Below are 56,251 nucleotides of genomic sequence, written 5' to 3' on the forward strand. Positions count from 1 at the left end.
CGAGTTGCCGCGCGGGCGGGGCTCCGAACCAGGTGAGCAAGGAGCTGTCGCCCTCCAGCCGGGTGGCGGCCAGCACCGCGAGCTTCCCTTCTCCGCTCTGCCGCGGCAGCTCCGCCGTGGGGTGGCCCGCCACGGTGAACACCGCGTCGGCCAGCGTCTGTTCGCCCGTCACGGTGGCGATGTGCACCACGCAGGGGCACGGCTTCGGGGGTTCGGTGACCGGCAGCTTCTTGCTGAAGGCGCCCTTCTTGTCGGTCGTGACGGCACGGCCGTCGGCGTTGGCGCAGGAGTTGGTACCGCCGATCACACCCCGCTCCGGGGTGGACTGCCCGCAGATCAGCAGCATCAGCAACGCCTCGGCGCGCCAGCCGCTGCCGCTGACGGTGATCTCGCCGCCCTTGCCCGCCTCCTTCTTGGACAGGCTGACGGTGGGGTCGCCCCCGGCCGCCCGGGCGACCGGCGCCGGCAGGACGACCAGGGCGGGCAGGAGCGCCAGGAGGGCGGCCAGGAGCAGCAGGACGGGCGGCGCGGTGCGCCGGAGGGCTCGGGGGCCGGGCTGCTGCGTCACTTTTCCGCTCCCGCCTTCACCAAGGGCCTCGTATCTGCTTCTGCTTTCGTCTCTGTTTCGGTCTCCGTGTCCGGCGGCTCCGGGGCGCCTCGCCCGGTGCGGCGTCGCCGTCGGTACGCGCCGGAGCCGAGCACGGCCAGGACGCCGAGGGCCAGCAGCCCGCCGCCGACGGCCGGAAGCACCGGCAGGTACGTCGCCGAGGCCTCCGCCTCGTCCCGGGCGCCTCCCGACGCGGTGACCCGCAGCCGTACGGTGACCGCGTCCAGGGCCGGGGGGTCGGGCCAGGGCTCGGTCAGCTCCACCCGCCGGCCGGGGGCCAGCTCCAGCGGAAGGGTCCGTTCCGGGCGGTCCAGCAGGGTGCCGAACACCCCGTCGGCGCGCACCGCCAGCCGGGGCGTCAGCGTCGCGTTGCCCCGGTTGACCAGGGCGTACCGAATGGTCCCGCCGGATATCCGGACGTCCTCGACGGTGAGTGCCGCGAGCGTCGGGCCGCCGATCCGGACCCGGACCGGTACCCGGACCTCCTCGCCCCCGTCGACCGCCACGACCTCCCCGGAGGCGTCGCCGGGCAGCGCGTCGGGCGGCACCGTGAGGGCGAGCGGCACCTCGGCGCGGGTCCGGGCCGGGACGGTGACCGTGTCCGCGGCGAACCGGATCCAGGCCCCGGCCCGGCCGTCGCCCCGTAGCCGTACGGTCAGCGGGGCACGGCCGGGGTTGGTCACCGCCAGCCGGTCCTGGAGGACCGTGCCGGGGGTGCCCTCCAGATAGACGTACGGCCTGGCGTCCCGGTCGCCGCCACCGCCGGCGGGCCGGGCGGTCCAGTCCGCCGGACCGTCGTCAGCGGCGGCGGCGACGGCTGCCGGGGGCGAGGTGAGCGCGCACAGCAGCGCGGCGAGCACCGCTGTGAGGACGAGCGGCGCCCGGCGGAGGCGCGGGGTGGATGGCGACATGGGCGGCTCCTCTGCCTTCCGGCGGCGATGGCGCTGCCGTACGCGAGCGCTCCGTACGGGCCCTCCGTACGGGCCGTGCGCCGCATACGGGCCGTGCGCCGCATACGGGCCGTGCGCCGCATACGGGCCGTACGGCCGTGATCAGCCCGCGGAGCGCTGTCCTCGCCGGGTCAGCCAGAGCACTCCGGCCGCCCCGGTCAGCAGCACGGTCCCGCCGAGCGTGCCGAGCGCCGCCGCCGAGTCCAGCGGGCCGGTGCGAGGCAGCTCGCCGCCTCCGGTGGAGCCGCCCGTGGAACCTCCGGTCGAACCTCCTGTGGAGCCGCCGCCCGACCCCTGGACGTCGAGTTCGAGGGAGGGGCCGGGGCTGTTCTTGGGCGTACAGGTGGTGGTCGTACCGAGCGCCTTGATGGTGAGGACCCCGGCGGTGAAGGTGACCTTGCCGCTCTTCTTCGGGGTGTACGTCCCCGACAGGTCACTGATCTTGATGGGGGTGTTGGCCGGAATCGCCTCGGCGTTCGCCGGGCCGGAGACCTGGACCTTCCCCTCCTCGGCGCCGCCCAGTTCGATCACGGCGCTCGGGTTCATGGCGCCCTTGCCCAGCTCGACCGGGCTGGAGGAGACGCCTTTCTGGAAGGACATCGTGAGCTTGTAGCCGTCGCCGCTCTTCACGCCCTTGATATCGATGGGCGAGACCGCCCCTTTGGGCCCGATGGGCGTCACACACTGGTAGTTGACGTCCACGACCTCGGCGTACGCGGCGGGCGCGCCCGCCACCACGATCGAGCCCGCCAGCGCAGCCGCCAGCGCGAGAGTGGTCCGCTTCTGGTTCGACACCTCGTGCTCCCCTCATGCCGGACGCCGCCGCGCGCCACGGTCCGTACGGGCGCGCATTACTGACGGCACATCAGATTTGGCGCTCAAGGTACGCCCGGGGCCTGATGGAGGGAAGACAAAGAGCGCGCCGATCCGGCGCGCTCTTTCGGGCCGGGCTTCGGCCCGACCGATCCGCCGCAGGGAGAGAGTGAACGATGGATTCTCGGGCCAGGACCCGCATTTCGGTGTACGCGATCGCCGAGGACGGCGGCCGGCTGCTGCTGGCCCGGCTGTCGGACGCCTCGCCGGTCTTCGCGCCGGGCCTGTGGCATCTGCCCGGCGGAGGGATCGACCCGGGCGAGCAGCCTGTCGAGGCGCTGGCTCGTGAGCTCCTGGAGGAGACGGGGCTGGAGCCGACCGAGGCGCACCTGCTCGACGCACGAACGTACACGGCCCGGCGGAACGGGGTGAGTTGGAGCCTCACGGCGCTGTTCTACGCCGTCTCCCTCACCGGCGGGGAGCCGAAGGTTACGGAGATCGACGGCTCCACCGAAGCGGCGGTATGGGTCCCGCTGGAGGATCTGGAGGACGGCACGGCACTGTCGCCGGCCGCTGCCGACGGCCTCGGCATGCTGGATCGGGCGAAGGCCGCCCGCACCCGCTAGGCGGGGGCCGCGAGCTCCGCCCAGACGGTCTTGCCCGGGGCGTCCGGTGTGCGCTGGACGCCCCAGTCGAGGCAGAGGCGCTGCACGATGAACATGCCGTGCCCGCCGGGCCGGCCGGCGCGGTGCGGCGTACGGGGTGCGGGCTGTCCGGCTCCCCGGTCGACGACCTCCACCCGCAGCACCTTGGCGGTGCGGCCGATCCGGAGCTCCTCGGGGCCCTCCGCGTGCAGGCAGGCGTTGGTCACCAGCTCGGAGACGACCAGCAGGACGTCCTCGGCGGCGGCCCGGCGGTCCGCGCTGGACGCCGGAAGCCAGCCCCAGTCGTGCAGCGCCTGCCGGGCGAAGTCACGGGCCGTCGGAACAATGCCGCTGGCCTGCCCGAGTGAGAGCGTGCGCCACTGCCGCTCGGCCGGGACGGGCGAGGCTGCGCCCGCTTCGTCCGGCTCGCGACCGAGGTCGCCCGGCGGATGCTGCCGGGTGGTGCTCATCAGCGCTTCACCTCACCGATTCGCCATGTCGCCATGTCGCCGTTGAACAGATAGTGATCAGTTACCGAGTGTGCCGGATACCGAGTGTGCCGGAGCCCTCGCGGGGCTCCGCCGGGGTGTCTCCTGCCCTGCCGTTTCGCAACAACACCCACTTGGGGCACACGATCGCGTGACACAGCCGACATCGGGGACGTCCGCGGCCGCGCGCTCGTGCCGGGTCAGGTGGCCAGGGCCTCTTCGAGCGTGGCGTGGACGGTGAAGACCGCCTCCGCGCCGGTGATCTCGAACACCCTCGCCACGACGGGCAGCATTCCGGCCAGATGAACCCCTCCTCCGGCCGCCTCCGCCTTGAGGCGGGCGCCGAGCAGCACGTTCAGCCCGGTGGAATCGCAGAAATCCAGGCGGGAGCAGTCCACCACCAGGCGCGACCGCCCCTGCTCGACCGCACTCTCCAGGGGCTCGCGCAGCAGATCGGCGGTGTGGTGATCGAGCTCACCCACCGGCGTCACGACCTCGCTGCGCCCCTCGGTCCGGGCCTCGACCTGAAGCCGACCCCGGTTCGCACTGCCGACCGTCCCGCGGTCCATGCCTGTCCCTCTTCGCCGTTCGTCACTGTGCGCGTCACTGCCTGTGCGGCTGTATGCGTAGCTGCCGCCGACGTGCGTAAAACAGTACGCGTTCCGCACGCCACACGGTAGTCGGAGAACTCAACAAACCGGACATATAGCAGTAATTGGCGCTTGTCACTGCTGGCCAGGACCGGGTATGGGTAGAGGGACACCCGAAACACGACCGGCTTTGGAGGCGCCGCTTCACCGCAGGAACACGTATGGGCATCGGCAGCCATATGCCGAGAACGATGGAGGAGAACCATGTCACCCCGGCTCGACGAAGCGCGTACCCACAACGCGTCGTCGGCATGTCCTCAGGGACCGACCAATTCCGACTCCCCCGCCGCGAGCGCCGTTCCCGGCCCGCGCACCAGCACCACCAGCACCACCAGTGCCTCTGGCACCACCGGCACCACCTCAGACTTCTCCGGCGCGGCCGGCGAGGGACTCGAAGGACTTCCCGAGATCCCGCCCTACGCCGAAGTGGGCGCTCTGGACGCCAGGGCCCTGTCGAAGACGCTCTTCGAGCGGCTGGAGTCCCTCGAAGAGGGCACCCACGAGTACAGCTACGTACGCAACACCCTCGTCGAGCTCAACCTCGCGCTCGTCAAGTTCGCCGCCTCCCGGTTCCGCTCCCGCAGCGAGCCGATGGAGGACATCGTCCAGGTCGGCACCATCGGCCTGATCAAGGCGATCGACCGGTTCGAGCTGAGCCGCGGGGTGGAGTTCCCCACGTTCGCGATGCCGACGATCGTCGGTGAGATCAAGCGTTTCTTCCGTGACACCAGCTGGTCCGTGCGCGTGCCGCGCCGGCTCCAGGAGCTGCGGCTCGACCTGGCGAAGGCGGGCGACGAGCTCTCCCAGCAGCTGGACCGCGCGCCCACCGTGGCGGAGCTGTCCGAGCGCCTCGGCATCACGCCGGACGAGGTCGTCGAGGGCATGTCCGCGAGCAACGCGTACACCGCGAGCTCGCTGGACGCCAAGCCCGAGGAGGACGACACCGAGGGCGCCCTCGCGGACCGCATCGGCTACGAGGACCACGGCCTCGAAGGCATCGAGTACGTCGAGTCGCTGAAGCCGCTGATCGCCGCGCTGCCCGCCCGGGACCGGATGATCCTCTCGCTCCGCTTCGTCAGCAACATGACGCAGTCGGAGATCGGCGAGGAGCTGAACATCTCGCAGATGCACGTGTCCCGGCTGCTGTCCCGGACGCTGACCAAGCTCCGTAAGGGTCTGACCCTGGAGGAATGACCCCCGGCCCGCCCACCGCCCCTCCCCGGGGCTCCACGGGCCGCCGAGCACCGCGGAAGGACCCGCCCCGGACACCGGGAGCGGGTCCTTCCGCATGTGGGCGGCCCTCGGCGCGCGTGTCCGGGCGGGCGAGGGCCGCCGGGGTCACACCACCCGCTGTCCGCTCCGCCAGACCGCGCTGACCAGCGGGACGCCCGGGCGGTAGGCGAGGTGGACGTGGCTCGGGGCGTCGAGGAGCACCAGGTCGGCGCGGGCGCCGGGGGTGATGCGGCCGATGTCGGTACGGCGCAGGGCGGCGGCCCCGCCGGCGGTGGCCGACCAGATCGCCTCGTCCGGGGTCATCCCCATGTCGCGGACGGCCAGCGCGATGCAGAACGGCACCGACGAGGTGAACGACGAGCCGGGGTTGCAGTCCGTGGAGAGCGCGACGGTGGCCCCGGCGTCGAGGAGGCGGCGGGCGTCGGGCCAGGTGGCGCGGGTGGAGAACTCCGCGCCCGGGAGCAGCGTGGCGACCGTGTCGCCCTGGCCGAGCGCGTCGACGTCCGCGTCGGTGAGGTGGGTGCAGTGGTCGGCCGACGCGGCGTCGAGCTCGACGGCGAGCTGGACACCGGGGCCGTAACTGAGCTGGTTGGCGTGGATACGGGGGTGCAGCCCCTTGGCGCGGCCCGCCGTGAGGATGGCGCGGGCCTGGTCGCCGTCGAAGGCGCCCTGCTCGCAGAACACGTCGATCCAGCGGGCGTGCGGGGCGCAGGCCTCCAGCATCGGGCCGGTGACCAGATCGACGTATCCGGCGGGGTCGTCGGCGTAGTCGGGGGACACGATGTGGGCGCCGAGGTAGGTGACCTCGTCGGTGTGGCGGCCCGCGACGCGCAGGGCGCGGGCCTCGTCCTCGACGGTGAGGCCGTAGCCGGACTTGGTCTCGAAGGTGGTGGTGCCCTGGCGCAGCGCCTCGGCGAGGTAGCGGGCGACGTTGGCGGAGAGCTCCTCGTCGGAGGCGGCCCGGGTGGCGGCGACGGTGGTGCGGATGCCGCCCGCGCGGTAGGGCTGCCCGGACATCCGGGCGTTGAACTCCTGGGTGCGGTCGCCCGCGAAGACCAGGTGGGAGTGGGAGTCGACGAAGCCCGGGATCACCGCGCGGCCCGCCGCGTCGAGGACGTTGTCAGTGGCGGGTGCTTTGCTGGATTCACCGGTCCAGACGATGCGGTCGCCGTCGATGACGACGGCCGCGTCCTGGATCAGGCCCAGGGGGGTCCCGTTGCCGAGGGAGGGGTCATTGGTGACCAGGCTGGCGATGTGGGTGACGGCGGTGGTCGTCATCTGGAGAGTGTTCTCCTTGCGTTCCGGGAGGGCCGGATCGGCGGGGTGGATCCGGCCCGTGGGGTCCGGGGTCGGTGGTGCGGGGCGGTCACGTCCGGCGCTCAGCCGTGCAGGGCGGCGATGGCTGTCGCCAGCGCCTGCGGCACGTCCTCGATCCGGGTGTGACGGCCGTCCCGGACGATGTGCCGCCCTGCCACGACCGTGTGCCGCACATCAGCGGCGGAGGCGGCGAATACGGCGGTCTCCGCTGCCAGTCGGGGCACCGGTCCGGCCGTTCTGACCGAGTCCAGGGCGATCGTCGTCAGGTCGGCGGGGGCGCCCGGTTCCAGGATGCCCGCGTCGGGGCGGCCGAGTGCGGCGTGCCCGTCGGCGGAGGCGGCGCGGAGCAGGGCGGCGGCCGTCCAGTGGCCCCGGACATGGGTACGCAGCCGCTCGTTGAGCTCCATCGCGCGCGCCTCTTCGAAGAGGTCGATCACGGCGTGGCTGTCGCTGCCCAGCGAGAGCGGCGAGCCCGCCTTCTGGAGGGCGGCGGCGGGGCCGATGCCGTCGGCCAGGTCGCGTTCGGTGGTGGGGCACATGCAGGTGCCCGTCGCCGAGGAGCCGAGCAGTTCGATGTCCGCCTCGGTCAGATGCGTGTTGTGGATGCCGGTGGTGCGCGGGCCGAGCACTCCGTGGTCGGCCAGCAGCCGGGTGGGGGTGCGGCCGTGGGCGGCCCGGCAGGCGTCGTTCTCCGCCGTCTGCTCGGAGAGGTGGACGTGCAGGGGCGCGTCGCGCTCCTCGGCCCACCGGGCCACGGTGGCCAGTTGGTCCGCCGGGACCGCGCGGACGGAGTGGACGGCCGCGCCGATCAGAGTGTGGTCGTCGCCCTTGAGGAGGGCGGCGCGCTCCGCCCAGGCCTCGGCGGTGGTGTCGGAGAAGCGCAGCTGGTGCCGGTTGGGCTTCTCGCCGAATCCGGCGGCGAGATAGGCGGTGTCCAGCAGGGTGATCCGGATGCCGGCCTCGGCGGCGGCCGCGATCAGCGCCTCGCCCATGGCGTTCGGGTTGGCGTAGGGGGTGCCGCCGGGGGCGTGGTGCAGATAGTGGAATTCGCCGACGGAGGTGATGCCGGCCAGGGCCATCTCGGCGTACGTGGCGCGGGCCAGGTCGAAGTAGGTGTCCGGGGTGAGCCGGGAGGCCGTCCGGTACATCAGCTCGCGCCAGGTCCAGAAGGTGCCCGAGCCGACCTGGACGGTGGCGCGCAGGGCCCGGTGGAAGGCGTGGGAGTGGGTGTTGGCGAGGCCGGGGAGGGTCAGGCCGCGCAGCACGGTCGCGCCGTGCGGCGGTGCCTCGACGCCGGTCCTGATCCCGGCGATGCGGCCGCCCGCGACGTCCAGGGTGACGCCCGGCTCGACGTGGGTGCCGAGCCAGGCGTGGTCCATCCAGTAGGTCGCGGTGACGGGTGCGCCCGTCGTCCGGTGTGTCAGCTGCACGCGAGACCTTCCAGTACGTCGGCGAGTGCCTCCACCCCGGCCGTGCAGTCGTCCTCGGCGGCGTGCTCGGCGGGTGAGTGCGAGATGCCGGTGGGGTTGCGTACGAAGAGCATGGCGGTGGGCACCGAGGCGGACAAAATACCCGCATCGTGGCCGGCGCCGGTGCCGAGGACGGGCACGGGCCGCCCCGTGTCGCCGGTCCCCGCGAGGATCCTGCCGAGCTCGTCGCGCAGGGCGTGCTCGAACTCCACGACGGGCGTGAACGATTCGCGGACGACGTCGAGATCGATCCCGGCCCGCTCGGCGTACTGGCGGGCGGCGCGCTCGATGCCGGTGACGACGGCGTCCAGGGTGTCCTGGTCGGCGGCGCGGGAGTCGAGCCAGCCGCGGACGAGGGAGGGGATGGCGTTGACGCCGTTGGGCTCGACCGCGATCTTGCCGAAGGTGGCGAGCGCGCCGGTCAGTTCGGCCTCGCGGCGGGCGGCGAGGACGGTCTCGGCGTACGTGAGCATCGGGTCGCGGCGGTCGACGAGGCGGGTGGTGCCCGCGTGGTTGGCCTCGCCCCGGAAGTCGAACCGCCAGCGGCCGTGCGGCCAGATGGCGGAGGCGATGCCGACGGGGTCGCCGGTCAGGTCGAGGGCGCGGCCCTGCTCGACGTGGAGTTCGACGAACGCGCCGATCCGGGCGAGCCGTTCCGGGTCGGGACCGATGGCCGCGGGGTCGTATCCGGCCTTCTCCATGGCGGCGGGCAGGGTGATGCCGTCCCCGTCGCGCAGCCGGTGGGCGTCGGCGACGGTGAGCTGTCCGGCGGCGAGCCGGGACCCGACGCAGGCGAGGCCGAAGCGGGCGCCTTCCTCGTCACCGAAGTTGGTGATGGCCAGCGGCCGGGTGAACTCCACTCCCCTGCGGTGGAGTTCGTCGAGCGCGGCGAAGGAGGAGACCACGCCGAGCGGACCGTCGAAGGCGCCGCCGTCCGGGACGGAGTCCAGGTGCGAGCCGGTGACGACGGCGTCCCCGGCCAGGGGGTCGCCGAGCCAGGCCCACTGGTTGCCGTTGCGGTCGGTCTCCTGGGTGAGCCCGCGCGCCTCGGCCTGCGCGCGGAACCAGGCCCGGCAGTCGAGGTCCGCTTCCGACCAGGCGTAACGCCGGTAGCCACCGCTGTCGGCGTGCCGTCCGACGGGAGCCAGCTGCCGCCACATCGAGAGGAAGGAGTCACCCGCGCGCCACTGCTCCCGGGCGCCGGAAGAGGTGGCGGGCTCGCCCCCGGACAGACCGGACGGCATCAGTTGCCCTCCGTCATGGGGACGCGTACGCCCTGGTCGGCGGCGACGGTCTCGGCGATGTCGTAGCCGGCGTCCACGTGGCGGATGACGCCCATGCCGGGGTCGTTCGTCAGCACGCGGCGGATCTTCTCGCCCGCGAGCTTCGTGCCGTCCGCGACGGAGACCTGTCCGGCGTGGATGGAGCGGCCCATGCCGACGCCGCCGCCGTGGTGGAGGGAGACCCAGGAGGCGCCGGAGGCGACGTTGACCATGGCGTTGAGCAGCGGCCAGTCGGCGATGGCGTCGGAGCCGTCGAGCATGGCCTCGGTCTCGCGGTACGGGGAGGCGACGGAGCCGCAGTCGAGGTGGTCGCGGCCGATGGCCAGCGGGGCGGCGAGTTCACCGCTGGCGACCATGTCGTTGAAGCGCTCGCCGGCCTTGTCGCGCTCGCCGTAGCCGAGCCAGCAGATGCGGGCGGGCAGGCCCTGGAAGTGGACGCGTTCGCCGGCCATCTTGATCCAGCGGTGCAGCGACTCGTTCTCCGGGAAGAGCTCCAGCATCGCCTTGTCGGTCTTGTGGATGTCGGAGGCCTCGCCGGAGAGCGCGGCCCAGCGGAAGGGGCCCTTGCCCTCGCAGAAGAGGGGGCGGATGTAGGCGGGGACGAAGCCGGGGAAGTCGAAGGCGCGGTCGTAGCCGGCGAGCTGGGCCTCGCCGCGGATGGAGTTGCCGTAGTCGAAGACCTCGGCGCCGGCGTCCATGAAGCCGACCATGGCCTCGACGTGGCGGGCCATCGACTCGCGGGCGCGCTGGGTGAAGTCGGCGGGCTTCTCGGCGGCGAGGGTGGCCATGTCGTCGAAGTCGACGCCGAGCGGCAGGTAGGCCAGCGGGTCGTGGGCGCTGGTCTGGTCGGTGACGATGTCGATCGGCGCGCTCTCGGCGAGCATCCGGGGCAGCAGCTCGGCGGCGTTGCCGAGGAGGCCGATGGAGAGCGGGCGGCGGGCGTCGCGGGCCTCGACGGCGAGCTGGAGGGCGTGCTCCAGGTTGTCGGCCTTCACGTCCAGGTAGCGGTGCTCGATGCGGCGCTCGATGGCGCGCGGGTCGACGTCGATACAGATGGCGACGCCGTCGTTCATGGTGACGGCGAGCGGCTGGGCGCCGCCCATGCCGCCGAGCCCGGCGGTCAGGGTGATCGTCCCGGCCAGGGTTCCGCCGAACTTCTTCGCGGCGACGGCGGCGAAGGTCTCGTAGGTGCCCTGGAGGATGCCCTGGGTGCCGATGTAGATCCAGGACCCGGCGGTCATCTGGCCGTACATGGTCAGGCCCAGCTGCTCCAGGCGGCGGAACTCCTCCCAGTTGGCCCAGTCGCCGACCAGGTTGGAGTTGGCGATGAGCACGCGCGGCGCCCACTCGTGGGTCTGCATGACGCCGACCGGCCGCCCGGACTGGACGAGCATCGTCTCGTCCTGCTTGAGCGTCTGCAGGGTGCGGACCATCGCGTCGAAGGAGCGCCAGTCGCGGGCCGCCTTGCCGGTGCCGCCGTAGACGACGAGCTTGTCGGGGTGCTCGGCGACCTCGGGGTCGAGGTTGTTCTGCAGCATCCGCAGGGCGGCTTCCTGCTGCCATCCCAGGGTGGTCAGTGCGCTGCCGCGCGGTGCCCGAACGGGGCGGGGTCCTGACATGGCGGTGCCTCCTCGCGACGGTGAAAATCTATTCACATCCTGATGCTCTGAATAGTCGTAGTCAACAGGTGCGCTCCGCGCCGCGTCGGGGAAGGCGTGTTCCCTACCACCCGGCGGCCGCCCCGGAGGCAGCGATGAGCACTCCCGACGCACCCACGACCGGCGATCCCGAGAGCCCCGGGGGCTCGCCGCCGCTCAAGCGCGCGCTCGGCCCCAAGCTGCTGATCCTCTTCGTCGTCGGCGACATCCTGGGCACCGGCATCTACGCCACCACCGGGGACGTGGCGGGCAAGGTCGGCGGCGCGCTCTGGCTGCCGTTCGCGATCGGCTTCGTCGTCGCGCTGCTGACGGCGGCCTCGTACGTGGAACTCGTGGGGAAGTACCCGAAGGCGGCCGGGGCGGCGCTCTACACCCAGAAGGCGTTCAGGATCCCGTTCCTGACCTTCGTCGTCGCCTTCATGGTGATGTGTTCGGGCCTCTCCTCGGCGAGCGCGGCGGCGCGGGCGTTCAGCGGCGACTATCTGGGCGAGTTCACCGACGCGGTGCCGCCGACCCTCATCGCGATCCTGTTCGTCCTCGCGCTGGCCGCGATCAATCTGCGCGGGGTCGCCGAGTCGGTGAAGGCGAACGTGGTCCTGACGCTGGTGGAGGTCACCGGCCTCGCGGTGATCCTCGCGATCGGCGCGTACGCCGTGCTCGGCGGCGAGGGCGAGCCCTCACGGCTGACCCAGATCGAGACCGGCGGCACCGGGTACGCCCTGATCACCGGGGTGCTCGGCGCCACCGCACTGGGCTTCTTCGCGTTCGTCGGCTTCGAGGACTCGGTGAACATGGCCGAGGAGACCAAGAATCCCGCCCGCAACTTCCCCCGCGCGATCTTCATCGGGGTGGGCATCACCGGAACCATCTACGTCCTGGTCGCCCTGGTCTCCTCGCTCCTGGTCGACTCCCGCACCCTGGCGGGCTCCAGCGGACCGCTGCTGGAGGTGGTCAAGGCCGGCGGCGTCGATTTCCCGCCGAAACTCTTCGCGCTGATCGCCCTGTTCGCCGTCACCAACTCGGCGCTGATCAACATCATGATGGCCTCGCGGCTCTGCTACGGCATGGCCAACGAGCGCATCCTGCCGCCCGCGATGGGCAAGGTGCTGGCGGGCCGGCGCACCCCCTGGGTCGGGATCGTCTTCGTCTCCGTCCTGGCGATCGGCCTGGTCTCCACCGGCGAGATCGAGGGGCTCGGCGACACCACCTCGTTCCTGCTGCTCTGCGTCTTCGCCGTGGTCAACATCGCCGTGCTGGTGCTGCGCAAGGACCGGGTGGACCACCGCCACTTCCGTACGCCCACGGCGCTTCCGGTGCTCGGCGCGCTCACCTCGCTGATCCTGGCGAGCCCGCTCGCCGACCGGGGCTCCGACGTGTACGTACGCGCCGGAATCCTGCTGCTGATCGGCATCGGGCTGTGGGCGCTCAACAAGGCGGTGATGACGGCCCGCGAGAAGTCGGCCGCCCCGGACGCCTGACGGACCGCCATCCGCCGCCCCCACCACCGTATTCCGGCCGACCCTTTACACCGTCGGACGCATGTACCAAAGGAAAATGCCAGAACCTCCACCAGCCGTGAGCACGTTGCGTAGCCTCTGCGTTACAGCCGTACGCCACGTCGGGAGGGGAGATCCGCGTGCCCGGAATCGACGAGTGCCTGCTCGAAGTCATGAGGCTGCCCGGCGCCCGGGGCGCCTCGGTGGTCGACTGGACGAGCGGTCTCGCCCTCGGCACCATCGGGGAGTCCCCCAACGGCGACCACGAGGCGACCGCCGCCGAGACGGCGGAGGTCGCCCGTATGACCGCCGAACAGCCCGCCTTCACCCACCTCACCGCGGAGGCGGAGGGCGGGCGGCCGGCGGACGCGCCGAACACCCCCGTCGAGGACGTCATCGTCACCACCCACGACGGTTACCACATGCTCCGGTTCGTCGAGACGGCTTTCGACAGCAGCGTCTTCCTCCATCTGTGGCTGGACCGCTCCGAGGGCAACCTCGCGCTCGCCCGGCTGCGGCTGGGCGAGCTGGCCGAGCGGCTGGTGCTGGCATGAGCGCGATAGCCGCCGACCCCGACGCCCCCGCCGCCGACCGGCTCACGGTGCTCTCGCCGATGCTCCGGCGGCTCGCCGACGAGCGGGCCACCGGCGCCCTGATGCGCGACCGCGGCACGCTCTACCTCGCCGACGGCCAGGTGGTCCACGCCGAGAGCCCCGCCACCCCCGGCATCGACGTCCTGCTCACCACCGGCGGAACCCTGCGGCACGAGGGCTGGTGGGACGCCGTGGCACAGGCCGGGGCGGGCCGCCGGGTCGGCCGCTATCTCGTCGACAGCGGTCATGTGCCGGGCGGCGCGCTGGAGTTGTGCCATCTGGGCGCGCTGTACGACGCCGCGTTCTTCGCCCTCGCGCCGACCGGGACGCCCGCCCGCTTCCGTTACGGGGTGGCGCACTGGATCGGTCCGGTGCGGCCCGTCCCGGTGGCCGCCGTGGAGCGCGAGACGCTGCGCAGACGGGAGTTCCTGGACCGGATCTGGCCCGATGCGGCCTGCGACGGCGCCCCGCTGCTGCGGAGTGCGGCGCATCCGTCCGACGCCCCGGTACCGGCCCGACAGCGCCGGATCCTGGAGCTGGCCGACGGAGTCCGTACGGCCTCGGACATCGCGCTGGCGCTGGGCCGTTCGGCGTTCCACATCCTGGTCGACCTGCGACGGCTGGCGGCGGCCGGCCTGGTGGAGGCGGTCCGCGCCCAGCCCCTGCCGGCCGCCTCTTCCGCCTCCGGCCGGATCACGCTCCCCGAGGTGACGGCCGACCCCGATATCGCCCTGCTGCGCCGGCTCCGAGACGCATTGGAGGCCCTGTGATACGCGCGCTCAGACAGCGTGCCGGGAGGAGACAGCTGATGGTGCCCGAGGTCGAAGTGCGTGAAGTCCTCGACGAGCTCCAGCGGTTACGGGCCCGGGTCCCGCTGCTCTCCGGGGCGCTGGCCGCCTCCACCGACGGTCTGGTCCTGGCCCACGACACCCCGGGCGTCGAGGCGGAGGGCGTCGCCGCCCTCACCGCCGCCGCCCTCGGCGTCTCCATCCGGATGACCGACGCCACCGGCCGGGGCGGCTTCCGCGAACTGCTGGTCCGCGGCGGCGACGGCTACATCGCCACCTACGCCGCGGGCTCCTCCGCCGTCCTGACCCTGCTGGCCGAGGACCGTATCAACGTCGGTCGGCTCCATCTGGAGGGCCGCCGCGCGGGCGCCCGGATCGGCGAACTCGTCGACGCCGCGCTGGAACGCGTCGAGCGCCCCGCCGCCGCCCGCGCCGCACCCCCGCGCCCCGCCACCGCACCCGGCCGCGCCCTGCCGCAACGCCCCACGTAACGCACCTTCGCGCAGCGGTCGCCCGATTCCCCCCACCCGTACCGCCACAACCACCGGGACTCAGCCATCACGCAGAAGCCCGCGCACCAGCCCGCACGGAAACCGGCCCAGCGGCCGGCACAGAAACGGACCCGGTCACCGCGACCGGCCAGGGAAAGGAAACGAGCCTCCATGGCGAACACCGAAGCGTCACTGAAGGAAGCGATGAGCTCGATCGAGGGCGCCACGGGTGTCGCCCTCGTCGACTACACGAGCGGGATGGCCCTGGGCACGCTCGGCGGCGGCAAGGACTTCAACCTGGAGGTCGCCGCCGCGGGCAACACCGATGTGGTCCGCGCCAAGCTCCGCACCATGGAGCACCTGGGCATCAAGGACGAGATCGAGGACATCCTGATCACGCTCGGCACCCAGTACCACCTGATCCGGCTGCTCAAGACCCGTGGCAGCAACGGTCTGTTCCTCTACCTGGTGCTGGACGCGAGCCGGGCGAACCTGGCGATGGCCCGCCACCAGCTGAAGAAGATCGAGGCGGACCTGGAGGTCTGACCCCTCCGGGTCCCTCCCCGCTCCCGCTCAGGTCCTCACCGGCGGCGACGCCGCGCCCCGCCCGGCGCGGCGTCCCCCGCCTCCGGGCCCGTCGTCCGATACGCCTTCACCCGCTTGCCGGCCGGGCTCCCGTGTCCGGTCCAGTCGGTGCGCACCCAGTACAGGACGTCCTCGCGGCGCTCGCGCTGTCCGATGCGTACGGCCTTGGCCCAGAGCCCGGCCCCCGCACCGGCGAGCAGCAGCCCGCCGGCCCCCGGCAGCGCGAACGAGGACGCCACCGCGACGACGAACGCCCCCAGCAGCCACCACCTGTGCCCGCGCCGCCACAGCCGTACGGTCACGGCCCGGTCCTGGAGGAAGTCGTTCCGCCCGGCGCGCGAGGCGCTCCGGGCCAGCTCCGCGTACCGCCCGCCGCGCGCCAGGGCCACGAAGGCCGCGGTGACGATGAAGAGTGCCGCCCCGGCCAGCAGCCCGATCCGCCGCCCGGTCAGCCCCGGAACGAACGCCCCCGCCGCCGCGGCCACCAGACCCGGCCACCACAACGGGGCCGCCCCGGCCCGTACGGTCACGGCCACTCTCGCCAGCGACTGTCCTCCGCGCCCCACGTCCGTACCCCTCTCCCGCTCCCCGTCCGCCGGTCCTGGTGCCGGCCCTTCCGGGCGCGGAGATTAGCGGCCGCAGATGAAGGTGGCCTGAGAATCCGCGGCCGAGGTCACTCCACGAACAGACCGCGGGCCGCCGCCCGTACGTCGAACTCCTCCAGCCGCGCCTGGGCGTCGGGCAGTCCGTCGCACATCGCCTCCAGCAGCACCCGGCCGAGCAGCATCGGCGCGCAGACGGTGTCGAAGGAGAGCCCGGAGCCGATCGCCGCCGGGAGCAGCAGATCGCTGTGCTTGGCGACGGGCGCGAAGGCCGAGTCGGCGACCGTCACCACGGTCAGCCCCTGGTCCTGGGCGTACGCGAGCGCGTCCACGGTCTCCTTGGGGTGGCGCGGCAGCGCGAAGCACATCAGGGCGGTGGCCCCGGCCCGGCGGGCGGAGTCGATCCGATCGGGCAGCATGCTGCCGCCCTCGTCGAGCACCCGGACGTCGGGGTGCACCTTGGCGGCGAAGTAGCCGAAGCCGCGCGCCTGCGAGGAGGCGGCGCGCAGCCCCAGCACCGGCAGCGGCCGGGAGCCGGCGAGCAGCCGGCCGGCCCGCTCCACGGGCGCGGGGTCGGCGAGCACGGCACAGAGGTGCTGGAGGTTCTCGATCTCGGCGCGGACGGCCTGTTGGTACTCGTTGTACGACTCCCCCGCGTCCTCCTGCTCCGCGTCGGCGGGCGCGACCTCGCGCAGATGCCTGCGCAGCGCCGGATAGCCGTCGAAGCCGAGGGCCACCGCGAAGCGGGTGACGGAGGGCTGACTGACCCCGGCCAGTTCGGCCAGCTCCACGCTGGAGAGGAACGGCGCGTCGGCGGCCCGGCGGACCATGCAGTGCGCGATGCGCCGCTGGGTGGGTGTGAGCCGGTGGCCCTCGAAGAGCCGCTGCAACCGTGCGGCGGGGCTGCTCCCACTCATGCTGTCCCCTTGCTGGATCCGTCGCGCCACGACCGGCGCCGACCGTTCTATTCAGCCAGGAAGGTCGCTGTATGTCCATATGCAGGAGTCGGGGGGGTAGCCCCAGGAGATGCGGGGGCTAGCCCTACTGTCACGCGGGCCCGGACTCCGTACCGTCATCCGCATGGAAGCCCGTGACCCCGAGATCCAGAAGGAGCTCGCCGCCACCCTCCAGGCCCGTGGCGAGCTGGGCGCGGAGTACGAGTCCGTGCTCATCGAATCGTTCCTGGAGAAGGTCGAGCAGCGCCTCGACACCACGCTCGACCGCAGGGTCCGCCGCCAGCTCGCCGAGCAGCAGATGACCAACGCCCGGGGCGCGCGTCCGGCGCAGCCGGAGACCTTCGGGGAGCGGTACGCGCTGGGGATCGTCTCGTTGATCCTGGCCGTCCCGCTGTCCGCGATCGGCGTCGTGAACGCCGGGATCGAGGGGCTGGTGGTGGCCTGGCTCGGCATCGTGGGCGTCAACGCGTTCCAGGCGGCGCGGGGCGGGGGGCTGTTCCGCCGCCGGGAGGAGCGGGCGCGGTCCGACTGGAAGGACTGAGCCGCCGCTCACGACGGGCCCCGATCCGTCCGACGGGCCCGGAACACGACCGCGCGGCCGGACCCACGGGGGAGTCCGGCCGCGCCGATGTCTGCGGAGGTATGTCGCGGGGACCGCCGCACCCCCGGTTGCCCGGGGGGCGGGACGACGGCGGTCCCCGCGAGGGACGCGGTCCGGGTCAGGGCCGGATACCCGCGTCCGGGCGACGGTGGAGGTCCGGGAGCCGCTCCGTAGTCCGGTGTCGCCGTTCTGGGTGCCGGCGGGTTTCCCTGCCGACACCCACCAATCTGCCGGAGCCGTGTTAAGCGGGTGCTGCGCGGACGTGACGCGCTCGTACCGTTTTCGCGAAGCCCGGCCAATGAGCGCCTCCGGGGGCGCCCCCGGAGGTGACCCCCGACCGTCAGGCCTTCGCCGTGCCCGCGTCCTTGGCGAGGAACGCCAGCAGGTCCTGCCTGCTCACGACGCCCTTGGGCTTGCCCTCGACGAGCACGATCGCCGCGTCGGCCCCGTCCGTGCCGCTGAGCACGGCCATCAGGTCCTCGACCGGTTCGCCGGAGCCGACCTGCGGCAGCGGCGCCGACATGTGCTTCTCCAGCGGGTCGCTCAGCGAGGCGCGCTGGGTGAACAGCGCGTCCAGCAGCTGCCGCTCCACGACGGAGCCGATGACCTCGGCGGCCATCACGTCCGGGTGGCCGGCGCCCGGCTTCACGATCGGCATCTGGGAGACGCCGTACTCGCGGAGCACGTCGATGGCCTCGCCGACCGTCTCCTCCGGGTGCATGTGGACGAGGGAGGGCATCGGGCCCTCCTTGAAGTCCAGGACCGCGCCGACGTTGGCGGAGGTGCCGGAGTCCTCCAGGAAGCCGTAGTCGGCCATCCACTCGTCGTTGAAGATCTTGCTCAGATAGCCGCGCCCGCTGTCGGGGAGCAGCACCACGACGACGTCGTCGGGGCCGAGCCGCTTGGCGACCTCCAGGGCCCCGACGACCGCCATGCCGCAGGAGCCGCCGACGAGCAGGCCCTCCTCCTTGGCGAGCCGGCGGGTCATCTGGAAGGAGTCCTTGTCGGACACCGCGACGATCTCGTCGGTGACGTTCCGGTCGTACGCGCTCGGCCAGAAGTCCTCGCCGACGCCCTCGACCAGATACGGACGGCCGGAGCCGCCGGAGTAGACCGAGCCCTCCGGGTCGGCGCCGATGACCTGGACCGCGCCGTCGCTGATCTCCTTGAGATAGCGCCCGGTGCCGCTGATGGTGCCGCCGGTGCCGACGCCCGCGACGAAGTGTGTGATCTTCCCCTCGGTCTGCTCCCACAGTTCGGGACCGGTGGTCTCGTAGTGCGAGCGGGGGTTGTTCGGGTTGGAGTACTGGTCCGGCTTCCAGGCGCCCGGCGTCTCGGTGACCAGCCGGTCGGAGACGTTGTAGTACGAGTCCGGGTGCTCGGGGTCAACGGCGGTCGGGCAGACGACGACCTCGGCGCCGTACGCGCGCAGCACGTTGATCTTGTCCGTGGACACCTTGTCCGGGCAGACGAAGATGCACTTGTAGCCCTTCTGCTGGGCGACGATGGCGAGCCCGACGCCCGTGTTGCCACTGGTCGGCTCGACGATCGTGCCGCCGGGCTTCAGCTCCCCGCTCTGCTCGGCCGCCTCGATCATGCGCAGCGCGATGCGGTCCTTCACCGACCCGCCGGGGTTGAAGTACTCGACCTTGGCCAGGACGGTCGCCTGGATACCTGCCGTGACGTTGCGCAGCCTCACCAGCGGGGTGTTGCCGACAAGACTGATCATCGAATCGTGGAATTGCACCGTGTACTCCGGGATCTCCGAGATGGTCCGGCCCAGAGTATGCGTACGGGACGCACTGTGCGTACGGGAAGGAGTACACGGAGCCCCGAGCGGGGCAAGTAGGTACGTGTACGGCTGTACGGCGAGGAGGAGGTGGACCGGACTGTGTCGAGAGCAAGGGTGGCACGGCGGATCGCGGCGGGCGCGGCCTACGGCGGTGGCAGCATCGGGTTGATCGGTGCGGCGGCCGTGGGCGTGTTCCTGGCGGAGGTCCAGCTCGCGAAGAGGCAGGTGGGCGGCGGCACCGCTCCGGTTCCGCCGAGTGCGGACGGACGGTACGGGGTGGCGTTCGCCGGGCCGAACGATCCGATGCGGCTCGGGATGCTCGGGGATTCGACGGCCGCGGGGCAGGGGGTGCGGCGGGCCGGGCAGACCCCGGGGGCGCTGCTCGCTTCGGGTCTCGCGGCGGTGTCCGAGCGGCCGGTGGATCTGCGGAACGTGGCCCTGCCGGGGGCCCGGTCGGACGATCTGGAGCGGCAGGTGTCGCTGCTGCTCGCGGATCCGGCGCGGGTCCCGGACGTCTGCGTGATCATGATCGGGGCGAACGACGTCACCCATCGGATGCCCGCGACCCAGTCGGTGCGCTGTCTGACGACGGCGGTGCGCAGGCTGCGGACGGCCGGTGCGGAGGTGGTCGTCGGGACCTGCCCGGACCTGGGCACGATCGAGCCGGTCTACCAGCCGCTGCGCTGGCTGGCCCGGCGGGTGAGCCGGCAGCTGGCGGCGGCGCAGACGATCGGGGTGGTGGAGCAGGGCGGGCGCACGGTGTCGCTGGGCGACCTGCTGGGCCCGGAGTTCGCGGCGAACCCGCGCGAGCTGTTCGGCCCGGACAACTACCACCCCTCCGCCGAGGGCTATGCCACGGCGGCCATGGCGGTGCTGCCCACGCTGTGCGCGGTGCTGGGCCTGTGGCCGGAGACCGACCGGCTGGACGGGGCGCGGCGCGAGGACATCCTCCCGGTGGCGAAGGCGGCCTCCCAGGCGGCCCGGGAGGCCGGTACGGAGGTCACGGGGGCCCGGGCGCCCTGGGCCCTCCTCAAGCACCGCAGGCGGCGGCGTCTGCCCGCCTCCACGGAACCCACCCCGCACACCCACCCGGACGCCGCCCACGGGCACGCGTAACGGGTGGCGTCCGACGGCGGGCCGTGCTGAGCAAGCGCTTAGAAAAGAGTTCCGCATCACACGGCCTGCCGGGTGACCCCGGCGATACGTCCGGGTAACTTCCAGAGGAGTTCTGCCGTCCACACAGCCTTCCAGCCCCCTTGGAGCCGCGTGATGCCCGAAGCCGTGATCGTCTCTGCCGCCCGTTCGCCGATCGGCCGCGCCTTCAAGGGCTCCCTGAAGGACCTGCGCGCGGACGACCTGACCGCCACGATCATCCAGACCGCGCTGGCCAAGGTTCCCGAGCTGGACCCGAAGGACATCGACGACCTGATGCTGGGCTGCGGTCTGCCCGGCGGCGAGCAGGGCAACAACCTGGGCCGCATCATCGCCGTACAGATGGGGATGGACCACCTTCCCGGCTGTACGGTCACCCGCTACTGCTCCTCCTCGCTGCAGACCAGCCGGATGGCGCTGCACGCGATCAAGGCGGGCGAGGGCGACGTCTTCATCTCGGCCGGTGTCGAGATGGTGTCCCGCTTCACCAAGGGCAACTCCGACAGCCTGCCGGACACGCACAACCCGCTGTTCGCCGAGGCCGAGGCCCGCACCGCCGCCCGCGCCGAGGAGTCCGGTGCGAGCTGGCACGACCCGCGCGAGGACGGCCTCGTGCCGGACGCGTACATCGCGATGGGGCAGACGGCGGAGAACCTGGCCCGGACCAAGGGCGTCACCCGCCAGGACATGGACGAGTTCGGCGTACGGTCGCAGAACCTCGCCGAGGAAGCCCTGAAGAACGGCTTCTGGGAGCGGGAGATCACCCCGGTCACCACGCCCGACGGCACCGTGGTCGCCAAGGACGACGGCCCGCGCGCGGGCGTCACCCTGGAGGGCGTGCAGGGCCTGAAGCCGGTCTTCCGCCCCGACGGCCTGGTCACCGCGGCCAACTGCTGCCCGCTCAACGACGGCGCCGCGGCCCTCGTGATCATGTCCGACACCAAGGCGCGCGAGCTGGGCCTGACCCCGCTGGCCCGGATCGTCTCCACCGGCGTCTCCGGCCTCTCCCCCGAGATCATGGGCTACGGCCCGGTCGAGGCCAGCAAGCAGGCGCTGAAGCGGGCCGGCCTGACCATCGACGACATCGACCTCGCCGAGATCAACGAGGCGTTCGCCGCCCAGGTCATCCCCTCCTACCGGGACCTCGGCCTGCCGCTGGACAAGGTCAACGTCAACGGCGGCGCGATCGCGGTCGGCCACCCCTTCGGCATGACCGGCGCCCGCATCACCGGCACGCTGATCAACAGCCTCCAGTTCCACGACAAGCAGTGGGGCCTGGAGACGATGTGCGTGGGCGGCGGCCAGGGCATGGCGATGGTGATCGAGCGGCTGAGCTGAGCCGCAGCGGAGGGTAGGGTCGCGCGAGGTACGAGTGCGGCACCTGCCCGCAGCGAAGGCGAAGCTCAGCGCGACCACGGGCACGAGCGGCTCAGCTGAGCCCTCTCGCGTCCCGCGCGGCGGGGGTTTCGAACCCCACCGAGCTCCGACCGTGACCGAATCTCCCCCAGGATGTGATCTGCGTCCCGGGGGAGAGTCGTTTCTGCAGGTCACGGCCTTTTGGGGCTAAACATCGGACCGAAAGACCTGTCCATTTCGTGACGTAATGCACTGACAGCACGTACCGGTACAGGCCAAGCTGATGTAGGAAGTCGGGGGTATCGATTGAGACCGGGAGTATGTCAGTGAGCGCCATGTCATTTGCCCTGTTGCTGACCACCGCCGCTGCCACGGCTGTCGGCGCCGCCGCACTGCACGCCGCTCACGGGCTGCGCAAGCAGGTCGCGGCGCTGCGCACGGAGCTGGCGACGAGCCACGCTCTCGGCGCCTCGGTGCCACCTCAGAGCCGCAGTACGACCACCCCCGCCGAGGAGATACGCGCGGCCGTCGCCGAGGCTCTCGCCGAGGAGCGGGAGCGCGAGCTGGCCGAGGCGCGCGCCTTCTGGGCCGCCCAGGAGGCCCGTGACGCCGCCGACGCCCCCTCCCTGCTGGGCGGGCTGTCCGGCCTCGGCGACGACACCCCGTACTACCTGCCCCGGCAGGCCGACTTCGCCGGTCTGGAGTCGCTGGACCTGGAGGCGGCCGAGGCGATGGAGGAGCTCGTCGAGCTGAGCGAGCGGACCCTCGCGGAGCACGAGGTCGGCGAGCTGACCGATCTTCCGGCGGAGCTGCAGACGGACCTGGCGACCGGGCTTCCGGAGACCGCGGAGTTCCCCGAGGACTCCCCCGAGCTGGCCGCCGCCCGCCGCCGCCACCCCTCGCACCCGGACTTCATCCCCGTGCAGACACCGGTGGTCACCGACCACGAGCGCACCGTGAACCGGCTGGAGGAGCTGGCCGACACCGCGACCGAGCTGACCGATGTGCGGCCCGGCCCGCTGGGCACGCTCGATGTGTACGTCTTCGCCGACGGCACCACGCTCTGCATGACCCCCGGCCACCGCGAGACCGCCGAGCGGCTCGCCGACGCGCTGCGGGCGGGCCGGCAGCCGGTGCTGCTGGGCGGCTCGGGCGTCTCGGGCGCCTATGCGCTGACCTTCTCCTGCGGCGAGGACAACGTGTACATCCTCGCCGACCGGGTCATCGCCTCGTTCTGACCGCCGGGCGCGGGCCGCTCGCACGCGAACCCGCGCCGCTCACGCGAAAGCCCGCGCCGCCGCTTCCCCGACATACCGCACGGCCTCGTCCAGCTCCTGGGACGGGGCCGTTTCCAGTGCCACGGCCAGGTCCCGCCCGGCGACGGCGAGCTGGTCGCCCACGGCGAACACCCCGGCGTCCGGCAGCTCCCGCGGCTCCGCGTCCGGGTTCTCCAGGCGCTGGGCCCGTACGGCGAGTTCACGGGCGGCGGCCAGCGCCTCGGCGGCCGCACCGCGCTGGAGGCGGCTCTGCGGGGCCGAGCGCAGCCGGTCGGCGAAACGGTCCACGGCCAGGATCAGGGGCGTCGTATCGAGCACCCGACCGACCCTACGCGCCGCGCCCGCACGCTCGCACCGGAGGGCGGAGGGCGGAGAGCGGAGGGCGGACGACGGAGGACGGAGGGGGCGGAACGCGGAACGGCCCGCGGACACGAGGTCCGCGGGCCGTTCCGGTGCTACGGGTACTACGGGTGCTGCGAGTACTGCGGATGCCGCTGTGCGGCCGGTCAGTCGTCGCCGCTGAGGATCGCGACCAGGCGCAGCATCTCGATGTAGATCCACACCAGGGTCACGGTGAGGCCGAAGGCCGCCAGCCACTCCTCCTCGCGCGGAGCGCCGTACGCGATGCCGTCCTCGACCTGCTTGAAGTTCAGGGCGAGGATGCACGCGCCGATGACGATGGCCACGATGCCGAAGACCACGCCGAGCGCGCCGCTGCGGAAGCCGAGGCCGTCACCGCCGCCGAACACGGCGAACAGGAGGTTGACCATCATCAGCAGCATGAAGCCGATGGCGGCCGCCATCACGAAGCCGTAGAAGCGGCGCGTGACCCGGATCAGTCCGGTGCGGTAGGCGATCAGCACACCGGCGAAGACCGCCATGGTGCCGATCACCGCCTGCATCGCGGCGCCGGGGGCGACGTACATGCTGACGATGTTGCTGACGATGCCGAGGAAGACACCCTCGAACGCCGCGTAGGTCAGGATCAGCGCGGGCGAGGGCCGGCGCTTGAACGAGTTGACCAGCGACAGGACGAAGCCGATCAGCGCGGCGCCGATGGCCACGCCGTAGGCGGTGCCCAGGTTCGCCTGGTCGACCGGCATGATCCACCAGGCCGCCGCGGCGGCCAGGATCACGGTGCCGAGCGTCATCGCCGTACGCGTCACGACGCCGTCGATGGTCATCACATCGGAACGGGCGGGCGCCTGCGGGGCGCCGTGCGTGTCCGTCTGCGCGTAGGGGTTGGTGGCGTACGGGTTGGCGGCGGTGCCCTGCGCGTAGGGATTGGTGCCCGTCGCGGTGGCCCCGGCCTGCGGCGGCGCGTTGAAGCCCGCGTGGCCGTTGTCGCGGCTGAACCCCCGTCGCGAGAAGACCGGGTTGCTGCTCCTCATCTCACTCCTCCATGGCCACACTGCGTGGCCTTGCCACAAGAGTAATGGGTAGGCAAAAGAATCACCCTAGTGCCAGGGGAGGATCTTTCCGGCAGCCCGCGACGTGCTCCCACGGTGTTCCCACGGCGACACGCGTGGGCCGTGGATGCGTGTACCTGGCTGCGGACACCTGACTGCGGACCGTTGCGCCGGGTCACGCTCAGTGCGGCGCGTGGTGCCCGGAGCCGGACTCGAACCGGCACGCCCCCGAGGGGCAGCGAGGTTTAAGCTCGCCGTGTCTACGTTCCACCATCCGGGCGTGCCGCGCGGCTCCGCGTTTGGCTACCGACCCTATCCGGGGACGTCCCTCGATCAGCGGAACAGTGGCGCGATGTTGTCTTATTTTATTGACCGCTTGAGGGTCCGTCAGCACAACGGGCCGGGCTGACCACACGCCCGCGGCCGATCATGGGCGGTCGGCGCACCGCATGGGATTGACGGAAAGTCGCCGCACTCGTACGGCCCAACGCGCCAGGTCCGCGCCAGGCCTCGCCAGGGCATCCGCCACCCTCGGGTCCGGCGCGGCTCCGGAAGGGCCCGCCCACCGCCGCGAACGCCGCCGCGAAGGCTCCGCGGCGGCCGTCCGTACGCGCTCACACCGGGTGACCGCGGAGCGACGGCCACGACTCCGGTCAGGGTCGGTGTCATACCCGAGGAGGACGGATCCACGCCCGCGATGCGACTCAAGAGGGCCCCGGGAACGGGCATCGGGAGTGACGACCCGGCGCGATCGGGACGTAAGGATGGAGTAAGTCCCCGAGGCATGGCGTTAGCGTCCGCCTCAGCACGGCCCATCTCATCCGCATCACCGAACCAGGAGCGTCCCTGTGACCACCACCCCCACCGTTCACCGCGCCACCGCGGTGGCTGCCCGCGCCACGGAGCTGTCGAAGGTCTACGGCGAGGGCGAGACGCAGGTCGTCGCCCTGGACCGGGTGACCGTGGACTTCCCGCAGGGCGAGTTCACCGCGATCATGGGCCCCTCGGGCTCCGGCAAGTCGACGCTGATGCACTGCGTCGCCGGGCTCGACAGCTTCAGCAGCGGTTCGGTGCGCATCGGCGAGACCGAGCTGTCCACGCTCAAGGACAAGCAGCTCACCCAGTTGCGCCGGGACAAGATCGGCTTCATCTTCCAGGCGTTCAACCTGCTGCCGACGCTCACCGCGCTGGAGAACATCACCCTGCCGATGGACATCGCGGGCCGTAAGCCGGACGCCGCGTGGCTCCAGAAGGTCATCGACATGGTCGGTCTCTCGGAGCGGCTGAAGCACCGCCCGACCGAGCTCTCCGGCGGCCAGCAGCAGCGCGTCGCCGTGGCCCGCGCCCTGGCCGCGCGGCCCGAGATCATCTTCGGTGACGAGCCGACCGGAAACCTGGACTCCCGCTCCGGCGCCGAGGTCCTGGGCTTCCTGCGCAACTCGGTGCGCGAGCTGGGCCAGACCGTGGTGATGGTGACGCACGACCCGGTGGCCGCCTCCTACGCCGACCGGGTCATCTTCCTCGCGGACGGCGCGGTCGTCGACCAGATGATCCAGCCGACCGCCGACCGGGTCCTCGACCGGATGAAGGCGTTCGACGCGAAGGGCCGCACGAGCTGACGCGTGGGGCCCGAGGCCCCGCCGCGTCCCCGACCCCCTTCCGGCACCCATCACAGGACACCCAGACATGTTCCGTACCGCCCTGCGCAATGTGCTCGCGCACAAGGCCAGGCTGCTGATGACCGTGCTCGCCGTCATGCTCGGCGTAGCGTTCGTCTCCGGCACCCTGGTCTTCACCGACACCCTCGGCAACGCCTTCCGCAACCAGTCCGCCAAGAGCTACGACAACGTCGCCGTCTCCGTGGAGACGTACGCCGGCGACGACGAGAAGAACCCCGGCATCGACGAGGCCACCCTGGAGAAGATCCGGGGTCTGGACGGCGTCGCCTCCGCCACCGGCCGGGTCTCCGGCTTCGCCGGGGTCGCCGACCCGGACGGCAAGCTGATCGGCAACGGCTGGTCCAACACCGGCGCGAACTTCGCCCCCGGCAAGGACGGCAAGGACTCGCAGTACGTCTTCACCGACGGCTCGGGCCCGGCGAAGAACGGCTCGGTCGCCCTCGACAAGGACACCGCGGACAAGGGCAAGTACCGCGTCGGCGACCCGGTGCGGGTCGCCACCAACGGGCCGGTGAAGGAATACACCCTCTCCGGGATCTTCACCACCGAGGACGGCGCGGTCAACGCGGGCGGCAGCCTCGTGCTGTTCGACACCGCGACCGCCCAGCAGCTCTACCTGAAGCCCGGTGTCTTCAAGGACGCCACGGTCACCGCGGCGGGCGGCGTCTCCGACCGGAAGCTGCTGGACGAGATCACCCCTCTGCTGCCCGAGGACGCGACCGCGCAGACCGGCAAGGCGCTGGCCGAGCAGCAGGCCAAGGACATCGAGTCCGGGCTGAACGGCCTCAACACCATGCTGCTGGCCTTCGCGGGCATCGCGCTGTTCGTCGGCATCTTCCTCATCGCCAACACCTTCACCATGCTGGTCGCCCAGCGGACCCGTGAGCTGGCCCTGATGCGTGCCATCGGCGCCACCCGCCGCCAGGTGAAGCGCTCGGTGCTGCTGGAGGCCGCCTTCGTCGGCGTGCTCGCCTCCGTCATCGGCTTCGCCCTCGGTCTCGGCCTCGCCACCGGTCTGCGCTCCGCGATGGGCGTCATGGGCGGCAAGATCCCGGCCGGTCCGCTGGTCGTCTCGCCGACCGCCGTGATCTCCGCCTTCGCGGTCGGCGTCCTGATCACCGTGCTGGCCGCCTGGCTGCCCGCCCGCCGGGCCGCGAAGATCGCCCCGGTCGCCGCGATGAGCAGCGTCCACGCCACCGCCTCCGTCAAGTCCCTCGTCGTACGGAACTCGATCGGCGGTGTGATCGCCCTGCTCGGCTCGGCGGGCATCGTCGGCGGCGCGGCGAGCGGCGGCACCTCCGGCCGGCAGCTGGTCGCGGCGGGCGCGTTCTTCGCCCTGATCGGCATTATCATCCTGATCCCGCTGCTCTCCCGCCCGGTGATCGCGCTGGTCCGGCCGCTGCTGAAGAAGCTGTTCGGCGTCTCCGGGAAGCTGGCCTCGCAGAACGCGGTCCGCAACCCGCGGCGCACCGGAGCCACCGCCTCCGCGCTGGCCATCGGGCTGACCCTGGTCACCGGCATCTCGGTGCTCGGCGTCACGCTCGGCCAGGCCATCGACAAGATGACCACGGACAACATCAAGGCCGACTACATGGTCACGATGGCCAGCGGCGACTCGCTGGACGAGTCCGCGCTCACGGCCCTGTCGAAGGCCGACGGCGTCTCGGCGCTCTCCCCGCAGCAGGCGGCCTGGTTCGAGGTCGACGGCGAGCACCACTCGGCCTCGGGCGTCACCCCGGGCGATGTGGAGAAGGTCTTCTCGCTGAACACCGAGTCCGGTTCGCTGGCCTCGCTCAAGGACGGCCAGGTCGCGGTCGGCTCCAAGACCGCGAAGTCGAACGGCTGGAAGACCGGCGACACCCTCCCGGTGAAGTTCGACGACGAGAAGAAGGGCGAGCTGACGATCGGGGCGACCTACGAGGAGAACGAGTTCCTCTCGCCCTTCGTGATCCCGAAGCAGCTGGCCGACCAGCACAGCGCCTCCACCCGCCCCGAGATCCGCGAGATCTGGATCAAGACGGACGGCGGCGCGAGCCAGGCCAACGAGCAGTCCATCGTGGACGCGCTCGGCGACAACCCGGCGATGAGCGTCATGGACCGGCAGGACATCCGTGACATGTTCGGCGGCTTCATCAACACCGCCCTGAACATCATGTACGGGCTGCTCGCCATGGCCCTGCTGATCGCGGTCCTCGGGGTCGTCAACACCCTCGCGATGTCGGTGTTCGAGCGGCAGCAGGAGATCGGCATGCTCCGCGCGATCGGTCTCGACCGGGGTCGCGTCAAGCGGATGATCCGTCTGGAGGCCGTCGTCATCTCGGTCTTCGGCGCGGTGATCGGGGTCGGCCTGGGCGTCTTCCTCGGCTGGGCGATCGGCCGGACCCTGTCCGAGAGCATCCCCCACTACGCCCTGGTCATCCCGTGGGACCGGCTCGGTATCTTCCTGCTCCTGGCCGGCCTGGTGGGCGTCCTCGCCTCGCTGTGGCCCGCCCGCAGCGCCGCGAAGCTCAACATGCTGACGGCGATCAAGACGGAGTAGCCGGGGGTCCCGGGGCCGGGACGCAGGGGACGACGAGGGGCCGGTGCACCGCTGGGAAGCGGCGCACCGGCCCCTCGCCCGTTGCCGTACGGGTACGGGTCAGGCGTCCGTGTCCATGGCCGTCTCCGTGTCCGTGTCCGTGTCCGCGGCGGGCTCCGTCCAGCTGCGGGTGCGCAGCGGCAGCCGGGAGGAGCCGCTGTCCAGCGGGCGCACCGCGAGGATCTGGTTGACGCCGATCTTGTTGTGCTCGAAGGAGAGCGCGGAGGCGGCCATGTACAGCCGCCAGACCCGGGCCCGGCCCGGGGAGGTGGCGCGTACCGCCCGCTCCCAGTGGCGTTCCAGGTTGGCCACCCACTGGCGCAGGGTCAGCGCGTAGTGCTCGCGCAGCGCCTCGACGTCCCGGGCCTCGAAGCCGGCCTCCTCCAGGGTGGCCAGGGTGCGGCCGACCGGGGCCAGTTCGCCGTCCGGGAAGACGTACGCGTCGATGAAGGCGTCGATGCGGTAGGCGTCCTCGTCCTTCTCGGGGCGGCGGGCGATCTGGTGGTTCAGGAGGCGGCCGCCGGGCTTCAGGAGGGCGTAGAGGTCGTCCGCGTACTCGCGGTAGCGGACCGAGCCGACGTGCTCGGCCATGCCGATCGAGGAGATCGCGTCGTACGGTCCGTCGCGGACGTCGCGGTAGTCCTGGACCCGGATCTCGATGCGGTCGGTCAGGCCCTCATCGGCGATGCGCTTGCGGGCGTGGGCGGCCTGTTCCTGGGAGAGGGTGATGCCGGTGACGTGGGCCCCGTAGTGGCGGGCGGCGTGGATGGCCATCGAGCCCCAGCCGCAGCCGACGTCCAGGAGCCGGTCGCCGTCCTTCAGGGCGAGCTTGCGGCAGACCAGGTCGAGCTTGTCGCGCTGGGCCTCCTCCAGGGTTCCGCCGTCCTGCCAGTAGGCGCAGGAGTAGACCATGGAGGGGCCGAGCACCAGGGCGTAGAAGTCGTTGCCGACGTCGTAGTGGTGGCTGATGGCCTCCTTGTCGCGGCGTCTGGTGTGCAGCGGCCCGGTGCGGCGGCGCACCTCCTCCGCGGGCGGGGCGGGCGGCGGCCAGGGGCCCGCGAGGTCGAGCAGGCCGCGGGCGAAGGCGCGGACCTTGGGGTCGCGGACCGGGTGGACGGAGTCCTTGGCGTCGGCGCCCCGGTCCCAGAGCAGCCCGGCGATCCGGTCGAGCACCTCGTACAGATCGCCGTCGACGTCGATCTCCCCGGCCACCCAGGCGCGGGCCAGGCCCAGTTCGCCGGGCTTCCACAGGATCCGCCGCAGGGCGCGGCGGTGGCGGATCACGAGGACCGGGGCGCCGGGCGGCCCCGATTCGCTGCCGTCCCAGGCCCGGATCCGGACCGGCAGGGGTTCCGAGAGCAACTCCTCGGCAAGAGCGGTCAGCCGCGACGCGGCGTCTGCCATGGCGCACACCTCCGTGGTGTTTCCCCGACAAGCACAACAAGCACAGGCAACGGACATGCTCGTAGCCCCGTCGCGACACCCCGGTGCGGCGGCGAGGTACACCTGCGTCAACTCTCCTCGCACACTCCGTCATCCCGCTACCGGGCAACGAATCGGCAAAACACGTGTATGCGCCATCCATATGGGCGGGAACGGGCCATCACCCCGGTCGCGGTCCCGGTCCGGGCCGATCGCCGGATACGCCGAAGGGGCCGTCCGCACCACGGATGGCGGACGGCCCCTTCGGGCGTCGTACGGGGTGCTCCTCGCGGAGCGGGTCACCGAGGGGTCAGGAGGCCTTGGCCTTCTCGCCCTCGGCCTTGGCGGCGGCCGGAGCCGGGGCCGGCTTGGCGGCCTCGTAGAACTCCTCGCGCGGCGTCTCCATGGCGCCGAGCGAGACGACCTCGCGCTTGAGGAACATCGCCAGCGTCCAGTCGGCGAAGATCCGGATCTTACGGTTCCAGGTCGGCATGGCCATGCCGTGGTAGCCGCGGTGCATGTACCAGGCGAGACGGCCCTTGAGCTTGATCTTCACCTTGCCCATGACGATCATCGCGACGCCCTTGTGCAGGCCGAGACCGGCGACCGCACCCTTGTTAGCGTGGCTGTACTCCTTCTGCGGGAAGCCCCGCATACCGGAGATCACGTTGTCGCCGAGGACCTTCGCCTGACGCAGCGCGTGCTGGGCGTTGGGCGGGCACCAGGCGTTCGGGTTGCCGGCGCGGCGGCCGACCAGGTCCGGCACCTGGGCGTTGTCGCCCGCGGCCCAGATGTAGTCGGTGCCCTGCACCTGGAGCTTCTCCGAGGTGTCCACGTGACCGCGGGGGCCGAGCGGCAGGCCGAAGCGGGCCAGCGCCGGGTTCGGCTTCACACCGGCGGTCCACACGATGGTGCTGGAGTCGACCTCCAGGCCGTTCTTGAGCACCACGTGACCGTCGACGCAGGAGTCCATCGAGGTGGAGAGGTAGATCTCCACGCCGCGGCTCTCCAGGTGCTCCTTGCCGTAGGCGCCCAGCTTCGGGCCGACCTCGGGAAGGATCTTGTCGGCGGCGTCGACCAGGATGAAGCGCATGTCCTCGCGCTTCACGTTGGTGTAGTACTTCGCCGCGTCGCGGGCCATGTCCTCGACCTCGCCGATGGTCTCCGCGCCGGCGAAGCCGCCGCCCACGAAGACGAACGTCAGCGCCTTGCGGCGGACGTCCTCGTCGGTCGTGGAGTCAGCCTTGTCCAGCTGCTCCAGGACGTGGTTGCGCAGACCGATGGACTCCTCGATGCCCTTCATGCCGATGCCCTGCTCGGCGAGGCCGGGGATCGGGAAGGTGCGGGAGACCGCGCCCATCGCGATGACCAGGTAGTCGAAGGGCAGCTCGTAGGCCTCGCCGACGAGCGGCGCGACCGTGGCGACCTTGCGGTCCTGATCGATGGTCGTGACACGACCGGTGAGAACCTCAGCCTTGGGCAGCACGCGTCGCAGCGGGACGACGACATGCCGAGGCGAGATGCTGCCGGCGGCAGCTTCGGGGAGGAAGGGCTGGTACGTCATGTACGACCGCGGGTCGACGACCGTGACGGTCGCCTCTCCGTATCGCATCTTCTTCAGAATGCGACGAGCTGCGTACAGGCCTACGTACCCACCGCCTACAACGAGGATCCTGGGACGCTCCGTGGTGCTCATGCCATCGAGTATCCACCCCGCCCCAGGGGGGTGCTCGTGAGCCCCTTCACAAGGATTGACCGACCCTCTGCTACACTTCGCCGCCCACGTGACCCAGGTCATGGGTACGAAAGGGAACCACGACACCGTGGGAAACGTTGTTCACCGCTTGTGAGCTGGCCCTTGGCCCTGTGGACCGGGTGAACCACCGCTCCTCTTCATGCGGGCGCAACGCTCTCGGAACATGAGCGCGACACCTCCGCACGGCCTCCGGCGCGGCCGGTTCCGGCCCTACGGGCCCGAACCGCGACCAAGAGGGCCCAATTCCTTGTGAAGAAGTTCACGAACTTATCTGCGGCGTGTCCCCGGAGAGGTCGCCCGGGCGGCCCAGAGGGCCCGGATCGGGGCTCAACGGTGCAGGTGGCGGTGCGATTGAGCGGGCAGCCCGAGGGCTGCCCGCCCACACCGGCCGGACCGTCGCCTACGCGGCGCTCCAGGCGATGCCGTCCAGGATGTCGTGCTCGCTGACGACCACCTCGTGGGCTCCCGTCCGCTCCATCACGGCGAGCAGGACGAGCGCCCCGGCGCCGATCACGTCGACCCGGCCGGGGTGCATCACGGGGATCGCGGCGCGCTCCTCGTGGGTGGAGCGCAGCAGGTGCTCGGTGATCGCGCGGACCTGGCCGCGGGAGATCCGGGAGTGGTGGATGGCCGCGGAGTCGTACTCCGGCAGCTCCAGCGCGATCCCGGCGACCGTGGTGACGGTGCCCGCGAGGCCGACGAGGGTGCCGGCCCCGGTGAGCGGCACGGTCTGCTCGGCGAGGTCGAGGGCGGCGTCGATGTCCGCGCGGATCGCGGCGGCCCGCTCATGGCTGGGCGGGTCCATGACGGCCCCGTCCACGACGAGGTGACGTTCCGTCATCCGTACGCAGCCGATGTCCACGGACCGGGCGGCTTCCACCCGGTCCGAGCCGAGCACGAACTCGGTGGAGCCGCCGCCGATGTCGACGACCAGATACGGCTTCGCCAGATGGTCGCTGCCCGCCAGCTCCTTGGTGGCCCCGTCGAAGGAGAGCTGCGCCTCCTGGTCGCCGGTGATCACCTCGGGCTCGACGCCCAGGATGTCCCGGACCCCGGCCACGAACTCCGCGCTGTTCTCGGCGTCGCGGGAGGCGGAGGTGGCGACGAAGCGGATCCGCTCCGCGCCCAGTTCCCCGATCGCCGCCGCGTACTCCCGGCAGGCCGCGAACGTCCGCTCCAGCGCCTCGGGGGCCAGCCGGCCGGTCCGGTCGACGCCCTGGCCGAGCCGGACGATCGTCATCCGCCGGTCCAGCTCGGTGAAGGAGCCGGTGGCGGGGTCCACGTCGGCGACGAGGAGCCGGATCGAGTTCGTACCGCAGTCGACGGCGGCGACCCGGGTCACGCGTCCTGTCCTTCCGCGTCCACGGCGCACGGCGTGACGCAGGGGCCCTTGGCCCACCACTCGGGCAGCATCGCGATGGCCTCGTCGCCCAGCGGGTTGACCCCGGGCCCGGCGGCCAGCGAGTGGCCGACCAGGACGTGCAGGCACTTCACCCGGTCCGGCATGCCGCCGGCGCTCGGGAAGCCCTCCAGGACCTCGATGGCGTCGCGGCGGGTGATGTAGTCCTCGTGCGCGGCCCGGTAGGCGTCGGCCAGCTCCGGGTCGGTCTCCAGACGGGCCGTCATCTCCTTCATGACCCCGTTGGCCTCCAGCGTGCCGATCGCCGAGGCCGCCCGGGGGCAGGTCAGGTAGTACGTCGTCGGGAACGGCGTGCCGTCCTCCAGACGGGGCTGGGTCTCCACCACGTCCGGGTTGCCGCACGGGCAGCGGTGCGCGATGGCGCGCAGACCGCGCGGCGGACGGCCGAGCTGCTGCTCGAACGCGGCGATGTCCGCGTCGGTGGGCTTGGTGGACTCGGTCTGCGGAGGGGGCGTTTCCATGCCTGCCTTGGTTCTGCTCGGAAGCTCGTAGAGGTGGACGTACACAGGAACGTACGGAGGTACGTACGGGGTCGGTCGGTCAGTCGCGGTCGGCACGGTCGGCGCTGTCCACGCCGTCCCAGAGGTTCGCGTGCCACGGGCGGTCGCTCGCGCCGGGCTCGCCGCGCCGGTCCTCGGCCGCGTCCGGGTCGGCCACGGTGTAGGCGGTCTCCCCGGGCAGGACGTAGTGGAGGTGCTGGCGGGCCAGACGCATGATGTACGCGTCGTCCTGGAGCCGCGCCTTCTCGTCGCGCAGCTCCTCGGTGCGCCGCTCCGCCTGCTGCGAGAGCCGCTCCTGCTCGGCGATCTCGTCGCGCTGGGAGACGTACTGCCGCATCGGGTAGGCGAGCGCCACCACCAGGGAGCAGACCACCAGCGCCAGGAACGCGGCCCGGCCGGTGAGCCGGGAGCGGCGGGCCTGGCGGCGGTTCTGGGATCGGTACACGCGGGCCGCGGTCTGCTCGCCGAGCAGTCGCAGCCTGGTCGCGGTGGAGAACCGGTCGCGGTCCTTCCCGGCCATGTCTCCCGCCTCCCCATCACATACGTCCGTCCCCGCACACGGTACGGGACCGGGTGCGGGGACGGGCGGAGGCTACCTGCTTGCGACTTCGGGTCAGCCCTTGAAGCGCGGGAAGGCGGAGCGGCCCGCGTACACCGCGGCGTCGTCGAGGATCTCCTCGATGCGCAGCAGCTGGTTGTACTTGGCGACGCGGTCCGAGCGGGCCGGGGCGCCGGTCTTGATCTGGCCGCAGTTCACGGCGACGGCGAGGTCGGCGATGGTGACGTCCTCGGTCTCGCCGGAGCGGTGCGACATCATGCACTTGAAGCCGTTGCGCTGGGCCAGCTCGACGGCGTCCAGGGTCTCGGTCAGCGAACCGATCTGGTTGACCTTCACGAGCAGGGCGTTGGCGGAGCCCTCCTCGATGCCGCGGGCCAGACGCTCGGGGTTGGTGACGAAGAGGTCGTCGCCGACGATCTGGACCTTGGAGCCGATGCGGTCGGTGATGACCTTCCAGCCGGCCCAGTCGTCCTCGTACAGCGGGTCCTCGATGGAGACCAGCGGGTACGCGGAGACGAGCTCCTCGTAGTACTCGGTCATCTCGGCGGCCGAGCGGGACTTGCCCTCGAACTCGTAGACGCCGTCCTTGTAGAACTCGGACGCGGCGACGTCGAGCGCGAGCGCCACGTCACGGCCCGGGACGTAGCCGGCCTCCGTGATGGCCTCGACGATGAGGTCCAGGGCGGCGCGGTTGGACTCCAGGTTCGGGGCGAAGCCGCCCTCGTCGCCGAGTCCGGTGGACAGGCCCTTGGTCTTGAGGACCTTCTTCAGCGTGTGGTAGATCTCCGCGCCCCAGCGCAGGGCCTCGGAGAAGGACTCGGCGCCGATCGGCGCGATCATGAACTCCTGGATGTCCACGTTGGAGTCGGCGTGCGAGCCGCCGTTCAGGATGTTCATCATCGGAACGGGCAGCAGGTGCGCGTTCGGGCCGCCGAGGTAGCGGAAGAGCGGCAGGTCGGACGCCTCGGATGCGGCGTGCGCGACGGCCAGCGAGACGCCGAGGATGGCGTTCGCGCCGAGCGAGGCCTTGTTCTCGGTGGCGTCCAGGTCGAACATCGCCTGGTCGATGAGGCGCTGCTCGGTGGCGTCGTACCCGACGAGCTCCGGGCCGATCTGCTCGATGACGGCGAGGACGGCCTTCTCGACGCCCTTGCCCTGGTAGCGGTTGGGGTCACCGTCGCGAAGCTCTACAGCCTCGAACGCACCGGTGGAGGCGCCGGACGGAACAGCAGCACGGCCCGTGCTGCCGTCGTCGAGGCCAACCTCGACCTCGACCGTGGGGTTGCCCCGGGAGTCGAGGATTTCCCTGGCTACGACGACGTCGATGGACGGCACGAGGCATCTCCTTCTGGGATCTGACACTGGTTGTGCAGGGTCACTGTGGCCTTGCGACCCGAGCCTATCCGGCCCGGCCGCGTCGGCCAGCCGACCGCCCGTCTCCTGGGACGAAAAAGGACCCAAGGACCTGCGTAACGGGACAAAACTCTAGATATCTACTGAGCAGTAACACGTGTTGCCGACAAGAGGTGAACGCAACCGCGCTCCCCTTCGGCCCCTCGCCGACGAAGAACCCGGCCCGGCGCGCTGGGGGGATGAGCGCGCCGGGCCGGGAAGCCGTGCGAGGAGAAGTGCCGCCGGACGCTTCCCCTCCGGGGAGGAGATACGGCGTTTACTTCAGGTGGAGCTGCTGACCCGGGAAGATCAGGTCGGCGTCCTCGACGATGTCGTCGTTGAGCTTGAAGAGCTTGCTCCAGCCGCCCTTGACGCCTTCCTTCTCGGCGATCTTGCTCAGGGTGTCGCCGGCCTTGACCTTGTACTCGCCGTCACCCTTCTTGACCTTCTCGCCGGTCGGGGTGGTGACGGTCTTCTTGCTCTCGGCCTTGGGGGCCTCGCGCTGCTCGGAGCGCGTGGTGGGCTGCTCGGCCTGACGCTGGGGCTGCGCCTGCTCGGGCTTGCTCTCGGACTGGCCGGAGCCGGTGTTCACGCCCGGGTCCACACCGTCGTTGGTGAGGCCGCCGGCGCCGGCGCAGGCCCAGGCGCCCGGGCCCTGCAGGTCGAGGAGCTTCTCGGCGGTGGCGATCTGCTGGTCCTTGGAGGCCAGGTCGGCGCGCGAGGCGTACTGCGTACCACCGGCGGCGGCCCAGCTGGACTGCGAGAACTGCAGTCCGCCGTAGTAGCCGTTGCCGGTGTTGATGGACCAGTTGCCGCCCGACTCGCACTGGGCGACGGCGTCCCAGGTCTCGACGGAGGCGGCGGACGCGTTGGTCGCGCCCATCAGCGGGACGGCGACGGCGGCACCGGTGACACCCGCGAGGGTGGCGATACGGGTGGCCTTGGACGGGCGGCGGTGCTTGCCCTTGCTGTTCAGCAGCATGGAACGAATCTCCTCACCGACGCCTACGAGGTGAGCTGTCGGGTTCGGGCTGATGAGTTGCCCGGCCGTGCGTCGTGCGCACGGCTTCACCCCTAGCCGGTCCCGTACATCCCCCGGAGGGGCTGTGCGGACCCGGCGGCTTACCTGGGTCCCCCGCTCCTGCCTACGGCGCTTTACGCGTCTGTTCCCTTCGACCGACGGCAGGATTCGGCGTGACGGTCGACGGGGCCCGCGGTGCGAGCGGCTCCGACCGTAAACACAGGCAACCCCGACATTCAAAGATGGACATAGGGCACAATCGGCCCGAACTCACCGCGACCGATGGGGCATTTCCGCAGGTCGGGGGCGATACGCGCGGACTGGCCGGGCGAGACGCGCCAGTTGAAGCAAAGAGACCCATGTCTCACTTCCGCAAAAGTGGACATAGGTCTCTGAACTGCCTGATTTTCCCGGGCGTTTTCGCCCGAATTGAATCAGTTGGCGGCAGGCACCTCGGCGCCTTCCGGCGCACCCTGGTCCCCGCCCTGCTCCGCGTCCTGACCCAGGCCCAGATCCAGGCTCTGGCCGGGCAGGATCAGGTCCGGGTCGGAGCCCAGGAGGTCCTTGTTGGTCTCGTACAGACCGGTCCAGCCGCCGGGAAGTTCCTGGGCGTCGGCGATGGCCCAGAGGTTGTCGCCGGGCTGCACCGTGTACGCACCGGCGCCCGCGGCGCCGCCGTCGCGCGCGTCGCCGTCACCGCGCGAGGCGTGCCGGCCGGACCCGCGGGGGCCGTCGTCCTGGCCGCCGTCGACCTCCTCGGGCGCGGGGGTGCCGCGGTGCTTGCCGCCCTTGCCGCTCTCGCCGGTCGAGGCGTCGGGGGCGCCGGAGGGGTCCGTGGCGTCGGGAGCCTCGGAGGACGGCGGGGTGGTGGGCGTCACCGAGGAGTCGGGGGTCTCGCTCCCCTCCCCTGTACCGTCGCTCTCCTTCTCACCCTTCTTCTCACCCTTGCCGGACTTGTCGGCCTCACCGGACTTGCCGGATTCATCCGCTTCGTCGGGGGCGTCCGCTTCGTCGGTCGGGGTGCTCGTCGGATCGGGGGTCGGCGAGGTGCCCGGGTCGACGCCCGGCAGGCTGCCGTCCACCGCGAGACCGGAGATCACCGCGCAGCTGGGCCACGCCTTCGGGCCCTGGTCGTCCAGGACCTTCTCGGCGACGGAGATCTGCTGCGACCGGCTGGCGAGGTCGGCGCGGGGCGCGAACGCCGTGCCGCCGTACGCCGACCAGGTCTCCTGGGAGAACTGGAGCCCGCCGTAGTAGCCGTTGCCGAGGTCGGCGCTCCACATGCCGCCGCTCTCGCACTCCGCGACCCGGTCCCAGGTGGAGGCCTCGGCCGCGTGCGCGCCGCTCGCGCCGAGCAGCGGGATGGCGATGGCCGATCCCGTCACACCTGCGGCGACGACGATGGCGGGTGCCTGGCGAGGGCGGCGGTGTCTGCCGTTCGCGGAGCCCATGGGTATGCCTTCCGTGCGACTGACAAGCGAGTGACCCGTGCGCCGCGCGGCAGGAACAGACGCCGGCAGCGACACACAAGTGACGCGTGAGCAACGAGCGACCGACGCGTCGAACCGTGAACCTAGCGGGACTCGAACGTGTGTCACAAGTCGATGCAGCGCAGATCACGTGAAAGTCACAGAGTTGACAGCGTGTCACTTTTTTCTGAGCGGCTGCCCGGCTCGAACTCGACGGGAAGCGTGCGCAGTCCACGCATGATGAGCCCGCCGCGCCAGCGCAAATCGCCAGGTTCTCCCGCAAGTCGCAGGTCAGGGAGGCGTCTCAACAGCGTGGCCAGCGCGGTCTGCCCCTCCAGCCGGGCCAGCGGCGCACCCAGGCAGTAGTGGATGCCGTGCCCGTATCCGAGGTGCTGATTGTCACGCCGTGCAAGGTCCAGCATGTCCGGATCCGCGAACCGCTCCGGGTCGCGGTCGGCCGCCGCGAGCACCACGAGTACGGGATCCCCGGCGGCGATCTCCGCGCCGCCCAGGGTCAGCGCCTCGGTGGCGTACCGCCAGGTCGCCATCTCGACCGGCCCGTCGAACCGGAGCAGTTCCTCCAGCCCGGTCGCCAGCAGCGCGCTCTCCCCGGCGTCCAGCGAGGCTTCCAGCCGGGCCCGCTGCTCGGGGTGGCGCAGCAGCGCGTAGGTCCCGTTCCCGATCAGATTGACGGTCGTCTCGAACCCGGCGAAGAGAAGGATGAACGCCATCGCGGCCGCCTCGTTCTCCGTGAGGTGCTCGCCGTGGTCGCTGGCCCGGATCAGCCCGGAGATCAGGTCGTCGCCGGGGCTCTCCCGCTTCCGGTGGATGAGTTCGGCGAGATAGCCGCGCATCTTCTTCACCGACCTGGCGACCCCGCCACGCGGCCCGCCACCGTGCCGGATCATCATGCCCGCCCAGTCCCGGAAGTCGTCCTGGTCCTCGCGGGGGACGCCGAGCAGATCGCAGATGGCGTAGATGGGGAGCGGAAAGGCGAGGTCGTGGATGAGGTCGGCCTCCCCCTTCTCGATGAACTCGTCGATGAGCCGGTCCGTCAGCTCCTGCACACGGGGCGCGAACTCCGCGACCCGGCGCGGGGTGAACGCCTTGGACACGAGCCGGCGCAGCCGGGTGTGGTCCGGCGGATCGATATTGAGCAGATGCGTCATCAGCTCCGCCTTGCGCTCCCCCGGGATCCCCGTCTTCCCCTTGGCGTGCGGCGACTCGGCGTGATGGGCCGGATTCTTGGAGAGCCGCGCATCGGCGAGCGCCTGCTTGGCATCCCCGTACCGCGTCACGAGCCAGGCCTCGACCCCGCTGGGCAACGCGGTGCGGTGCACGGGGCGGTGCTCGCGGAGCCAGGCGTAGGCGGGGTAGGGGTCGGTGGCGAACTCCCAGGTGAAGAGTTCGGGGGCGGGGGCGGGGGCCGCCGGGGCGGCCTCGTCCGGGGTGGCGTGGGGGCAGGCTGAGGGCTCGGGGGTGCTGGGGGCGGGGCTGTCGTTCACGCCTTGACGTTATCGGGAGCGCCGGAGGCGGGGGTGTCGGGCCGGTGGGCGGCGGTCCGGGCCTTCTTGAGGTCGGCCAGTGCGCTGTCGGCCTTGTGATGGCCGACCTCCTGGGCCTTGCGGAGCCATTCCTCGGCCTCGTCGTGCCGGTTCTCCCACATCAGAGAGCACCCCATGCGATAGGCCCCGTCGTAGTCGCCCAACTCGTGGGCACGGGCGAACCACTCCCTGGCCGCCTCCCGCTTGCCCTGTTTGTTCAGAATGATGCCGAAGTTGTGCGCCGCCGTGGCATTGCCGTCCTCGGCGGACTGCCGGTAACAAGCGACTGCCTCCTCCATGGCTCCACGGTTCTCGAGCAACAGGCCCAGATCGTTCGCAGCTGACAGATCGCCCGACTCCACGGCGATCCGGTACCACTTCTCCGCTTCCTTGTGGTGCTCCCACTCGTGGAACACCCAGCCGATCCGCGACGCGACACGGGTCCTCAGACCCTGCGCGGCCGCTGCCTGGTACCAGGTCAACGCGGTTTGGTGGTCGCCCTCCCCCCGGCGCAGATCGCCCAGCATGCATGCGGCGAACCCGTCACCGCCCTCCGCCGCCGTCCGCAGCCAGTGCTCCGACCGCCGCAACAGGGCGGTGCCGAGCAGGCTCTGCGCATCGACGTCCCCGCTCTCCGCCGCCTTCTCCAGGTACGGGGCCGCCGCCGCCATGTCCTCCCGGTGGAACAGCAAGCTCCCCAGCCGCCCCGCCGCCTCCGTGCTGCCCGCGTCCGCCGCCCGGCGGAACCAGGCCTCGGCGACCTCCTCGTCCCCGTACTCCTCCTCGATGCGGCCGAGGGTCAGCAGCGCCTGCGGGTTCGTCTCCGCCTCCGGCCCGAGGACGGCACGGGCGCGTATGAGGACATCGTCCACATGGTCGACCGTGTCGACGGCGAGCCGCCACAGCTCCGGCGGAACGGGGCCGAACCCGGGCATCCCGTCCCGGGCGTCCTCGACCAGGGAGCCGTACGCCCGCCAGGTGCCGGCCTCCGTGCCGGGGACGAGCATGCCCGTGGTGCCGTGACGCACTCCGGCCGCCCAGGCCAGGGCCCGGTCGAGATCCTCGGGCGAGACGTCCGGGGCCGCACCTTCGTAGAACCCGCTCGCCGTGCGCAGCACATCGGCCCCGACCACCTCCTCGACCCCGCAGCGCGCCAGGTCGATCGCGGCGAGCACGAGGCGGTGGCCGAGCGGGTGCGCGTTCGCGCGGCGGGCCCTCCGCCACTCGCCCAGGAGTTCCGGTCCGACAGCGAGGTACGCGGGGGTGCTGTGCCGGGCGCAATGCGCGTACGCACCCGACAGGCGGAGGTCGTGGGGTGCTGCGGCGGCCAGCCGTTCCACCTCGGCCGGGGACCATTCCGCGCCGAGTTCGACGGGGTCCACGCCGCTCAGGAGACGGGTGTGCGCGGGGCTGCCGAAGCGGTGGGTGTCGTACGCCTCGTCGCTCATGGTGGCGAGCACCGGGACGCGCAGACGGGCGAGCTCGACGAGGAGGGCAACGGTCAGCCCGTGCTCGCCGAGGTGGCCGTCCAGATCATCGAGCCAGAGCACGCACTCCGCGTCGCCCCGGGCCCGCAGCACGGCGGTCAGCCCGCGCAGATCCGTGCCGGGAGCCGGGTGGATGATCCTCGTCGTGCCGGGGAGGTTGGTGAACAGGGCCGCCCAGAGCGTCCTGGTCTTGCCGGACAGCGGCTCGCCGGTCACCAGCACCAGCCCGCCCTCCCGGGCCGCTGCCAGGACCTGGGCGTCCAGGGCGGGGACACAGTCCCGCACCACGTAGCGCGGCAGGGGCCGTTCGTCCGCGATACGGCGCGGGCGGCGCACGCCGAGGGCGATCGCGTTGGCCCGGTCCAGCTGCGGCCAGTCGGCGACCCTGGGGAGACCGGAGTGCGGGGTCTGCCCGTAATAGGTGTGTACGCCGCCGGGGATGCTCCCGGCCTGGACGACCGGTTCGTTGAAAGTGCCGCCCGAAACGGTGTTGGCGTTCGTGGCGGTGTCGGGCGCGTGCTGCGGTACCGGAGCCGTGCGGGCCCGCTCGTCCTCGGCGAAGGCTTCAGCGATCACCTTCAGCTCCCCGTACACGACGGCGTCGCGGAGCCGGACCAGGCGCAGAACCTCGAACATGTCCTGCGCCGCCAGCGGCCACGCGCCGGATTTCCCCTGGAATCTGGTGAACACCTGGTTCAGCTGCGGTACCAGCGAGGGAACGACACTTCGGCTCGCGGTGTCGCTCAGCAGCGCGTTCAGGTCGGGAGATCCCTCGGCGATGCCCCGGCCCAAGGCCTCGGCCAGCGACCCCAGTTCAGCGTCCATGCCTGTCCCCCACCCCTCGTACGACCTCTGGTGTCACCGTACTAACCCGCACCGCCCTCCGCCGCCACGATCGCGTCCCTGTACGCCCGGGCCGCCGCGCGCAGGGCGGCCTCCGGGTCGGTGCCGTTCGCCTCGGCGGCGACGGCGAGGGCGAGCAGTTCGTAGCCGATGGGGTCGACGGTGGCGTCGGCCGTCGGGAGGGGGACGTCCAGGCCCGCCGTGCGGACCCGGCTCGCCAGCTTCGCGGCGAGGGCCAGGCCCGGCTGGCCGAGGGGGACGCCCTCGGTGACCGAGGTGCGCTGCTTCTCGATCGCCTTGGTGCGCAGCCAGTGCGCGTGCACGTCCTCGGGGGTCTCCGCCGTCTCGTCGCCGAAGACGTGCGGGTGGCGGTGGATCAGCTTCTCGACGAGGCCGCCCGCCACGTCGTCGATGGCGAAGGGCTCCTCGGGGTCCTCCTCCGCGATGCGGGCGTGGAAGACGACCTGGAGGAGTACGTCGCCCAGTTCCTCGCGCAGTTCGGTCCGGTCGCCGTCCTCGATCGCCTCGACCAGTTCGTACGCCTCCTCGATGGCGTACTTGGCGAGGCCCCGGTGCGTCTTCTGCGAGGTCCAGGGGCACTCGCGGCGGATCCGGTCCATGACCTGGACCAGGTCGAGGAGGCGGGCGCCGGGGAGGTCGTACGAGCCGGGGAGCAGTTCCAGGTCCGGCATGGCCACCCGGCCCGAGCCGCCGAGGCGGGCCAGGCCGTCGGTGAGGGGGGCGTTGCCCTCGCCGCCGGTCAGGACGACCACCGTCCGGCCGCCCGCGCAGTCCGCGACCAGTTCGTCCGCGGAGGGCGCGGCGTGTTCGACGTGTACGCCCGCCTCGCGGAGGTAGGGCAGTTGCGGCTGGTCCGGATCCGCGGTGAGGACGCGGTCGGCGGCGTGCAGGGTCTGCCAGGCCGGCCAGGACAGCAGGCCGGGCGCGACCCGGTGGCTGGCGGTGAGCAGGACGATGCGTCCGGGGTCGGCGGGGGTCTCGACGGAGGTGTCGGGGGCTTCGGCGTTCACCCTGCGAACCTACCTCCGGAAGCGATCCTGCCTCCGGCCCCGGCCCCGGCCCCAGCCCCGCCGGGGGCGGTCAGGCGTCCGCCGGCTGCTCGGGGGCGAACTCGGTGCGCTGGGTGATCCAGGGCGCGCTGTAGTTCCCGAGCTGCATCTTCTGGTCGTCCCAGGTGCCGAAGCGCGGGTTGACGTCGATGTCGAGCGCCTTCGACGCCTTGGTGAGGGCCTCGCCGACCGCCTGCTGACCGGCGGGGGTGCCGAGGTCCGCGCCGAGCGCCCGGGCGAGCTTCGGGAGCTGGACCTCCTGGCGCATGTCGGCGTCGATCTGGTCCGGGGCGACCCAGCGCTGCTGGAGCATCATCGCCTCGAACTGCTCCTCGCCGCCCTGCTGGGCGAGGCTGGCCTGCCGCATCTCCTGGATCTCCTTGCGGGTGACCGTGACCCCCGCGTCATCGGCGGCCCGGTCGAGGATCCGGCCGAAGATCAGCCCGTGCAGCTTGGCGCGGTTGAGCTGGCCCGACTTGTTCACCAGCTGGGCGGCCTGCGGGGAGCTCTCCTGGGCGGTGCGGACGTCCGCCGCGCTGGCCTGGACCGCCGAGACCTCGATCCGTTCGCCGCCCACGACGGCCGCGGCGCCGGGGTGGGCCTGGTTGCCGCAGGCCGAAAGGAGCGGCGCCGCGACGAGCGTTGCGGCGAGGACGGCGAGCGCGGTGCGACGACGGCGGTGCAAAGGAGCCTCCCGGGGAGAGTTTGTGCATGGGTGCACAAAGCCTTGCGGTGATCGATGTTAGGCAGTGGATGTGGTGCGTGCCACTGATTCGACCAACGATTCCGGAGGAGTTGGGGATGTGGTCAGCCGCCGCGGACGTCCCGCTGGTGGCTGAGCAGGCGGCGCAGGTCCATCGGCAGCGGGTGGTGCGGCCCGTAGCTGCGCTCGGCGTCGTACAGCAGGGCCTGGAGCTGGGCCCGGCCCGCTGTGTGGTCGCCGACCGCCAGGAGCAGCTGTCCGATGCGGTGCCGGATGTCGAGTGCGCGGCCGGGGTCGGAGGTGACCGCCCCGTAGGCGTTCTCGTAGAACGGGAGGACCGCGCGGTACTCGCCCAGCGCGGCCCCGGCCTCGCCGAGCTGTTCGAGGCACTGGGCCACGTCGTAGCGGAACTGGAGGGCCTGGGCGTCGCCCGGTCCCGCCTCGGCGGCGCGGTCCCCGGCGAGGCGGCGCAGTTCGGGCAGGGCGCGGCGGTACTGCCCGTCGTCCATCAGCGTCGCGGCGTACTGCTTGCGCAGGATGCGGACGACCGGTGAGTGCTCGCCGTGCTCGGCGGCGGCGGCCGGGAGGGTGGCGCCGAGGACGTCGACGGCCTGGGTGATCCGGCCCTCGCCGAGCAGCTTCTTGACCTCGTCCACGGCCCGCGCGACATCCGGCCGGGCGGGCGGCGGGGTGGCGTGGGGCGGGGTGCTCGGCGGTACGGGGGTGGCCCGGGCGGGCGACGCGAGGACGGCCGGGGGCGGGGTGAAGGACGGCGGGGCGGCGAGCGTGGGCGGCGGCGCGGCGAAGGTGGCCGGGGCGGGCACGGAGGCGGGGGTCGCGGCCCGGTCCGGCCAGGGCGCGTGCGGGCGCAGGAACGGGCGGGTCGGGTCGAGCGGCCCGGCGGGCGTCCCGTGCTTGGGCAGCAGCGGGGCCAGCTCCTCGTACACCTCCTGTGCGGAGGCCGGCCGGTCGCCCGGGTCCTTGGCGAGCAGCCGCAGCACGAGGGCCTCCAGCGGCACGGGAACCTCGGGGCGGGCCTGCCGGACCGGGAGCGGGGGCTCGTAGAGGTGGCGGTGCAGCACGCCGAGCGCGGTGGACCCGGCGAACGGAACGTCTCCGCTGAGGAGTTCGTGCAGGACGACCCCGAGGGCGTACAGGTCGGTGCGCGGGCCGACCGCGCCGCCCATCGCCTGCTCGGGGGCCATGTAGGCCGGGGAGCCGATGGGTGAACCGGTGTGCGTGAGGCGGGTGGTGTCCGTGTCGAGGACGGAGGCGACGCCGAGGTCGAGGACGGTGACGGTGCCGTCGGGCCGGACCATGACGTTGCGGGGCTTGAGGTCGCGGTGGACGATCGGCACCGCGTGCACCGCGCTGAGGACGGCGCAGAGCTGGGCGGCGACCGCGACGGCCCACGGCCAGGGGTACGGGGCCCGCTCGGTCAGGTGGTCGGCGAGGTCGGCGCCCTCGACGTACTGCATGACGAGGTAGAGGTCGTCGTTGTCGCTGCCCGCGTCGTGCACGGTGACCAGGCCGGGGTGGTCGACCTGCGCGGTGACCCGGCACTCGCGGACGAACCGGCGGCGCAGTTCGTCGGCCGCGTCGCTGCCGGTGGGACCGGCGACCCGGTCGGGGCGGAGCAGCTTCACGGCGACGCGGCGGTCCAGTCGGCGGTCGTACGCCGTCCACACCTGGCCCATGCCGCCCTGGCCGAGGATGGACGCCAGTTCGTACCGGTCGGCGATGATCCGCCCGCTCACCGGCCCTCGCCCTCCCTGTGCTCCTTGTGCTCCTTGTTCTCCTTGCGGAGGTAGTCGCTCAGTTCGTCCAGCTCGGCGCGGACCTGGTCGAGGCGCTGGGGCGCGGGCGTGGGCGTGAGCGGCGGGGTCTGCACGGTGTAGGGGTTGGGCTGGTGCTGCGGCTGCGGCTGGACGTGGTGCTGCTGCTGGTACGGAAGGGGCGTGGGGTGCACGGGCGCGGTGGCCGCGTACGGGGACGCGGGCGACGGCGGGGAGCCGAGGGAGCTGTAGTGGCGTATCTCCGCGTACAGGTAATAGGTGATGACCCCGGCCAGCACGCCGACGAGCCAGAGGAACAGGACCACCGCCGCCGCGTCCGACATGTCGTCGGGGTCGTCCGGGGTGGCCATGATGAAGACGAACAGCCCGCCGTTGAGGAGCGCCACGACCACCAGCAGGATCCAGTCGCGCGGCCTGCGGGTGACGATCGCGAGCCGCAGCATCGCCGCCCAGCCCAGCAGGCCGCAGCTCAGCACGGTCACCACCACGAGGATCACGCGCACGGCGGTGAGCGTCGCCTGGGAGGGCCGGGGTGTCGTCGGCTGCTGCGGCGTGAGGCCGTAGCCGTGCATGTGCTGCTCCTGGGGCGCGGATGGCGGACGTGTGGGGTGAGCGTATACACCTCCGCCGACCGGCCGTCCCGGTTGTGCCCATCGTTGTGCCCAACCGTTGTGTCCGGCCGTTGTGCCCGGCTGTTGTGCCCGGCTGTTGTGCGTCAGTTCACCGGGGGCCGGACCGGGCCGGGGCGCGTCCGCCGAACTCCACCTCGGCCGCCCGCAGTACGCGCACCCGGCGGCCCGGGAAGCGGAGGTTGCGGTAGATCTCGTTGTGGTGCGCGACGGACGCCTCCGGTGCGGCGTACGGACCGGAGTCCGGCCGGACCGAGGTGGTGTGCCCGTCCGCGACGAGGACCACGTCGTACCCCCGGCTCAGCGCCTGCCGGGCGGTGGACTCGACGCAGATCTCGGTGGCGAACCCGGTGACGACGACCTCGGTGATCCCCCGGGCCCGCAGGATCGCGTCCAGTTCCGTGTCCAGGAAGCTGTCCGGGGCGGCCTTGGGCACGACGGACTCGCCGGAGGCGGGGGCCAGTTCGGGCACAATCCGCCATCCGTCGGTGCCGGGTTCCAGCTCCTCGTCCCGCTGCTGCGCGAACACCACCGGGGCGCCGGCCGCCCGCGCCCGCGCCTGGAGACCGGCGATGGCCGCGACGGTGCCGGACGCCCGGTGGGCGATCGCGACGAGGGCCTGCTGCATGTCGACGACGAGCAGCGCGGAGGCCGCCCTCCCGCCCGGGTGCTCCCTCTCGCCCGGGTTCGCCGTCACAGCCGGTGCCGCACCCAGACGTTGGGCTCGACGTAGACCGCGTACCCGTGGGCGAGCGCGCAGTGCACCGGGACGAGCGCCCCCGGCACCTCCACCGGACCGTCCGTGTCGAACGGCAGCCCGGTCCACTCCCGCCACTGCGCGAGCGAACCGCTCACGGTCATGGACACGGTGGCGACCGAGTCCACCGTGCCGCCCGCCCGGACGTGGACCCGCAGCCACGGGTCCTCGGGCAGCCCGTCCTCGGGGCGGGTCAGCCGGACGTACTCCTCCATCGGCAGGCCGGGCCGCAGATGCTTGCCGCTCGGCCGCACCGGGGCGACGACCTCCCGGAGACCGTGCCTCGCCGCGTTGTCGCGCATCGCGGCGAGCATCCGGCCCGATATCCCCTTGCCCTGATGGCCGGTGGCCACCGTGATCTCGATCGCGCCGACCGTGTCGGGCGTGCGCCCGCGCCGCAGGTCCGCGAACGCCCAGAGCAGCATCCGGTCCCAGCCGCCGACGGGCAGTTCCCCGCGCCCGGGGGCGTCCAGCACGAAGGGCACGCTGTAGGCGCGGGCCACCACGACGCCCTCGGGGTCGGTCGCGACCAGCACGTACTGGGGGAACTCGACCGCGATCCGGGCGAAGTTCGCCCAGCCGACGATGTCCTCCAGCACGAACTCCGGCCAGGTGTCCGGCATCCGGTCCAGGGCGGCGGCCAGCTCCGGGCGCTCGGCGAGGGTGGTGATGTTCAGCTCCATGGGCGCGACCCTAGGCGGCCCGCACCGCTCCGACCAGCGAATATCGCCGGACGACCATCGTGCGCCCCGGGGCCGCCGCCCACCCCGGTGGGCCGCCGGCCCCGGCAGGCAACCGCCGCGCGCTACCGTCCCGCCCCATGACGACGACACCACCGCCCGACTCCACCGATTCCCCCAACTCCCCCTCTCCCTCCACCTCCCCCGCCTCCTCCGATTCCCCCGGCCCCGTCCTGATCCGTCCCTGCCTTCCGACGGACCTCGACATCCTGGAGCGGCACATGCCCTCGCCCGGCCGGACCCGGCGGCACGCGGACCGGTTCGACCGGCAGGAGCAGGGGCTCACCACCTTTCTGACCGCCTGGATCGACGACGTACCCGTCGGAACGGCACAGATCCTGTGGCAGGGCTGCGCGGCCCCCGAGGTGCAGGCCCGCTTCCCCGGCTGCCCCGAGCTGAACGGGCTCGGGATCTGGCCACCGGACCTGCGCTCCCGGGGCATCGGCACGGCGCTGATCCGGGCCGCGGAGCAGCGGGTCCGCGACGCGGGCCACGACCTGATCGGCCTCGGCGTGGACGACGACAACCACCGGGCGGCCGCGCTCTATCTGCGGATCGGCTACCGGGAGACCGGCTGCCGCTATCTGGACCGGTACGCGTACCTCGACGCCGACGGGGTCCGGCAGGAGGTCGCGGATCCGGCCCGCTTCCTGGTCAGAAGCCTGGGCGAGGCCTCGACCGGACCGGAGTGATCCGGCCGGAACCAGCCGGAACCGGCCGGAACCATGAAGTGTGCATGCCGCGTCCCCACCCGTGACTTCGTCCCCGTGCACCACCCGTCGAGGAGCAGAACCATGACCCAGCCCGGTACGACACCGACCCGCCCCCGGAGAGCCGCCGGGTGCCTGCAGAGCATCGTGGTGCTCGCGGTGATCCTCGGCCTGGGCTACGGGGCGTCCAAGATCTTCGGTGACGACTCGTCGAAGTCGAAGTCCTCCTCGTCCTCCTCATCCGCCTCGGACGGCAAGGGCGGCTCCTGGGAGATCGGCGACTGCGGCGGTCCGGACCCGGAGAACAAGCCGGACGGCTACCGGGCCTACGACTGCGACGAGTCGGGAGCGACGTTCAAGGCGCTGGAGCTCAAGCCCGCGAGCTTCATGCCCGACTCGATCCAGTGCCCGGCCGGCACGGACCTGATCATCCAGGTCTCCCGGGTCTTCGGCTCCGGCGACGGCAAGAAGGGCGGCGGCATCCCGACCCACACGGTCTGCGGCCGCAACCTGTCCGACGACCACCCGGGCGACGCGGGCGCAGGCGGCGGTCAGCTCGTCGAGGGTGACTGCATCTCGGCGACCGCCAAGGAGATCACCTGCGCCTCGGCCGGGGCGGCGGACTTCAAGGTCCTCGGACTCGTCAAGGACAAGAAGGAGTGCCCGGCGGCGACCACCGAGCCCATGCAGCTGATGATGGCGATCGGCCGCCCGTACGACGTCATCTGCGGCGGCAAGGTCTAAAGACCCCGCTCCTTCTCCCCGGTGCGGCGGTGACGGCGGCGGCCGCTCAGCCGCCGCACTGGGCGAGCATGGCCTGCTTGTCGGCCGCCGTGACGGGGAGTTCGTACTTCAGCGAGACCTGGGCGAACCGCACCGCGTAGGAGCAGCGGATCGGCTTGTACGGCGGCAGCCAGGAGGCGGGGCCGGAGTCCCGCTTGGCGTTGTTGGCCGGGCCGTCCACCGGGATGAGGTTGAGCGGGTCGTTGGCGATCTGCTCGCGCTTCGCCTCGTTCCAGCGGGCCGCGCCCATCTGCCAGTCGTAGGACAGCGGCATCACATGGTCGATCTGCACCTTGGTCGCCTGCTGCTTGCGCCAGTCGATGCTCTCGCCGGTGTAGGGGTCCTGGAGCGTCATCGCCATGACGATGCAGTCGGAGCCCGACTTGTGCTCGATGTCCTTGCCGTCGCGGGCGAGCAGGTCGTTGCGGGTGTCGCAGCCGTTGCGGGCGAGCGGAATGCCGTCGATGCCGTCCTTCCAGGCGTAGCCGAACTTCTTCCGCTCGTAACCGGTCTTCGGGCCGCGCCCCTTGGTGGCCACCTTCTCGATGATCTTCCGGGCGGCGGCCCGGTCCGCCTCGGTGGTGAGGGGGGCCAGGCCCGGCTTCGTACCGTCCGGGTTGTCCAGCGGGCTCACGCCGAAGCCCTCGGCGGACTGCGCGCCGCCGTTGGCCCCGCCGTTCGTGCCACCGCCGTCGGCCGCGAGGTCGTCGGGGCTGCAGCCGCCCGCCAGGGCGATCACGACGAGGGCGCCGATGGCGGGCAGGGCCGCGCGGTGCGTACGGGGAGCTATCACGGGGAGCCGTCCTGACAGTGAGGAAACCGGACGCCGAGAATCCTATGGGCGGCCGGCCACGCCGCGTCGACCCCCGGTGACCGAACCGAACGGCGAAACATCGGGAGACACCGTGAGGCGCCAGGAGGCATCGGGAGATGTCGCGAGATGTCGGGGGGAGAGAGACCTAGAACACGTCGCGCAGGGTCTCCAGGAGGCGGGCGATGTTCGCCTCGTCACGGCGGTAGTAGGTCCACTTGCCCCGCCGCGTAGCGACCACCAACCCTGCCTGCCGCAGGATCGCGAGGTACTGCGAGGTGGTCGACTGCCCCAGCCCCGCACGCTGCTGGATGTCGGTCACGCAGACGCCGATCTCGACATCGCCGGGCGCCTGGCCCGGGAAGCTCATCGGCTCCTTCAGCCACTCCAGCATCTGCCGGCGGGCCGGGTTGGACAGGGCCCGGAACACAGCCAGCAACTCCGTCTCCGAGAACACGATGTGATCGTAACGCAATAACATATTGGTAATTCGCGATATGACGATCTATCCTTGCCGCATGTCGACTTCGATGCGCGTGATGGAACTCGTCCACTTCGGCGACGCGGACACCGCGTTCGCCGCCCGAGAACTGCCGAGACCCGCTCCCGGCCCCGGCCAGGTGCTGGTGCGTGTGCATGCCACATCCGTGAACCCTTTGGATCTGCAGACCCGGCGCGGCGACTACCGCGACGAGGTCGCGCTGCCCGCGGTGATCGGCAACGACGTGTCCGGCGTGGTGGTCGAGACCGGCCCCGGGGCGGACGACTTCCGGCCGGGCGACGAGGTCTGGTATCTGGCGCCGGTGTTCGCCGGGCAGGGGACGTACGCCGAGTACCACGTGGTCGACCAGGCCCTGGTCGCCCGCAAGCCCGAGGGGCTGTCGCATGTGGAGGCCGCCGGTCTCGCGCTCGTGGGCGTGACGGTGTGGGAGGCGCTGGTCGAGCGGGCCGGGGTGCAGGCCGGGGAACGGGTCCTGGTGCACGGCGGAGCGGGCGGGGTCGGCTCGGCCGCCATCCAGGTCGCCCACGCGCTGGGGGCCGAGGTGGTGACCACCGCGCGGGCGAAGGACCACGAGTTCGTCACCGGGCTGGGAGCCGACACCGTGATCGACTTCTCGGCCGGGGACTACGCACCGCAGGTCCAGGAGCTGGGCAGGGTGAACGTCGTCCTGGACACGGTGGGCCGGGACACCCTCAGCCGGAGCCCGGAGGTCCTCGCCGACCGAGGCCGCGTGGTGTCCATCGTGGACATCCCCGAGCCGCAGAACCTGCTCGCCGCGTGGGGCGTGAACGCGACCTACCACTTCCTCTTCGTCAGCCCCGGCCGGGCCAAGCTCGACGCGCTGAGCCGGCTGGTCGAGCGGGGCCAGCTTCGGCCGGTGATCGGCGAGGTGCTGCCGCTGGCCGAGATCGCGGACGCGCACACGCTGCTGGAGGGCGGCTCCGTCGGCGAGGGCCGCCGGCGCCCCCGCGGCAAGATCGCCATCGCCGTGCAGCCCGAGAGCGAATGAGCCACGCCTGAGCCCCCGGCCCCGACCCTCCGGGGGCTCACCTTTCCACCGCGGATCACACCTTCCCGATGCCGAGGGTGTTCTCGGACGGCAGCAGCCCCGAGCCGATGACCTCCAGCCAGGGCTCCCCCAGCAGCCCCGCCAGCCGCTCGCGCCCCGGCTCCCCCAGCGCCCGCCACGGCGCGGCGGCCTCCTCGTCGGTGCGCAGCTCCACCTTCGCGCGCAGTTCGCGCCCCGCGTCCGTGGCCGTGCCGTCCGCCGCCAGCAGCCCGCGCTCCCGGAGCCGCCGCCGGGCCGCGCCCCACTCCGCCGCGCTCCACCCCCGGCTCGCGAACACCTCGGGGGCCGCCGCGCCGACCGCCGCGAAGGAGACCAGCGACTCGACCGGGTCGAGACCCGCCTCGGCCAGGGCGGCGATGTGCCCGTCGCCCCGGTGTTCGCGCAGGACCGTCGCCGCGTGCCAGAGCGCCAGGTGCGGGGCGTCGGGCCAGGGCAGGGCGGAGTTGGCGGCCCCGAGGCCGCTGAGCGCTCCCGGGTGCTTGGCGACTCCGAGGTCGCCCGGGACGCCAGGGCCCGCCGCCTCCGCCGCACGGCGGGCCAGCGCGGCGGCCTCCGCGAACTCCGGCCCCTCCACCCGGTCCCCGAACAGCGCCCGGTAGGCCCGGTCGACCGCCCGCTGCCGGGCCGCGAGCACGGCGTCCGGGTCGGCGGTCGCCCAGCCGTCCGGAACGTATCCGTCCACCATCACCGGGGCGAAGCTGTGGAACGTTCGCACCACCTCCGCCGCCCCCACCGCTCCCAGCGGAGCCGCGCGCCAGGCGAAGTAGCTCGACCAGCGCTCCTCGGTGTCGTACCCGAGCGCGGCGGCCTCCTCGAAGGCTTCGGGGGCGTAGTACAGAACGGCGTGCAGGGGCTCCAGGAGGTGCCACATCTGCCGTACGCGGGCCGCTTCTCCGGTCATGATCTCCGCCTCTCCCGGGCTTCCCGGACGGGAATCGCACATCTAGTCAATGACTAGATCGGATCTCCAGCATGCGCGCCCCGCCTGAACTTGTCAATGACTAGATGCCAGGTAGGGTTCCCCCATGAGCAGCGAGCGCGAACGCACCTACCACCACGGCGACCTGCGGCGCGCCGTCCTGACCGCCGCCCTCGACGTCATCGCGACCGAGGGCCCCACCGGCCTGAGCCTGCGCGACCTGGCCCGCCGGGCCGGCGTCTCGCACGCCGCGCCCGCGCACCACTTCAAGGACCGCACGGGCCTGCTGACCGCCGTGGCCGCCGAGGGGTACGCCCTGTTCGCCGACGCGCTGACCGGGGCGCCGGACCTCCGGGAACGGGGCGTGGCGTACGTACGGTTCGCGGCGACGCACCCCGCGCACTTCCAGGTGATGTTCCAGCCGGACCTGTACCGGACCGACGACCCGGACCTGCTCGCCGCCCGCGCCAGGGCGACCGACGCGCTGCGCGCGGGCGTGGCGGACATCCCGCCGGACGGCCGGGGCGAGGACGACCGGCTCGCCGGGGTGGCCGCGTGGTCACTGGCGCACGGCTTCGCGACGCTGCTGCTCAGCGGCAATCTGGCGGAGGCACTGGAGGGCCGGGACCCGGAGGAGGCGTTCCGGGCCCTGACCGGCCTGATCTTCACGCCGGAAGAGCGACGCGACGGCTGAGGCGGCCGTCCCCGGACTCCCCTCGTGGGCGGTTCCCGAGTGACGAACGAGGTTCCGCGGCCTAGTCGTCCGCGAACCAGGAACGTCCCTGGGCCCAGCTGGCCACCCACCCCGCGAAACCGGGCGTGCCCGGCATCAGGGGAGTGCCCGGGCGGGTGCCGAAGGGTATCGCTCCGTACTCGTCGATGAGCCAGATGTGACCGCGTTGCGGGCCCGTAGTGATCAGGTGCCAGTACATACCGCAGCCGTCCGTGCCCAGCAGCAAGGAGCCGTGGTCGTAAACGGCGTCCACCCGTGCCTGGAACTCCTGGTCCGGCACCTCTTCCTCGCCCTCGTCCTCGGCTTCTTCGCCCTCCCACAGCCATACCTCCGTGAGCGGAAAAGGCTCGGCGAGCAGGCGCTCGGCGCGGCCCGCGCCCCAGTCCGATGGCGTCTGCGCAAGGGGCAGCAGACCGTAGTGGGGCGGACCCGCGCGCAGGCCGTCGCTGATCTCCGCCACGAACGAGCGGTACGGCTCCGGGAGCACGACGCCGTGCTCCGCCTCGAAGGACCGCACCGCCTCCCAGCCGGCCGGCGGCACCGCATCGGGACGGGTCGCGAAGATCTCGCGCAGAGCGGCCGATTCGGCCGGGTCACAGGCTTCCGTGTTCATGCAGGTCATCATGCGGGGTCGAAGAGAGACGGCGTGCAGTGCCGACGACCGGAACGCCTCGGGCCCCGCCGGGTGAGCAAACCCGGCGGGGCCCGATCGTTCGCGAGACTCCGGGGCGCTACGACCCCAGGATCGTCGTCAGGAACTCGCCCGTCCATGCCAGCAGTTCGCGGCCGATGACCGGCTTGCCGCCGATCTTGCCCGTCGTCGGGCGCGGGACCAGGATCTGGTGGGCGGCCGGCTTGATGACCGTCTTGGGGTGCAGGCGCTTCAGGCGCAGTTCCTGGGACTCGCGCAGCTCCACCGGGGCGAAGCGGATGTTGGAGCCCTGGAGGACGATCTCGCCGACTCCGCAGGCGCGGGCCAGCATGCGGAGGCCGGCGACCAGGAGGAGGTTCTCGACCGGTTCGGGCAACGGGCCGTAGCGGTCGGTCAACTCCTCGCGGACCGCGCGGATGTCGTCCTCCGAGGAGGCCGAGGCGATCGCGCGGTACGCCTGGAGGCGCAGGCGCTCGCCGGGGGCGTAGTCGTGCGGGACGTGCGCGTCGACCGGGAGCTCGATCTTGACCTCCAGCGGCGGCTCCTCCTCCACGCCGCCCTCCATCTGGGCCCGGTAGTCGGCTACGGCCTCGCCGACCATGCGGACGTACAGGTCGAAGCCGACGCCCGCGATGTGGCCGGACTGCTCGCCGCCCAGCAGATTGCCCGCGCCGCGGATCTCCAGGTCCTTCATCGCCACGTACATGCCCGCGCCCATCTCCGTGTGCTGGGCGATCGTCGCCAGGCGCTCGTGAGCCGTCTCCGTCAGGGGCTTCTCGGGGGGATACAAGAAGTAGGCGTAGCCCCGGTCTCGGCCTCGGCCCACCCGGCCGCGCAGCTGGTGGAGTTGGGAGAGACCGAAGTTGTCGCCGCGCTCCACGATCAGGGTATTGGCGTTGGAGATGTCGATGCCGGACTCGACGATCGTCGTGGAGACCAGGACGTCGAACTTCTTCTCCCAGAAGTCCACCACCACCTGTTCCAGCGCCGCTTCGGACATCTGGCCGTGTGCTGTCGCGATCCGCGCCTCCGGGACGATCTCGCGCAGGCGGGCGGCCGCCCGGTCGATGGACTCGACCCGGTTGTGGATGTAGAAGACCTGGCCCTCGCGCAGCAGTTCACGGCGGATCGCCGCGCCGATCTGCTTCTCCTCGTACGGGCCGACGAAGGTCAGCACCGGGTGGCGCTCCTCCGGCGGGGTGGTGATCGTGGACATCTCGCGGATGCCGGTGACCGCCATTTCGAGCGTACGGGGAATGGGCGTCGCGGACATCGTGAGGACGTCCACGTTGGCGCGGAGCTTCTTCAGCTGCTCCTTGTGCTCGACGCCGAACCGCTGCTCCTCGTCCACGATGACCAGGCCGAGGTCCTTGAACTTCGTCTCGGAGGAGAACAGGCGGTGGGTGCCGATGACCAGGTCGACCGAGCCGTCCTTGAGGCCTTCGAGCGTTGCTTTGGATTCTGTCTCCGACTGGAAGCGGCTCAGCGCCCTTACGTTGACCGGGAATTGGGAGTAGCGCTCGGTGAACGTGCCGTAGTGCTGCTGGACCAGGAGGGTCGTCGGGACGAGGACCGCCACCTGCTTGCCGTCCTGCACCGCCTTGAACGCCGCACGGACCGCGATCTCCGTCTTGCCGTAGCCCACGTCGCCGCAGATCAGCCGGTCCATCGGGACCGTCTTCTCCATGTCCTCCTTGACCTCGGCGATCGTGGACAGCTGGTCGGGCGTCTCCGCGTACGGGAACGCGTCCTCCAGCTCCCGCTGCCAGGGGGTGTCCGCGCCGAAGGCGTGGCCGGGGGCCGCCATCCGGGCCGAGTACAGCTTGATCAGGTCGGCGGCGATCTCCTTGACCGCCTTCTTCGCGCGCTGCTTCGTCTTCGTCCAGTCCGCGCCGCCGAGCCGGTGCAGCGTCGGGGCCTCGCCACCGACGTACTTGGTGACCTGCTCCAGCTGGTCGGTCGGGATGTAGAGGCGGTCGCCGGGCTGGCCGCGCTTGGCCGGGGCGTACTCGACGAGCAGATACTCGCGGGTCGCGCCCTGAACCGTGCGCTGCACCATCTCCACGTACCGGCCCACACCGTGCTGCTCGTGGACGATGTAGTCGCCGACCTCCAGCGTCAGCGGGTCGATCGTCTTCCGGCGGCGGGCCGGCATCCGGCCCAGGTCCTTGGTGGCGGTGCGCTGGCCGGTCAGGTCCGTCTCGGTGAGCACCGCCAGCTTCAGCGCCGGGTCGACGAAGCCCTGCTCGATCGCCCCGCAGGAGACGTGGACCAGGGACGGGGCGATCTCGGTGAGGTCGGCGTCGAGGCGGGCCGCGATGCCCTCGCCGCTCAGCACCTCGACCGTACGGGAGGCGAGGCCCTGGCCCTCCGTCACGTACACCGTGCGCCAGCCGTCGGCCAGCCAGCCCTTGGTGTCGGCGAGCGCGCGGGCCGTGTCGCCCCGGTACGCCTCCGGGGCGTGCATGGAGAGCTGGAGGGTGTCGTCGTCGTGGTC

At 71.8% G+C, this 56,251-nt stretch carries 52 protein-coding genes, 1 tRNA gene and 1 riboswitch (2 of these 54 running past the window's edge); of the genes, 17 read left to right on the forward strand and 36 right to left on the reverse strand.

The genetic code is table 11. From position 1 onward, the window contains the following. The 3 genes from ACSMXR_RS13540 to ACSMXR_RS13550 all read right to left on the reverse strand — a co-directional run. Positions 1-568, reverse strand: the 5' portion of a protein-coding gene (locus tag ACSMXR_RS13540) for a hypothetical protein (RefSeq protein ID WP_473171957.1). Its footprint begins 497 nt before the window's first position; 568 of the gene's 1,065 nt are visible here — the first part of the coding sequence; it begins with the start codon at positions 566-568; its stop codon lies off the left edge, out of view. After that, on the reverse strand, positions 565-1,518 hold the full coding sequence (locus ACSMXR_RS13545; RefSeq protein WP_473171958.1) for a COG1470 family protein: 954 nt from the start codon (positions 1,516-1,518) through the stop codon (positions 565-567). Before ACSMXR_RS13545 ends, ACSMXR_RS13540 begins: the two co-directional genes overlap by 4 nt. Before the next feature lie 141 nt (positions 1,519-1,659). After that, complete coding sequence (locus tag ACSMXR_RS13550; protein ID WP_473171959.1) at positions 1,660-2,352, reverse strand: peptidase; 693 nt, start codon at positions 2,350-2,352, stop codon at positions 1,660-1,662. 194 nt (positions 2,353-2,546) lie between these two features. Between ACSMXR_RS13550 and ACSMXR_RS13555 the strand changes: the two genes are divergently transcribed. After that, positions 2,547-2,996 carry an NUDIX hydrolase gene (locus tag ACSMXR_RS13555; RefSeq protein ID WP_473171960.1) on the forward strand — a complete coding sequence of 150 codons (450 nt, stop codon included), beginning with the start codon at positions 2,547-2,549 and terminating at the stop codon, positions 2,994-2,996. Here ACSMXR_RS13555 and ACSMXR_RS13560 read toward each other — a convergent pair. Beyond that, on the reverse strand, positions 2,993-3,484 hold the full coding sequence (locus ACSMXR_RS13560) for an ATP-binding protein (protein WP_137234347.1): 492 nt from the start codon (positions 3,482-3,484) through the stop codon (positions 2,993-2,995). The two genes, ACSMXR_RS13555 and ACSMXR_RS13560, sit on opposite strands and share 4 nt — an antisense overlap. Positions 3,485-3,702: 218 nt before the next feature. Next, positions 3,703-4,071: an STAS domain-containing protein gene (locus ACSMXR_RS13565; RefSeq protein ID WP_030589247.1), complete on the reverse strand. Its 369-nt coding sequence runs from the start codon at positions 4,069-4,071 to the stop codon at positions 3,703-3,705. A 285-nt stretch (positions 4,072-4,356) separates the two neighbouring features. On the opposite strand from ACSMXR_RS13565, the gene ACSMXR_RS13570 reads away from it, so the two are divergent. Further along, on the forward strand, positions 4,357-5,346 hold the full coding sequence (locus ACSMXR_RS13570) for an RNA polymerase sigma factor SigF (RefSeq protein ID WP_137234346.1): 990 nt from the start codon (positions 4,357-4,359) through the stop codon (positions 5,344-5,346). A gap of 144 nt (positions 5,347-5,490) precedes the next feature. Here ACSMXR_RS13570 and hutI read toward each other — a convergent pair whose 3' ends face one another. From hutI to hutU, 4 genes are all read right to left on the reverse strand, one after another. After that, a complete protein-coding gene (gene hutI / locus ACSMXR_RS13575) occupies positions 5,491-6,663 on the reverse strand; it encodes an imidazolonepropionase (RefSeq protein ID WP_137234345.1) in 1,173 nt (390 codons plus the stop codon). A 101-nt stretch (positions 6,664-6,764) separates the two neighbouring features. Further along, positions 6,765-8,132 (reverse strand): formimidoylglutamate deiminase, encoded by a 1,368-nt coding sequence (locus ACSMXR_RS13580; protein WP_137234344.1) that lies wholly within the window; start codon positions 8,130-8,132, stop codon positions 6,765-6,767. Then, positions 8,123-9,415, reverse strand: a complete 1,293-nt coding sequence (locus ACSMXR_RS13585; protein ID WP_473171961.1) for an allantoate amidohydrolase — start codon at positions 9,413-9,415, stop codon at positions 8,123-8,125. The genes ACSMXR_RS13580 and ACSMXR_RS13585 overlap by 10 nt, the downstream gene beginning before the upstream one ends. Further along, positions 9,415-11,073 carry a urocanate hydratase gene (gene hutU, locus ACSMXR_RS13590; protein WP_364884503.1) on the reverse strand — a complete coding sequence of 553 codons (1,659 nt, stop codon included), beginning with the start codon at positions 11,071-11,073 and terminating at the stop codon, positions 9,415-9,417. The genes ACSMXR_RS13585 and hutU overlap by 1 nt, the downstream gene beginning before the upstream one ends. Before the next feature lie 134 nt (positions 11,074-11,207). Here hutU and ACSMXR_RS13595 point away from each other — a divergent pair, with 134 nt between their 5' ends. The 5 genes from ACSMXR_RS13595 (at position 11,208) to ACSMXR_RS13615 (ending at position 15,026) form a co-directional block, all read left to right on the forward strand. Continuing rightward, positions 11,208-12,590: an APC family permease gene (locus ACSMXR_RS13595; RefSeq protein ID WP_473171962.1), complete on the forward strand. Its 1,383-nt coding sequence runs from the start codon at positions 11,208-11,210 to the stop codon at positions 12,588-12,590. Positions 12,591-12,748: 158 nt separating this feature from the next. Then, positions 12,749-13,162 carry a hypothetical protein gene (locus tag ACSMXR_RS13600; RefSeq protein WP_218526179.1) on the forward strand — a complete coding sequence of 138 codons (414 nt, stop codon included), beginning with the start codon at positions 12,749-12,751 and terminating at the stop codon, positions 13,160-13,162. After that, positions 13,159-13,971: a helix-turn-helix domain-containing protein gene (locus ACSMXR_RS13605; RefSeq protein WP_103510905.1), complete on the forward strand. Its 813-nt coding sequence runs from the start codon at positions 13,159-13,161 to the stop codon at positions 13,969-13,971. The genes ACSMXR_RS13600 and ACSMXR_RS13605 overlap by 4 nt, the downstream gene beginning before the upstream one ends. 38 nt (positions 13,972-14,009) lie before the next feature. Next, complete coding sequence (locus ACSMXR_RS13610) at positions 14,010-14,480, forward strand: roadblock/LC7 domain-containing protein (protein ID WP_137234340.1); 471 nt, start codon at positions 14,010-14,012, stop codon at positions 14,478-14,480. A gap of 171 nt (positions 14,481-14,651) precedes the next feature. Next, entirely contained in the window at positions 14,652-15,026 is a 375-nt protein-coding gene (locus tag ACSMXR_RS13615) for a hypothetical protein (protein WP_218785283.1), read from the forward strand. Between the two features lie 35 nt (positions 15,027-15,061). Here ACSMXR_RS13615 and ACSMXR_RS13620 read toward each other — a convergent pair whose 3' ends face one another. Both ACSMXR_RS13620 and ACSMXR_RS13625 read right to left on the reverse strand, forming a co-directional pair. Beyond that, complete coding sequence (locus ACSMXR_RS13620) at positions 15,062-15,601, reverse strand: hypothetical protein (protein ID WP_473172377.1); 540 nt, start codon at positions 15,599-15,601, stop codon at positions 15,062-15,064. Positions 15,602-15,738: 137 nt separating this feature from the next. After that, positions 15,739-16,584 (reverse strand): MurR/RpiR family transcriptional regulator, encoded by an 846-nt coding sequence (locus tag ACSMXR_RS13625; RefSeq protein WP_137234338.1) that lies wholly within the window; start codon positions 16,582-16,584, stop codon positions 15,739-15,741. Between the two features lie 163 nt (positions 16,585-16,747). Here ACSMXR_RS13625 and ACSMXR_RS13630 point away from each other — a divergent pair, with 163 nt between their 5' ends. Continuing rightward, positions 16,748-17,164, forward strand: a complete 417-nt coding sequence (locus ACSMXR_RS13630; RefSeq protein ID WP_137234337.1) for a hypothetical protein — start codon at positions 16,748-16,750, stop codon at positions 17,162-17,164. A 400-nt stretch (positions 17,165-17,564) separates the two neighbouring features. Here the strand turns inward: ACSMXR_RS13630 and ACSMXR_RS13635 are convergent, their stop codons facing one another. Further along, positions 17,565-18,971 carry a cystathionine beta-synthase gene (locus tag ACSMXR_RS13635; protein ID WP_029182216.1) on the reverse strand — a complete coding sequence of 469 codons (1,407 nt, stop codon included), beginning with the start codon at positions 18,969-18,971 and terminating at the stop codon, positions 17,565-17,567. 159 nt (positions 18,972-19,130) lie between these two features. Between ACSMXR_RS13635 and ACSMXR_RS13640 the strand changes: the two genes are divergently transcribed. From ACSMXR_RS13640 to ACSMXR_RS13650, 3 genes are all read left to right on the forward strand, one after another. Continuing rightward, entirely contained in the window at positions 19,131-20,132 is a 1,002-nt protein-coding gene (locus ACSMXR_RS13640; protein WP_030086142.1) for an SGNH/GDSL hydrolase family protein, read from the forward strand. Between the two features lie 153 nt (positions 20,133-20,285). Beyond that, positions 20,286-21,506, forward strand: coding sequence for an acetyl-CoA C-acetyltransferase (locus ACSMXR_RS13645; protein WP_030086143.1), 1,221 nt, complete (start codon positions 20,286-20,288; stop codon positions 21,504-21,506). Between the two features lie 368 nt (positions 21,507-21,874). Further along, positions 21,875-22,762, forward strand: a complete 888-nt coding sequence (locus ACSMXR_RS13650; protein WP_473172378.1) for a hypothetical protein — start codon at positions 21,875-21,877, stop codon at positions 22,760-22,762. Positions 22,763-22,801: 39 nt separating this feature from the next. Here the strand turns inward: ACSMXR_RS13650 and ACSMXR_RS13655 are convergent, their stop codons facing one another. From ACSMXR_RS13655 to ACSMXR_RS13665, 3 genes are all read right to left on the reverse strand, one after another. Further along, positions 22,802-23,119 (reverse strand): hypothetical protein, encoded by a 318-nt coding sequence (locus tag ACSMXR_RS13655; RefSeq protein WP_030581455.1) that lies wholly within the window; start codon positions 23,117-23,119, stop codon positions 22,802-22,804. 188 nt (positions 23,120-23,307) lie between these two features. Beyond that, positions 23,308-24,192, reverse strand: a complete 885-nt coding sequence (locus ACSMXR_RS13660; protein WP_137234336.1) for a Bax inhibitor-1/YccA family protein — start codon at positions 24,190-24,192, stop codon at positions 23,308-23,310. A gap of 212 nt (positions 24,193-24,404) precedes the next feature. Next, positions 24,405-24,490, reverse strand: a tRNA-Leu gene (locus ACSMXR_RS13665). 568 nt (positions 24,491-25,058) lie between these two features. Here ACSMXR_RS13665 and ACSMXR_RS13670 point away from each other — a divergent pair. After that, a complete protein-coding gene (locus tag ACSMXR_RS13670; RefSeq protein ID WP_137234335.1) occupies positions 25,059-25,829 on the forward strand; it encodes an ABC transporter ATP-binding protein in 771 nt (256 codons plus the stop codon). A 67-nt stretch (positions 25,830-25,896) separates the two neighbouring features. Continuing rightward, on the forward strand, positions 25,897-28,428 hold the full coding sequence (locus ACSMXR_RS13675; protein ID WP_473171963.1) for an ABC transporter permease: 2,532 nt from the start codon (positions 25,897-25,899) through the stop codon (positions 28,426-28,428). A gap of 99 nt (positions 28,429-28,527) precedes the next feature. Here the strand turns inward: ACSMXR_RS13675 and ACSMXR_RS13680 are convergent, their stop codons facing one another. The 16 genes from ACSMXR_RS13680 to ACSMXR_RS13755 form a co-directional block, all read right to left on the reverse strand. Continuing rightward, positions 28,528-29,871, reverse strand: coding sequence for a class I SAM-dependent methyltransferase (locus ACSMXR_RS13680; protein ID WP_473171964.1), 1,344 nt, complete (start codon positions 29,869-29,871; stop codon positions 28,528-28,530). Between the two features lie 328 nt (positions 29,872-30,199). Beyond that, positions 30,200-31,585 carry an NAD(P)/FAD-dependent oxidoreductase gene (locus ACSMXR_RS13685; RefSeq protein WP_030632879.1) on the reverse strand — a complete coding sequence of 462 codons (1,386 nt, stop codon included), beginning with the start codon at positions 31,583-31,585 and terminating at the stop codon, positions 30,200-30,202. A gap of 460 nt (positions 31,586-32,045) precedes the next feature. After that, on the reverse strand, positions 32,046-32,987 hold the full coding sequence (locus ACSMXR_RS13690; RefSeq protein WP_381794775.1) for a Ppx/GppA phosphatase family protein: 942 nt from the start codon (positions 32,985-32,987) through the stop codon (positions 32,046-32,048). Beyond that, entirely contained in the window at positions 32,984-33,526 is a 543-nt protein-coding gene (locus ACSMXR_RS13695; protein WP_030581504.1) for a DUF501 domain-containing protein, read from the reverse strand. The genes ACSMXR_RS13690 and ACSMXR_RS13695 overlap by 4 nt, the downstream gene beginning before the upstream one ends. A gap of 79 nt (positions 33,527-33,605) precedes the next feature. Further along, entirely contained in the window at positions 33,606-34,085 is a 480-nt protein-coding gene (locus ACSMXR_RS13700; protein ID WP_030086169.1) for an FtsB family cell division protein, read from the reverse strand. Between the two features lie 93 nt (positions 34,086-34,178). After that, a complete protein-coding gene (eno, locus tag ACSMXR_RS13705) occupies positions 34,179-35,459 on the reverse strand; it encodes a phosphopyruvate hydratase (RefSeq protein ID WP_018515627.1) in 1,281 nt (426 codons plus the stop codon). Positions 35,460-35,793: 334 nt separating this feature from the next. Beyond that, entirely contained in the window at positions 35,794-36,498 is a 705-nt protein-coding gene (locus tag ACSMXR_RS13710; RefSeq protein ID WP_403301595.1) for a transglycosylase family protein, read from the reverse strand. Between the two features lie 5 nt (positions 36,499-36,503). Further along, positions 36,504-36,679, reverse strand: a riboswitch (cyclic di-AMP (ydaO/yuaA leader). Positions 36,680-36,971: 292 nt separating this feature from the next. Beyond that, on the reverse strand, positions 36,972-37,988 hold the full coding sequence (locus ACSMXR_RS13715) for a transglycosylase family protein (protein WP_473171965.1): 1,017 nt from the start codon (positions 37,986-37,988) through the stop codon (positions 36,972-36,974). Between the two features lie 176 nt (positions 37,989-38,164). Continuing rightward, complete coding sequence (locus ACSMXR_RS13720) at positions 38,165-39,511, reverse strand: cytochrome P450 family protein (protein WP_381851386.1); 1,347 nt, start codon at positions 39,509-39,511, stop codon at positions 38,165-38,167. Beyond that, on the reverse strand, positions 39,508-41,862 hold the full coding sequence (locus ACSMXR_RS13725; RefSeq protein WP_473171966.1) for an SEL1-like repeat protein: 2,355 nt from the start codon (positions 41,860-41,862) through the stop codon (positions 39,508-39,510). Before ACSMXR_RS13725 ends, ACSMXR_RS13720 begins: the two co-directional genes overlap by 4 nt. 41 nt (positions 41,863-41,903) lie before the next feature. Further along, positions 41,904-42,911 carry a nucleoside triphosphate pyrophosphohydrolase gene (locus tag ACSMXR_RS13730; RefSeq protein WP_473171967.1) on the reverse strand — a complete coding sequence of 336 codons (1,008 nt, stop codon included), beginning with the start codon at positions 42,909-42,911 and terminating at the stop codon, positions 41,904-41,906. Positions 42,912-42,981: 70 nt separating this feature from the next. Then, entirely contained in the window at positions 42,982-43,635 is a 654-nt protein-coding gene (locus ACSMXR_RS13735) for a SurA N-terminal domain-containing protein (RefSeq protein WP_473171968.1), read from the reverse strand. Between the two features lie 122 nt (positions 43,636-43,757). Next, positions 43,758-45,410, reverse strand: a complete 1,653-nt coding sequence (locus tag ACSMXR_RS13740; protein WP_137234324.1) for a serine/threonine-protein kinase — start codon at positions 45,408-45,410, stop codon at positions 43,758-43,760. Next, positions 45,407-46,021, reverse strand: coding sequence for a hypothetical protein (locus ACSMXR_RS13745; protein ID WP_473171969.1), 615 nt, complete (start codon positions 46,019-46,021; stop codon positions 45,407-45,409). Before ACSMXR_RS13745 ends, ACSMXR_RS13740 begins: the two co-directional genes overlap by 4 nt. Positions 46,022-46,169: 148 nt before the next feature. Continuing rightward, on the reverse strand, positions 46,170-46,775 hold the full coding sequence (locus ACSMXR_RS13750; protein WP_473171970.1) for a cysteine hydrolase family protein: 606 nt from the start codon (positions 46,773-46,775) through the stop codon (positions 46,170-46,172). Next, the gene (locus ACSMXR_RS13755) at positions 46,772-47,518 is read right to left on the reverse strand and encodes an N-acetyltransferase (protein ID WP_137234322.1); all 747 of its coding nucleotides are present in this window, start codon (positions 47,516-47,518) and stop codon (positions 46,772-46,774) included. Before ACSMXR_RS13755 ends, ACSMXR_RS13750 begins: the two co-directional genes overlap by 4 nt. 137 nt (positions 47,519-47,655) lie before the next feature. Here ACSMXR_RS13755 and ACSMXR_RS13760 point away from each other — a divergent pair, with 137 nt between their 5' ends. Continuing rightward, positions 47,656-48,267, forward strand: a complete 612-nt coding sequence (locus tag ACSMXR_RS13760; protein WP_473171971.1) for a GNAT family N-acetyltransferase — start codon at positions 47,656-47,658, stop codon at positions 48,265-48,267. Between the two features lie 102 nt (positions 48,268-48,369). After that, positions 48,370-49,029, forward strand: a complete 660-nt coding sequence (locus ACSMXR_RS13765; protein WP_364884548.1) for a hypothetical protein — start codon at positions 48,370-48,372, stop codon at positions 49,027-49,029. Positions 49,030-49,075: 46 nt separating this feature from the next. Here the strand turns inward: ACSMXR_RS13765 and ACSMXR_RS13770 are convergent, their stop codons facing one another. Next, positions 49,076-49,861, reverse strand: a complete 786-nt coding sequence (locus tag ACSMXR_RS13770) for an HNH endonuclease family protein (RefSeq protein ID WP_137234319.1) — start codon at positions 49,859-49,861, stop codon at positions 49,076-49,078. Positions 49,862-50,027: 166 nt separating this feature from the next. Next, positions 50,028-50,336, reverse strand: a complete 309-nt coding sequence (locus ACSMXR_RS13775; RefSeq protein ID WP_030086205.1) for an ArsR/SmtB family transcription factor — start codon at positions 50,334-50,336, stop codon at positions 50,028-50,030. A gap of 61 nt (positions 50,337-50,397) precedes the next feature. Between ACSMXR_RS13775 and ACSMXR_RS13780 the strand changes: the two genes are divergently transcribed. Next, positions 50,398-51,390, forward strand: a complete 993-nt coding sequence (locus ACSMXR_RS13780; protein WP_473171972.1) for a zinc-binding dehydrogenase — start codon at positions 50,398-50,400, stop codon at positions 51,388-51,390. A gap of 55 nt (positions 51,391-51,445) precedes the next feature. On the opposite strand, the gene ACSMXR_RS13785 is transcribed toward ACSMXR_RS13780, so the two are convergent. Beyond that, positions 51,446-52,351: an SCO6745 family protein gene (locus ACSMXR_RS13785; protein WP_473171973.1), complete on the reverse strand. Its 906-nt coding sequence runs from the start codon at positions 52,349-52,351 to the stop codon at positions 51,446-51,448. A gap of 124 nt (positions 52,352-52,475) precedes the next feature. On the opposite strand from ACSMXR_RS13785, the gene ACSMXR_RS13790 reads away from it, so the two are divergent. Then, complete coding sequence (locus tag ACSMXR_RS13790; RefSeq protein ID WP_381851411.1) at positions 52,476-53,063, forward strand: TetR/AcrR family transcriptional regulator; 588 nt, start codon at positions 52,476-52,478, stop codon at positions 53,061-53,063. 61 nt (positions 53,064-53,124) lie between these two features. Here the strand turns inward: ACSMXR_RS13790 and ACSMXR_RS13795 are convergent, their stop codons facing one another. Next, positions 53,125-53,727, reverse strand: coding sequence for an SMI1/KNR4 family protein (locus ACSMXR_RS13795; RefSeq protein ID WP_137234315.1), 603 nt, complete (start codon positions 53,725-53,727; stop codon positions 53,125-53,127). A gap of 106 nt (positions 53,728-53,833) precedes the next feature. Next, positions 53,834-56,251 carry the 3' portion of a transcription-repair coupling factor gene (gene mfd / locus ACSMXR_RS13800; protein ID WP_473171974.1) on the reverse strand. Its footprint extends 1,116 nt past the window's final position, so only the last 2,418 of its 3,534 coding nucleotides appear in the window; its start codon lies beyond the right edge, outside the window; it ends in the stop codon at positions 53,834-53,836.

This window comes from Streptomyces sp. DSM 106670, assembly GCF_055792845.1.

Bases quoted from the DNA above. Each gene is read 5' to 3' on its own strand.
- ACSMXR_RS13555 (WP_473171960.1), top strand. From the start codon at position 2,547: ATGGATTCTCGGGCCAGGACCCGCATTTCGGTGTACGCGATCGCCGAG.
- ACSMXR_RS13545 (WP_473171958.1), bottom strand. From the start codon at position 1,518: ATGTCGCCATCCACCCCGCGCCTCCGCCGGGCGCCGCTCGTCCTCACA.
- ACSMXR_RS13795 (WP_137234315.1), bottom strand. From the start codon at position 53,727: ATGATGACCTGCATGAACACGGAAGCCTGTGACCCGGCCGAATCGGCC.
- ACSMXR_RS13685 (WP_030632879.1), bottom strand. From the start codon at position 31,585: ATGAGCACCACGGAGCGTCCCAGGATCCTCGTTGTAGGCGGTGGGTAC.
- ACSMXR_RS13695 (WP_030581504.1), bottom strand. From the start codon at position 33,526: ATGGAAACGCCCCCTCCGCAGACCGAGTCCACCAAGCCCACCGACGCG.
- ACSMXR_RS13760 (WP_473171971.1), top strand. From the start codon at position 47,656: ATGACGACGACACCACCGCCCGACTCCACCGATTCCCCCAACTCCCCC.
- ACSMXR_RS13660 (WP_137234336.1), bottom strand. From the start codon at position 24,192: ATGAGGAGCAGCAACCCGGTCTTCTCGCGACGGGGGTTCAGCCGCGAC.
- ACSMXR_RS13615 (WP_218785283.1), top strand. From the start codon at position 14,652: ATGGCGAACACCGAAGCGTCACTGAAGGAAGCGATGAGCTCGATCGAG.
- ACSMXR_RS13610 (WP_137234340.1), top strand. From the start codon at position 14,010: ATGGTGCCCGAGGTCGAAGTGCGTGAAGTCCTCGACGAGCTCCAGCGG.
- ACSMXR_RS13765 (WP_364884548.1), top strand. From the start codon at position 48,370: ATGACCCAGCCCGGTACGACACCGACCCGCCCCCGGAGAGCCGCCGGG.
- ACSMXR_RS13585 (WP_473171961.1), bottom strand. From the start codon at position 9,415: ATGCCGTCCGGTCTGTCCGGGGGCGAGCCCGCCACCTCTTCCGGCGCC.
- ACSMXR_RS13625 (WP_137234338.1), bottom strand. From the start codon at position 16,584: ATGAGTGGGAGCAGCCCCGCCGCACGGTTGCAGCGGCTCTTCGAGGGC.
- ACSMXR_RS13630 (WP_137234337.1), top strand. From the start codon at position 16,748: ATGGAAGCCCGTGACCCCGAGATCCAGAAGGAGCTCGCCGCCACCCTC.
- ACSMXR_RS13680 (WP_473171964.1), bottom strand. From the start codon at position 29,871: ATGGCAGACGCCGCGTCGCGGCTGACCGCTCTTGCCGAGGAGTTGCTC.
- ACSMXR_RS13790 (WP_381851411.1), top strand. From the start codon at position 52,476: ATGAGCAGCGAGCGCGAACGCACCTACCACCACGGCGACCTGCGGCGC.
- ACSMXR_RS13595 (WP_473171962.1), top strand. From the start codon at position 11,208: ATGAGCACTCCCGACGCACCCACGACCGGCGATCCCGAGAGCCCCGGG.
- ACSMXR_RS13745 (WP_473171969.1), bottom strand. From the start codon at position 46,021: ATGCACGGCTACGGCCTCACGCCGCAGCAGCCGACGACACCCCGGCCC.
- ACSMXR_RS13715 (WP_473171965.1), bottom strand. From the start codon at position 37,988: ATGGGCTCCGCGAACGGCAGACACCGCCGCCCTCGCCAGGCACCCGCC.
- hutU (WP_364884503.1), bottom strand. From the start codon at position 11,073: ATGTCAGGACCCCGCCCCGTTCGGGCACCGCGCGGCAGCGCACTGACC.
- ACSMXR_RS13605 (WP_103510905.1), top strand. From the start codon at position 13,159: ATGAGCGCGATAGCCGCCGACCCCGACGCCCCCGCCGCCGACCGGCTC.
- ACSMXR_RS13560 (WP_137234347.1), bottom strand. From the start codon at position 3,484: ATGAGCACCACCCGGCAGCATCCGCCGGGCGACCTCGGTCGCGAGCCG.
- ACSMXR_RS13570 (WP_137234346.1), top strand. From the start codon at position 4,357: ATGTCACCCCGGCTCGACGAAGCGCGTACCCACAACGCGTCGTCGGCA.
- ACSMXR_RS13675 (WP_473171963.1), top strand. From the start codon at position 25,897: ATGTTCCGTACCGCCCTGCGCAATGTGCTCGCGCACAAGGCCAGGCTG.
- ACSMXR_RS13645 (WP_030086143.1), top strand. From the start codon at position 20,286: ATGCCCGAAGCCGTGATCGTCTCTGCCGCCCGTTCGCCGATCGGCCGC.
- ACSMXR_RS13785 (WP_473171973.1), bottom strand. From the start codon at position 52,351: ATGACCGGAGAAGCGGCCCGCGTACGGCAGATGTGGCACCTCCTGGAG.
- ACSMXR_RS13700 (WP_030086169.1), bottom strand. From the start codon at position 34,085: ATGGCCGGGAAGGACCGCGACCGGTTCTCCACCGCGACCAGGCTGCGA.
- ACSMXR_RS13710 (WP_403301595.1), bottom strand. From the start codon at position 36,498: ATGCTGCTGAACAGCAAGGGCAAGCACCGCCGCCCGTCCAAGGCCACC.
- ACSMXR_RS13755 (WP_137234322.1), bottom strand. From the start codon at position 47,518: ATGGAGCTGAACATCACCACCCTCGCCGAGCGCCCGGAGCTGGCCGCC.
- ACSMXR_RS13725 (WP_473171966.1), bottom strand. From the start codon at position 41,862: ATGGACGCTGAACTGGGGTCGCTGGCCGAGGCCTTGGGCCGGGGCATC.
- hutI (WP_137234345.1), bottom strand. From the start codon at position 6,663: ATGACGACCACCGCCGTCACCCACATCGCCAGCCTGGTCACCAATGAC.
- ACSMXR_RS13565 (WP_030589247.1), bottom strand. From the start codon at position 4,071: ATGGACCGCGGGACGGTCGGCAGTGCGAACCGGGGTCGGCTTCAGGTC.
- ACSMXR_RS13780 (WP_473171972.1), top strand. From the start codon at position 50,398: ATGTCGACTTCGATGCGCGTGATGGAACTCGTCCACTTCGGCGACGCG.